This is a genomic window from Streptomyces sp. NPDC044063, assembly GCF_056434285.1.
The window spans coordinates 197,567-254,107 of record NZ_JBWKFM010000002.1 but is presented as its reverse complement, the minus strand read 5'-3'; the positions used below and the strand labels follow the sequence as shown (position 1 = coordinate 254,107).

Genomic DNA, 56,541 nt, shown 5'->3' with positions numbered 1-56,541 from the left:
CGGTCCGCTCGCCCCCGGCCGCCCCGCACGCCCCGGCCGACCCGCTCGCCCCGGCCGCCCCGCTTGCCCGCCGCGCGCCCTGCGGCAGACTGGAGCCATGCCGGAGCTGCCGGAGGTCGAGGCCCTCGCCGGGTTCCTGACCGAGCACCTCGTGGGCCGTACGGTCGCAAGCGTCCGGCCCGCGGCGGTGAGCGTCCTCAAGACCTACGACCCGCCGCCGGCCGCCCTCGAGGGACGCGCGGTGACGGCCGTGCGCCGGCACGGGAAGTTCCTGGACGTGGCCACCGGCGACGGCCCCCACCTGGTCTTCCACCTCGCCCGCGCGGGCTGGCTGCGCTGGCGGGAGAGCCTGCCCGAGGTGCCGCCCCGGCCCGGCAAGGGGCCGCTGGCGCTGCGGGTGCGGCTGACGGACGGCGCGGGCTTCGACCTCACCGAGGCGGGCACCCGCAAACGGCTGGCCGTGTACTGCGTGCGCGAGCCGGCGGAGGTGCCCGGCATCGCCCGGCTGGGCCCCGACCCGCTCGCACCGGACTTCACCCGGGAGGTCTTCACCGGGCTGCTGCGCGGCGAACGCCGGCAGATCAAGGGCGTGCTGCGCGATCAGGGCGTGATCGCGGGCATCGGCAACGCCTACTCCGACGAGATCCTCCACGCCGCCCGCATGTCCCCCTTCAAGCTCGCCGCCGGCCTGACGGACGAGGAGGCGGCGGACCTCTACGAGGCGCTGCGCACGACGCTGGACGAGGCCGTCGAGCGCTCGCGCGGGCACGCGGCCGCCGAGCTGAAGGGGGAGAAGAAGACCGGGCTGCGGGTGCACGGCCGCACCGGGGAGCCGTGCCCCGTCTGCGGGGACACCATCCGCGAGGTGTCCTTCAGCGACTCCTCGCTGCAGTACTGCCCCACGTGCCAGACAGGCGGCCGGCCGCTCGCCGACCGCCGCCTGTCGAAGCTGCTCAAATAGCGCCCGGCCCACCTGGCGCCCGGCGTCCTCACGGCCCGTCGTGGTCCCGCGGAATGCCCCGGGCGTCGGCGTGGGCGAGCTCCGAGTGCTTGTAGGAGTAGGCGAAGTAGATCGCCAGCCCGATGACGAACCACACCGCGAACCGCACCCACGTCTGCCAGGCCAGATAGGTGATCAGCCAGATCGACGCGGCCACGCCGACGGCCGGCACGAAGGGCATCCCGGGGCAGCGGAAGGAGCGCGGCAGTTCCGGCTGCCGGTAGCGGAGCACGATCACGGCGGTGCACACGACGGCGAAGGCCAGCAGGATGCCGATGTTGGTCAGCTCCGCCGCCTCGCCGATCGGCACGAAGCCCGCGATGAGCGCCGACGCCACGCCGACGATCCAGGTCACCCGGGTCGGCACGTGGCGTGTGGGGTGGGTGTGGGCGAACCACTTGGGCAGCAGCCCGTCCCTGCTCATGGCGAACCAGACCCGGGTGACACCCAGCATGAACGTGAACATCACCGTGAGGATGCCGATGATGGCGCCGACCGCGATGACGTCCGCGATGCCGCTCAGCCCCACCGACTTGAAGGCCGTGGCGAAGCCGCTCTCCTTGTCGATCTCCGTGTAGTGCTGCATGCCCGTCAGCACCAGGCAGGCCAGCACGTAGAGCACCATCGAGATCGCCAGCGAGTAGAGGATCGCGCGCGGCATGTGCCGCTGGGCGTCCTTCGACTCCTCGGCCGCCGTGGACATCGCGTCGTAGCCGAAGACCGCGAAGAAGACGGTCGCGGCACCGGTGAAGGCGCCGCTGATCCCGAAGGGGAAGAAGGGAGAGTAGTTGGAGGAGTTGATGTGGAAGAAGCCCACGATGATCACCAGCAGGACCACCGCGACCTTCAGCACCACGACGACGGTCTCGAAGCGGGCCGCGTTCTTGATCCCCATGGTGAGCAGGTAGGCGATCAGCAGGCACAGCACCGCGGCGAACAGGTCCACCCGGTGCCCGTCGCCCGTCCCGGGCGCCCCCAGCATCCAGTCGGGCAGCTGGGCGTTCGTCTCGCCCAGCAGGAAGTTGATGTAGCCGGAGATGCCGATGGCCACGACCGCCACGATCGCCGTGTACTCCAGCAGCAGGTCCCACCCGATGAACCAGCCGCCGATCTCGCCGAGCACCGCGTAGCCGTACGTGTAGGCCGAGCCGGCGCGCGGGATCAGGCCCGCGAACTCCGCGTACGAGAAGGCCGCCGCCGCGCTCGCCACGCCGGCGATGAGGAACGACACCAGCACGGCCGGCCCCGCCACGCCGTTGGCGATGGTGCCGGCGAGGCTGAAGATGCCCGCGCCGATGATGCCGCCGACGCCGATGGCGGTCAGCTGCCACAGACCCAGGGTGCGGGTGAGGTGCTCGCCGTGCGCCTCGGTCTCCTCCGCCTCCTCGATCGTCTCGATCGGCTTGCGGCGCCATACGCCGTGCCCCGTCCCGAGCCCTGCCATGGCCTGTCCTCTCGTCGGCTCTGAGGGCGGCTCACCCCTGGACAAACAGCCGCGAATCACCGTCATCATGGCCGAGCCCGGGCGGCGACGGAAGGCGCCGCCCCGCACCCGCCGAGGGGGATCAGCCGATGGCGGGCGGCATCGCCCGCTCGCCCGTCCCCCAGCCGGACGGCCTGCGTCCCACCGTGAACTCCAGCCGCTCGCTCCTGCGGATGTCCTCCGTCGTCAGGTACGTGCTGTCGTGCGCGGCCCCGTCCAAGGTCACCGAGCGCACGTACCGGTCGCGGTCCGAGGTGCCCGGGGCGCTCACCGTGAAGCTCCCCGCCGGGTAGTACCGCCGGTCCAGCCGCAGCTCGACCCGGTCGAAGACCGGCGTGCTCAGCCCCCACACGTCCGTGCCCGGCTGCACCGGGTAGACACCGATGGCGGACAGCACCATCCACGCCGACATCGTGCCCATGTCGTCGTTGCCGGTCATGCCGGTCGGCGAGTCCGTGAACAGCGTCAGCGCCGCGTGCACCACGTCCGTGGTCTTCCACGGCCGGCCGGTGGAGAGGTAGGTGTACGGCGCGATGAGGTCGGGCTCGTTCTGCGGGTTGTACTTGTCGGCGTTGTAGTAGGCGTACGGGCCGTTGACCCACACCCGGCGGGCGGTGCGGGCCGGGTCGCGGAGCAGCTCGTCGTAGGCGAAGAACGAGTCCAGCCGCTTCTCCGTCGCGGCCCGGCCGCCCAGCAGCTCCACCAGACCGGGCAGGTCCTGCGGCACCAGCCACTGGTACTGCCACGCCGTGCCCTCGTGGAAGCCCGGGCTCCGGGCGGGGTCGGCCGCGCCCGTGAACGCGCCGTCGGCGCCGCGCGGCCGGAAGAAGCCCGTCTCGTGGTCGAAGAGCCTGCGGTAGTTCCGCGAGCGGGCCGTGTAGCGCTCGGCGTCGGCGCGGTGCCCCAGTTCCCGGGCCATCCGGGCGAGCGCCCCGTCGGCCAGCGCGTACTCCAGGGTGGCCGAGGCGCCCATATGGAAGTCGGAGTCTCCGGGCTTGTGCCGGGTCCGGTCGGGCAGGTACGGGACGTAACCGTCGCGGAGGTACTCCTCGTTGCCCTCCCGGCCGTTGAACGGCGAGATCGACGGCGGCACGCCGTCCGCGTTCCGCTTCAGCGCCCGGTACGCCTCCTCCTCGTGGCCGGCCAGCAGCCCTTGCTGGAAGGCGTTGGTGAGGAACGGCGTCACCGGGTCGCCGGTCATGATGTTGGTCTCGACCGTCCCGTAGCCCCACTTGGGCAGCCAGCCGGCCTCCGCGTCGATGCGCAGCACCGACAGCGCCATGTCCCGCGACTCGCGCGGCGCCAGCAGGGCCAGCAGCTGCGCCTGGGTGCGATAGGTGTCCCACAGCGACCAGTTCTGGTAGTACGTGAAGTTCTTGGCGCGGTGGATCCGCTCGTCCCAGCCGGTGTACCGGCCGTCGGTGTCGCTGCCGACGGTCGGGGCCAGGAACGAGCGGTACAGCGACGAGTAGAAGGTCCGCCGCAGGGTACGGGAGCCGCCGTCGGTCGTCACCTGGCGCAGCCGCCGCTCCCAGGCGTCGCGCGCCGCCTCGGCCGTGCGGTCGAAGCCGTCCTCCTCGGCCCGGAGGTTCCCGGCCGCGCCCGCCGCGTCGACGTAGCTGATGGCCGTGGTCGCCTCCACCACCCGGTCGCGCGTGGTGTCGAAGCGGACCCAGGCGCCGTTGCGCTCGCGCGACGTGGACGACCGCGAGCCCCGGGAGAGGGTGTCGCCGTTCCAGGTGCCGAAGGACGCGAACGGCCGGTCGAAGCGGGTGAGCGTGTGGACGGTGTACGGCCGGGTGTCCTGGCAGAAACCGCGCCCGGTGATGGTGGTACGCACGGTGCGGTCGTCGAGGACCTCGACGCTGCTGGACACCGTCCGGTGCAGCGCCTGGCCGGTGTTCAGCAGGACGTTGGCCTTCTCGGTGGCCGGGAAGGTGTAGCGCTGCCGCCCGGTGTGGGTGGTGGCGGTCAGCTCGGCGGTGATCTTGTCGTCCGTCCCCAGCCGTACCCGGTAGTAGCCAGGCCGGGCCGTCTCGTCGCGGTGACTGAAGGGCGCGGCGTAGCGGGCGTAGTCGGTGCTCCCCACCTCCCCCGTGGTCGGCAGCACGGGCAGGTCGCCGCCCAGCTTGCAGCCGACGCCGGACAGGTGGACGGCGCTGAAGCCGCGGATGCGGTCCTGCTTGTAGTCGTAGCCGGTGTTGTGCCCGGTGTCGGGGGACAGCTGGACCATCCCGAAGGGCACCGCGGCGCCCGGGAAGGTGTTGCCCTCGTTCTGGGTGCCGATGAACGGGTTGACCAGGCCGGTGAGCGCCTCGGCCCGTGCCTTCGGCGGGGCCGGCGCCGGCGGCGCGAGCGCCGTGCCCCCCACGACCGCCGCCAGGGCGAGCGCCACCACGCCGGCGCGGCGCGGCAGTGGGTGAACGGTCCGTCGTCTCATGCGGCCACGCCCTTCGGCTGACGTCATGTCAGCGCCGAGGCTTGCCCGCTCCGTGAGGGGAGTCAAGGATGCGGCGGATGGTGGGCGTGGTGTTCCGGACACACGACAGGACGGACGTTCACCTGTTCGGTCCAGCGAACACCCCGCCGGCCCTCCCCGGCCCCCGCTCGCCTCGCGGCACGGCGGGGCATGGGGCACGGTGGCCTCATGTCCAACCACACCTACCGCGTGACCGAGATCGTCGGCTCCTCCCCGGACAGCATCGACCAGGCCATCCGCAACGGCATCGAGCGCGCGTCGCGGACCCTCCGCAACCTCGACTGGTTCGAGGTGACGCAGGTCAGGGGGCAACTGGCCGAGGGCGGCATCGCCCACTACCAGGTCGGCCTGAAGGTCGGCTTCCGGCTGGAGGAGGGCGCGTAGGGGGCACCCGGGTCAGGAACCCTGCGCGCGGCAGGTCAGATCCTGGGCCGGGAGCCCGCCCGTGGTCAGGTAGGCCGTGGCGGTCCGGTCCGCGCAGGAGCCGGCATCGGGGGCGTAGAGGACGCCATGGCCCTCCCCTCCCGCGACGGTGACCATCCGGGAGCCGCGCAGGGCCCGGTGCATGCCCTTGGCGGCGGCGAGGGGCGTCTGGGAGTCCCACTCGTTCTGCACGATCAGAGCACCGACCGTGTTGTCGATCGTGGTCTGCGGCTCGCTGCCCCGCGTCCAGAAGGCGCACGGCTTGATGGTGGACGCGAAGTCGCCGTACAGCGGATACCGGGCCTTGTCGCGGACCGCGTCGCGGCGGTACCGCTCGGGGTCGCGCGGCCAGGTGCGGGTATCGGCGCACATGACGGACCAGGCGGCGGAGACGTAGTTGTCGTCGCTGTTGCCGTTGCCATTGCCATTGCCATTGCCGTCGGACGTTCGCGCCCGATCGGGCGTGCCGGACGGGGCACGATTCTCGTCCTCGGCCGCCTTCTTCAGCCCCGCGATCCATTCGGCGGCATTCCGCACACGGAAGAACCTTTGACGCTCGGCGCGAATGCCGTCACCGGTGAGGGTTCCCCCCTCGAATCGGACGGGGCGGCGGTCGGCCTCGGCGACCAGGTTCCAGAAGGTCTCGCGCACCTCGGCCGGGGTGGCACCCAGGCGGTACGTCGCGTGGCGCGTGGCCGTCCATTCGGTCCAGCGCGTGAAGGCGGGCTCGCTCGCCTCCGCCATTCCCTGGAACATTCCCCGGTAGACCTGCCCGGGGTCGGTCGCACTGTCCAGGACGAACCGGTCGGCCCGCCGGGGGAACATCTGCGTATAGACGGCCCCGAGGTAGGTGCCGTAGGAGACCCCCAGGTAGGAGATCTTCTCCTCGCCCAGCGCGGCGCGGAGGACGTCCATGTCGCGAGCGGCGTTGCGGGTGGTGAGGTGCGGCAGCTTGTCACCCGCCGCGGTCCGGCACTTCTCGGCGACCGTACGGGCCCGCTCCACGTCCTTGGCGAAGTTCTCCGCCCTGTACGGAGTTTCGCTCTGTTCCTCGGCGGTCAGACCGCAGCTGACCGGCGAGCTCCGCCCGGCGCCCCGCGGGTCGAACCCGATGAGGTCGTACTGCCGTTTCACCTCCGCGGGAATCCTCATCACCGGGTCGACCGGCAGATTCAGCCCCGGCCCGCCGGGGCCTCCGGGGTTGAGCAGCAGAACGCCGCGGCGTTCGTTCCCGCCGCTCGCCTTCAGCCGGGATATCGCGATACCGAGTTTCTTTCCGCCGGGATCGCCGTAGTCCAGCGGCACTTCGAGCGTCGCGCACCGAAAGGTGTCGGGGCTTTTCGCGTCACAGCGCTGCCACGTGAGCTGTTGCCGCGTGTACGGCCGCAGCGGGTCCTCGGCCGCCGGCGTCCCGGGCCCGGCGAGGGCCGTCGCGGGCGGCAACGCCGAGACCAGAGTCGCCAGGGCACCGACGGCCAGAAGAGTTGCTGTTCGTCTGTTTCGCATGACGGCGATTCTGCTTTCCGGGTCCTCGTGCGCACATCGCGGGAAAGCGGGAAAGAGAGCTCCCCCGATCGGGGGAGGGCTCAGCTGGGCCATCCGGGCATACTGGCCGATTATGATCAAGGGAATGCGGTCGCTGTGGCGCGGCTCCTCGTATACGGGTGCGTTGTTCGCCTGGTGCGGAGCACTGGCGAGTCTTCCGCTGCTGCTTTTCGCCATGGCGCCGATGTTGATACGGCCGTCCGATCCCTTCGGAATGCGGGTCGTTCCGGTCCTGCTGATCTGGGTGGCACTGATTGGTGCCGTCGGGCTGGCCCGCACCGCGCGACGGGTGCTGATCACGTGCGCCCGCCGGATGCTGAAGGTGCCGCTGCCGGACCCCGTGGCCGCGCGTGGTGGCGCCGGCCGTTGGCGGACCCCGGTCTGGCTGCTGCTGCACGTGGTACTAGGGTGGGCGGCGGCGCTGTTCAGCGGTGCGCTGTTCCTCGCGGGGCTGACCATCCTGCTCGTCCCGGTGGACGGGTTCCGCGCGGAGGCGGGCATCAGCCTGTTCGGCTGGACGGCGCGGGCGGACGGCGGCTGGGCGAGCCGGGCGGTGGCGCTCGGCTGCGTGCTGCTGGGGGCGGCCGGGTGCGTGGCGGTGACGGGCGCTCTGCGATGGCTTGCACCCCGGCTGCTGGGACCGTCCACCGCCGAGCGGCTCGCGCTGGCGGCCGAGCGGGAGCTGCTGCTGGCCGAACGGAACCGGCTGGCCCGGGAACTGCACGACTCGATCGGCCACACCCTGACGGCGACCACGATCCAGGCCGCGGTGGCGGGTGAGGTGCTCTCCGCCGACCCGGTGGCGGCGCGGGCCACCCTGCGCAGCATCGAGGAGTCGGCCCGGGCCGCGCTGGAGGATCTGGACTACGTATTGGGCGTGCTGCGCGAGGAGGAGCCGGAGACGGCCCCGGCCCGCACCCTGGCCGACCTGCCCGAGCTCCTCGACCGGCTGCGGCACGCGGGCGCGGTGGTGGAGCCGGAGCTGTCGGGCGAACCGGAGCGGGTACGGGGCACGCTCTCCCGGGCGGCGTACCGGATCCTTCAGGAGGGGCTGACGAACGCGCTGCGGCACGGGGCGGGCGGCCCGGTCCGGGTCCGGGTGGCGGCCGCGCCGGACCTGCTGGAGATCGCTGTGGTCAACCGGACCGGGCCGGGGACGTACACGGGCACCGGCGCCGGCCGGCGCGAGGGTGCCTTCCCGACGTCGGGGCACGGACTGCCCGGCCTGACCGAGCGCGTACGGCTGCTGCACGGCGAGATCGAGGCCGGCCCGGACGGACCGGAGCACTGGCGGCTGACGGCCCGGCTGCCGGTACGGTTGCCCGCGTGATCGACTCCGACGTGGGCGACCCCGTCACCACCAGCTCCACCGGCACCCCCGTCACCCTCCTGATCGCGGACGACGACGAGGTGACCCGCGGCGGTCTGCGCACGCTGCTCGCGATGCAGCCCGGGATCGTGGTGGTCGGGGAGGCCGCCGACGGCGTCGAGGCGGTCGAACAGGCGCGGCTGCTGCGGCCGGACGTGGTCCTGATGGACGTGCGCATGCCGCGCCGCAACGGCATCGAGGCCACCCGGCTGCTGCTGGCCGGAACAGTCGAACCGCCGAAGGTCGTGGTGATCACCACCTTCGAGAACGACGACCACGTCACCGCCGCGCTCGGCGCGGGGGCCGCCGGATTCGTGCTCAAACGGTTCCCGGTCCGGCGGATCGCCGAGGCGGTGCGGGTGGTGGCCGCGGGAGAGGCGATCCTCTTTCCGTCGGCACTGCGCCGCATGGTCACCGCCCGCCCGCTGGACTCCGCCGAGGCGCTGCCGAGGGCGCGGCTGACGGTACGGGAGGAGGAGGTGCTGCGCCTGATGGCCACGGGCCTGTCCAACCCGGACATCGCGGAGTCGCTCACGGTGAGCCTGGAGACGGTGAAGACACACGTCGGGAACGTCCTCACCAAGCTCGGCGCGCAGAACCGGACCCACGCGGTGGTGATCGCGTACGAGTCCGGACTGGTGGTGCCACGCTTCACCGGCTGACGCGTTCAGTCCCGCTCCGGCGCCTCCAGCACGAGGCGGATCTCGTCGACGCGGTAGCCGGCGCGGTCGAAGGCCGCCGCCATGGGGGCGTTGACCGTGTCCGTCGTGGCGGTGATCCGGTCCGCTCCGGCGTCCGCGTGGAAGCGGGTGATGCCGGCGAGGAGTTCGCCGGCGTAGCCCCGCCCGCGGAATTCCGGGATCACGCCCAGATAGCCGACGTTGGGCCCGTACGGGGTGCGGGAGGGGATCGCCACCCCGGCGACGGCGCCCTCGGGGGTGCGGGCCAGTCGCCACCACTCCCGGGGGGCCGGGCAGCTCCGGTAGTAGTCCAGGTCGTCGCGCGCCTGGCCGTCCGGGCCCAGCCGGGCGAGCCCGCGCCGGGTGGTGACGTCGAGACTGCCCTCGGCCACGCGCCGGAAGGCGTCCACGAACACCTCGTCGTCCGGCTCCGGGTCGAGCACGAGCCGGCCGGAACGCGGGGGTACGCCGGCGGCGGGCTCCCACACGTAGCGCAGCCGCTCGTTCTCGTCCTCCAGACCGGCCCGTACGGCGGCCTCCTTCCGCCAGGCCACCGCCCCGGCCACGGCGGGCTCCTCCCGCCGGCCTCCGGGCAGCACCAGCTCGTACTGCGGCAGCCCGGTCGCCCCCGCCTCCCGGAAGGCCCGGTGGGCGGCGTCCAGGAGCCGGGCGGCCAGCGCGGCCCGGTCACCGGCCGACGGGTCGACGTGGAGGCAGTCCAGGACCAGCGGATGCGCGCTGTCGCTCCTGCCCCACCACACGGCACGGGCCACTACCTCCCCGTCCTGCTCGGCGATCCACGTCCACTCCGGGCGCACCCGCCCCTCGGCGAGCTCGGCGCGGTAACGATCGCCGGGGATCCGGCCCACCGGATCGTCACCGGCGAGGCCGGCGACCCGGTCGAGATCGGCGGGGGTGGTGGGACGCAACAGCATGCGGGCTCCGGTGATCGGCGCGTGGAGGACCGGGTGATCCTCACACCCACCGCCCGCCCCGTCCACCGGATTTCTCCCACGGACGGGTGGTCGCCGCCCAACGCGCTGACGTGATCAGGGCCGGTGCGCCACGATGCACCCCCTGGCCAGAGCGAGACACCGTGAAGTGGACGGGATGCCCCATGTCCGACATCGACGCCGGCGCCGACCCCCTCCTCAGGATCGCCGCCGCGATCGACCGCGAACGCGACCCGGCCTCCCGGGCCTGCCTGACGTGCGGCGGGCCGACCCGGGTCGTGGTCCGGGAGCAGCCGGCCCGTACGAGCACGCCGGTCATCAGCGCGGGCAAGGAGTGCGTGGTCCGGGGGTGCGTCCGTCCTTGAGGGCTCGTCGCCCGCTTCAGCGGCCCAGGGCGCTCCCTCCGAAGCCGCGCTCGCCGTCGGCCGCCTCGCGCCACCACCGTTCCAGCGACTCCTGGTCCATGGCGGCCCAGTCGGGGGTCTCCTGGACCTGTGCCCGGCCCAGCCGACGGGAGAGCTCGACGGTGGCCCGGCCGACCGGGGACCGCTCGGCGTCGTAGGCGGCCACCGCCTCGGTCCAGGTCGCGGCCCGGTCGAGGCAGCGTTCCAGGACCGTGGCGTCCTGCAGCGCCTTGACGGCCCCGCTGCCCGTATGCGGCCGGGTGAGCGAGGCCGCGTCGCCCACGAGCACCAGCCGGCCCTCGCCGTAGTGCGGGACGGCCAGGTCGTAGAGGGGCTGGACGAAGGTGAGGGAACGCGGGGTGCGGCGGAGGAACTCCCGCCAGTGGGGCGGGAAGTGGGCGTCGGCGACGGCGAAGGGGTGGGCCAGGAGCGCCTCGGCGGACGTGCCGGGCGGCAGGCTCGTCGGGTCGTCCAGGGCGAGGGGGACGGAGGCCGGCGGGGCCGCGTAGAAGACCCAGTTGGCGACCGTTCCGGTGCCGCCGGGGCCCGGTATGCGGTAGACGATCATGTGACCGCCGGGGAAGGCGATGTTGGCGGCCTCGCCCTCGGGCCAGGCCTCCGGCGGACCCGGCAGTTCCTCGGCGGGTACGGTGCCGCGCCAGGCGAGGTAGCCGGCGTACTCGGGGACGGTGGCGGCGCGGGTGGCCGCCCGGACCACGGAGCGGTAGCCGTCCGCGCCGACGACGAGGTCGTAGCGCTCCGCGCGCCCGTCGGCGGTGTGCAGCACGGCTCCGTCGGGGCCGGGCACGACGCGGGTGACCGCCGCGCCACGGCGGTAGTCGACCGACTCCGGTACACGGGCGCGCAACTCCTCCCAGAGCGGGCCCCAGTTGTACGAGCGGAAGGGGAAGGGCACGCTCCCCAGCCGCCGGCCCGCCCAGGCGTCGCCGTCCTCGGTGATCCAGACGCGGCGGGTGAGGCGCACCCATGGCATGCGCGCGTCGACGTAGCCGGCGGCCTCGAGTTCGGCGTAGCGGTCGTCGTGGACGGCGAGGCCGACGCCCCGGTCCTGGAGCCGGCCGGGCGTCCGCTCGTACACCACGACCTCGCCGGCCCCGGCCCGGGTGGCGGCGAGCGCGGCGGCGCACCCCGCGATGCTCCCGCCGACGACCGCGATCCGTCCGCCCGCCACCCGTCCGCCCGCGATCCGTCCTCCGCGCATGGCGACCCCTCTCCTTCTTCTTCCCGTGCATCTTCCCGCACATCGCGTGCACAGATCTTGACTGTCCGTCGTGCGGACCACCACAGTGCGGCGACACCCCGTGGGTAATGGACGCGTCAACGGCAGGGTGCTACGAGTGCAGTGGACGACGGGAAGGGGCTGACCGCCATGGGAGAACCGGCAGCAGGCACCCGGCACGGCCCCGGCGGGCCGGAACCGGTGGTACCGGAACAGCGGACGGCGTTCGTGCGCCGCATCGGCCTCTTCCAGGCCACCGCCATCAACATGAGCCAGATGTGCGGCATCGGGCCCTTCGTGACCATCCCGCTGATGGTGGCGGCGTTCGGCGGCCCGCAGGCGGTCACCGGCTTCGTGGCGGGGGCGGTCCTGGCGCTGGCGGACGGGCTGATCTGGGCCGAGCTGGGGGCGTCGATGCCGGGCGCCGGCGGCAGCTACGTCTATCTGCGGCAGGCGTTCCAGTACCGCACGGGGAAGCTGATGCCGTTCCTGTTCGTGTGGACGGCGATGCTCTTCATCCCGCTGGCCATGTCGACGGGCGTCATCGGCTTCGTGCAGTACCTGACGTACCTGTGGCCGGGGATGACGGCCACCCAGGGCGACGTGACGGGCCTGGTCGTCGTCGCGGGCATCGTGGCGGTGCTGTGGCGCGGGGTGGAGAACATCGCGCGGATCACGGCGGTGCTGTGGTGCGTGATGATCGCCTCGGTGGTGCTGGTGATCGCGGCGGCGTTCGGTCACTTCAGCCCGGAGCGCGCGTTCAGCTATCCGGCGCACGCCTTCGAGCTGACCTCCCATCAGTTCTGGATCGGATTCGCCGCCGGTCTGACCATCGGGATCTACGACTATCTGGGTTACAACACGGCCGCCTACATGGGCGCCGAGATCAAGGACCCGGGGCGCACCCTGCCGCGCGCGATCGTCCTGTCGATCGTCGGCATCATGGTGATCTACCTGCTGCTGCAGATCGGCACGCTGGGCGTCGTCGACTGGCGGGAGATGCTCGTGCCCGGCTCGGTGGCCGCCACCTCCGTCGCCTCGGCGGTGCTGGAGGCCTCGTGGGGCCGCGGCGCCGCGAACACCGTGACCGTGCTCATCCTCGTCACGGCGCTGGCCTCGGTGCTCACGGGGCTGCTGGGCGGTTCGCGGGTGCCCTACGACGCGGCGCGCGACAAGGTCTTCTTCCGCGCGTTCGGGAAGCTGCACCCGCGGCACCGGTTCCCGGCGCCGGCGCTGGCGACCATGGGCGTCATCACCGCGGTCGGGTTCCTGATCGGCCGTCACACCGACCTGGCGACGCTGATCCAGCTGCTGACGACGGTGATGGTGCTGGTGCAGGCGCTGGCGCAGGTGGTGGCGCTGACCGTACTGCGCCGCCGCCAGCCGGGGCTGCGCAGGCCGTACCGGATGTGGCTCTACCCGCTGCCGAGCCTGGTGGCGCTGGTGGGGTGGCTCGTCATCTACGGGTACGCGGACGAGAACTCCCCCGGCCGCCACCCCATCGAGTGGTCGCTGGCGTGGGTGGGCGCGGGCTGTGTGGCCTTCGTGCTGTGGGCGGCGTACGAGCGGCAATGGCCGTTCGGGCCGCGGGAGATCAGCGAGGAGTATCTGGACGGGGCGGGTCCGGACGCAGGGTCGGGGAGCGTACCTGACGCCGGGTCCGGTCGTGGGTCCGAGGGCCGGTCCGGCGGTGGGTCCGAGGGCCGGTCCGGTGGCGGGTCCGATGGCGGGTCCGGCCCCGGCTCCGACGCCGATCCCGACGGTGACGCCGACCCCGGCACCCGTGCGCCGTCCCCGGCCTGACGGGGCGTTCGCCGGCCGCCCGGCTCCGGCCCGGACTCCGTGGTCGTTGCCGAACGGTGATAAAACGGCACCCATGCCCTTGACCACTGCCCCGTCCCCGCCCACCCCCGCCGCCAAGCCGCGCAAGCTGCTCTGGCACCGCCTGATATTCGGGCTCTGGTACCGGCCCGTCGAGGTGCTCGACGAGGCCCGGGACCGGGGCGCGTGGGGCCCGGCGGCCTTCCTGTCGCTGCTGTGCGGGGCGCTGGGGACGCTGGCGAAGGACTCCTTCTGGGGCCAGTGGGACTTCAGTCCGGTGCTGGCGCTGGAGGCCATGGCCATCTGGTCGGTGGTCATGCTGCTGGCCAGTCTGCTGCTGGGGGCCGTCACCCACGCGATCGCGCGCCAGCTGGGGGGCAGTGGGAAGTTCGCGCCCACCACGAGCCTGTTCGTGGTCCTCTTCTGGACCAGCGACCTGCCCCGGCTCGCGCTCGACACCTGGCTGCCGGCGGGTTCGGTGCCGGTGCGCGCGGCGGCGTCGGTCACGGCGGCCTTCGGGTGCGCGCTGGCCGTGCTGCTGATACGCGGCCAGCACCATCTGCCGACGCACCGGGCCGTGGCGGCGGTGGGGGTGCAGATGCTGGCGGCCGTCGCGCTGCTGAAGTTCCCGCCCGGCAGCGGCTGACGGGCGCCCGGACGGCGAAGGCCCGCCCGGTGCGACGGGGGATGCACACCGGGCGGGCTCGAGGACAGTTCTACCTCATCAACGGTGGGTTATGCACCAAAAACCTGTTCGGGTCGCGGATTACCACCGGACGGGGAGCGAAATCAGGCCACGCGCGCGGATGGCCGGACGCCACCTCAGATCCTCCCTCGGAACGTCGAGTTCCAGATTTTCCCAGCGCTCCAGCAGCGCCGCGAGGGCCGTCTCCATCTCCATCCGGGCCAGCGGAGCGCCCAGGCAGTAGTGGATTCCGTGCCCCAGCGTCAGCGCGCCCGAACGCTCCCGTCGCAGGTTGAGGCGGTCGGCGTCGGGAAAGTGCCGGGAGTCGCGGTTGGCCGAGGCGATCGACAGCAGCACCGTCTCGCCGGCCGGGACCGTCACCCCGCCGATCTCGACGTCCTCCACCGGGAACCGCCGGATGGCCAGCGGAGCCGGCCCGTCCCACCGGCCGATCTCCTCCACGGCCGCTCCGAGTCCGTCCGGATTCTTTCGTACCTCGTTCAGCAGCTGGGGATGGTCCAACAGGGCGAGCACACTGTTGGCGATGAGGTGGACCGTGTTCTCGTAACCGGCGAAGAGGATGAGGAACGCCAGCGACGTCAGCTCGTCCTCGGACAGCGCGTCGTCGCCGTCGCGCACCATGATCAGATCGGACAGCAGGTCGTCGCCGGGCTCGGCGCGCTTGCTCGCGATCAGCCCGGTGACGTAGCGCATCAGCGAGCCGACCGCCTCCTTCAGCAGGTGCGGCCGCTCGCGGTCGGGGGTGATCATCGCGTCCGTCCAGGCCCGGAAGTCCTGCCGGGCGTCCTGCGGGACGCCGAGGAGGTCGCAGATCACGATGATCGGCAGCGGCCCCGCGTAGCTCTCCAGCAGGTCCGTGCGCCGCTCGCCCGTCGCCTCGGCGGCGTCCAGCAGCTCGTCGGCCAACCGCCGCACCGGCTCCCGCAGCCGGTCGACGCGGCCGGGCGTGAAGGCCTTCACCACGAGCCGCCGCACCCGGGTGTGGTCCGGCGGGTCCATGTTCATCAGGTTGGCGTCCAGCGCGGGCGGCAGCGAGAAGCCGCTGTAGTTGCCGGGCAGGGCGTGGCGCCGGTCCAGCGAGAGCCGGGGGTCGGCCAGTCCCCGCCGTACGTCCTCGTACCGGGTCACCAGCCAGGCCGGCTTGCCGTCGGGGCCGGTGACGCGGTGCACGGGGCCGGCCTCGCGCAGCGTCGCGTAGGTGCCGTAGGGGTCGTCTATCAGTGCTGTGACGTCGATGGGGTCCATGGCATCCGACTCTAGAGCGACGGGTGGTGACGGTTCCTTCACAGGGTGCTCGGGTCGTCGTCGGCCGGTGCCCGGATCGTTCACCGGGTGCCGGCCGGAGGTCCGCACCGGCCGCGCCGGGCCGGAAGATCGTCGATCTTCCCGGACCCGGCGCCGGCCGGTGTCGCAGGCGGCCTTGACCCCCGTCCAGGGCCGCCTCGTCCGTCCGTCGCGCGCGCCGTCAGAGACGGCGGGCGACGGTGATCTCGCGCAGTTCGCTCAGCACGGCGTCCACCAGCGGGTCGTGGTAGACGTCCGCGACACGGGCCAGGTGCTCGTGTTCCTCCGCCGGGTCGGCGCTGACGGTCATCACCACGCTGTCGGCGTGCTGTTCCGCCAGGTGCCCGGTCATCTGGTTGGCCAGGCCCCGGCGCAGGGCCGCGGCCTCGACCACGGCGGCCGTACGGCGCTCGTCCAGGTCCGCCGCGGCGGCCTTTCGCCGGGCGATGTCCAGGGCGTCGGCCTCGACGTGGCGGCGGACCCCACGCTGGATGTCGCGGATCTCGGCCATCTGCCGGTTGGCCCGCCACTCCAGGTCCGCCAGCGGCCAGCGGGCCGCCCAGCGGGACTGCTCGATGGTGACCTCCGGGGCGTGCGCCGTGACCTCCTGCCACAGCGGGTCCAGGCGGCGCAGCCGGCGCCAGGCCGCGGCCCGGGGGCCGACGGCCGGCAGCGAGAACCCCAGCAGGACCAGCAGCGCGGCCACCGAGGCGCTCATCGGGGCCACGCCGTTGGACAGCCAGTACATCTCCCGGCCGGACCAGCTGAGGACGAAGCCGATCAGCTTGCAGGCACAGTACAGCAGCCCCAGCCAGCAGCCCGCCGCGAGCGTGCGCAGCCCCTTGGCGAGCCAGGAGCGGCCCAGCTGGGCGGCGTAGCGCGGGCAGAGGTAGCCCAGGCCGGCCAGGCTGGTGCCGAAGATGGCCAGGTACAGCACCAGGAAGGCGACGACGCCGGGCGCGTCGGCGTAGGCGGTGCTGAAGTCGCGGGGGTGCTCGACGGAGTCGGGGCGCCCCACGGCGAAGCAGACGATCGCGGCGGCCCAGGCCACGGCGACGGCGGCCACCGCGTACCGGGAGCGGACGGCGGCGCGGGCGCGGGCCGTCTCGTCGCCGCGGTGGGTCCAGCGCAGCAGGAGGACGGTCGCGCCCGTCGCGAAGAGCACGACGGCGGAGTAGAGGAGGACCATGGCGAGGTTCGCCACGCCCGTCAGCCGGTCGAACGCGCGGTAGACGCTCGGCGCGGAGAAGAGGAAGACGACCGGGACGCCGGACGTCATCAGGGCGGTCAGGCCCAGGTCCACGTTGCCGCGGTCACGGAACCAGGCGCGGGCCTTGTAGCCCACGATGGCCCAGGTGACGGCGGAGAAGGTGAGGTAGAGGACGTCAAACACCGGTGGCGCCCCCTTCCCTGAGCCTCTGGCGCACATGCTGCAGCGCGGGGCCCAGCGAGGCGGCCAGCTCGGCGGCGCGGCCCTCCAGCTCGGCCTCCTGGCCGGGCGGCGGCGGCACCACCTTCGCCATGAGGAGGGTGCCCAGGATCTCGGTCTCGCGCTCGGTGAGGTTGTCGTAGCAGTGGTGGCGGGCCAGCCCCATGGTCAGGCCCATCCGGCGCATGGCGGTGGCCACGTCGACCGACGGCGTCCAGACCTTGAGGGCGTCCTCGGTCACGGTGGGGTCCTGGTCGTGGCCCAGCAGCAGGTGGCCGATCTCGTGCAGCACGATGTGCACCTGGTGCCAGGGCGAGGTCTTCTGCTCGTAGACGACCCAGAAGGCGTCGTCCGTGGTGGCCGTCATGCCGGAGACGACGCCGTCCAGGCTCATCGGCACCAGGTGGATGGGCCGGCCCACGCGGCGCGCGACGGCGTCGCACATGCCCTGCAGATCGGTGGACGCGGGCAGTGCGAGCTCGTTGATGAGCTGCTTGCACCGGCGCCGTATCCGCCCCACCCGCATGCTTGCACCGTCCTCGTCCTCGGTACGCCGCCAGTAAGTGAAGAGCCGGTCCTCCGCCGCGACGGTCACGTGTGCTCCCCACCACCCGCGCCGGGCGGGTCGGACGGAAGGTTCATCTGCTGCCGGAACTGCGAAATGATCGTCGTGAGGCTGTCCTGCACCTCCGGCGGGAGCCCCACCGAGCGCAGGGCGATCGCCCGGACGCGCTGGTCCCGCATGGCGACGAGGAAACGGACCTCCTCCTCCACCCGTTCCGCCTGCGAGTCCGTCAGGTCGCCCAGCAGATAGCCGACCGGCACCGCGAAGAACTTCGCCAGCGCCCGCAGCACATCGGGACTGGGGTTGGCGCGCTTGCCGTTGCGCAGCATCGACAGATACTGCTCGGTGAGACTGACGGCGCCGTACTCCTCCCCACGGCTGATCTCGTCGGCCACGTGCCCGTTGGTGTAGGGGGCTCCCGGCGGATGCATGTTCGCGAACAGGTAGTTGAGCCGCTGCGCGAGCGGGCTGCCCGCGTCGCGCGCCGAACCCGGCCTGTCCCCCCCGACTGCCATCTGCCCCGTCCTTCGAGCGTGCCCCGGCACCTGCGTCCACGGCTTAACGAACCATCACGGCCAGTTAAGCCCGGGTTCCAGCCGCGCGGCCATCCTGTCATGCGGGGAAGCCCCAGCACTAGTCGGAAGCGATAACGAGCGCATGAACGACTTAACCACGAGTTGAGAGAGCGGGGACCGGTGGTGCCGGTCGGTTCCGGTGGCGTCGCGCGGTGGCCGGATCCGGTCCGCACTCCCACGGCCCGGACGCCTCACCACCCGCCTCAGGCTATGGCACGCTCACCTCGTACGTGCCCGTCACGTCGCACGCGCACCGGAGAGGAACCGTTTCATGAGGTTCAAGAGACTCACGTGGTTCGCGCACAGACCCGCCGCGCACCGACCCGCCGCTCTTGTCGCGGGTGCCGCCGCCCTTCTCACGGGGCTGTCACCCCTGTCCCCGCTGCCCGCCGTGGCGGCTCCCGCCCCGGCCGCGGTGCCGGCCGCCGCGGCCGCCGACGCGTACTGGACCGCCGCCCGTATGCGGACCGCGCTGCCCGCCGCCGGGGCGACGTCCCGTACGTCCTCGGGGCGGGCGGGCTTCGACCCCGTGCCGCCCAGCCACCCCTTCGACGGACTGCCCCAGGTGGGCACGTTCTTCTGGACCGACGGGCAGAACACCGGCCGCTTCTGCGGCGGCACCGTCGTCCGCGGCCCGCACCGCGACCTGGTCGTCAGCGCCGCGCACTGCCTGCGCTCGCCCGACCAGAAGAAGCACTTCTCGTTCGTGCCGCAGTACCACGACGGGCTCAAGCCGCACGGCGTCTTCCCCATCGAGACCCCCACCGACGACATCTACATCGACCAGCGCTACCGCGATCTGGGCACCGACGCCGGCGCCCGCTGGGACTTCGCCCTGGTGCGGGTCGGCGACCGCGAGGACGGGACACCGGTCCAGCGGGCCGTCGGCGGCTTCGACCTGGGCGTCCGGAGGGGGTACGACCACCGGGACGTACGTCTGATCGGCTACCCCGGCAGCAGCGACGCCACCCACCCCAAGCCCCTGGACTGCCGCTCCTCGACCCACCGCTACACCAGTACGGACCCCAAGGCCCCCGGTGACTTCCTGGAGATCGCCTGCGCGGGCTACATCGGCGGCACGTCGGGCGGGCCGTTCCTGGTGCGCGGGTCCGACGGGCCCGAGGTGATCGGGGTCATCGGCGGCTACCACACCGGGGGCGACACCCCCGACATCTCGTACAGCTCGTACTTCGGCGACGACCTGCTGGACCTGTACCTGGAGGCCGTCGACGACGGCGACCGGAGGGCGGCACGCCCGACGGTGTGACCGGGAAGGCCGAGGGCCGCACCCCCCGGCGGGAGGTGCGGCCCTCGGGTCCGCGGTCGGAGCGGGTCCTAGCCGCGGCGCGGGTGGCGGGTCAGCGTGTAACCGCCGATCGCCGCGAGCGCGCAGAGCACCGCGCCGCCCACGGTCCAGCCCCAGCGGCCCGACCACCAGCCGGCGGTCCAGCCGCTCTCCGGCTCGGTCACGGCGGCGGCGTGCAGCGGGGCGCCCAGCTCGCCGCCCCCGGCCTCGGCCCCGCCCGCGTCCTCGGCGGTGGCCCGGATCTCCGCCTTGACCGGCAGGCCGAGGTCCCGGTCGGGGACGTCGACGACGGTCAGCCGGACGTAGTAGGCACCGGGGAGCGGATCGTTGGACCAGCGCTCGGACCACGACCGGACGGTCCGCAGCGTGCAGCTGAGGGTCACCTGGCCGTCCTCGGCGGACGCCCGCCGCTTCTGCTCGCCGGACACGCACGCCTGGCGGCGGCGCAGACCGTCGTAGACGTCGAGCTGCCAGGTGGCGGCGCCGTGCCGGGCGGCGGCCTCGGGCAGGTTCACCGTGGCCTTCACGGTCGGCCGCTGCCCGGCGCCGGCGGGGAACTGCCAGTACAGGTAGTCACCGGTGGACGCGTCGGCCGTGGCCTTCTCGTCCTGCCCGATCGCCACGGCGGTACGGAAGGAGGTCCCGGCCTCGGTGGGCGCGTCGTCATCGGCGGAGGCGGCCGGCGCGGCGGCGAACAGGGCGGTGAGGGCGAGGAGTCCGCCCGTCACCGCGCGCGCCACGCGGGTGCCGCGTGTCGTGGGTCGCATCAGTTCTCCCTCCACACGGCGATCCGCCAGCGGGCCAGCCAGCCCCACAGCAGCCCGGCGATCAGCCCGGTCACGCCGAGCACCAGCAGCAGCACCCAGCCCCGGCCGAGACCGAACGCGGCGAGGTCGGACGGGTTGTCGGGACCCTTCACCACATCGACGGCCAGCTCGACCGGGAGACCCGGGTCGCGCTTGACGGAGGCGGGGGCCGAGAAGGAGTGGGAGACCTCCAGACAGATCGTCCGGGCCTCCTTGTCGTCCTCGCTCGCCCGCCAGACCGGCAGCCGCAGGCCCGACGCCATCACGTCGGTACGCCCGCTGCCGGCCTCGGAGCCGCGTACGAGCTCCTGGCCGCCCCCGCCGACGGCGCGGACGAGGACCCCGTAGTCACGGTCGACCGCCCGGTCGGCGGCCACGCCGGCCGAGGCGCGCAGCTCCTGGCCCGGCTTCACCTTGACCTTGTACCAGCGGTGCTCGGAGAACTTCGCCCGGTCGGTCCAGACGCCGGCGCCCACCTCGGGCGCGGTCGGGCAGGCGTCGCCGCCGCTGACCGGCCGGGGCTTCTCGACGGGTGTGTCGGCCCGGCGCACGAGCTGCTTGATCCGGCCGGAGAGCTCCTTGGTGTGGCGCACGGTGGTGTACGTACCACCGGTGGCCTCCGCGATGCAGCTCAGCTGCTCGCGGGTCTTGTCGTCCTGGGTGAGCCCGAGGGTGTCGACGGTCAGGTGGGTGCCCTTGGCGGCGAGTTCGCGCGCCACGTCGCACGGGTCGGGCATCCCGCAGGAGTCCTCGCCGTCGGTGATGAGCACGATCCGGCGCGTCCCGCCGTCCTGACCGAGGTCCTGGTCGGCGCCGCGCAGCGCGTACCCGATGGGCGTCCAGCCGGTCGGCCGCAGCGTGGCGACGGCCGCCTTGGCCTCGGTCCGGTCGACCTTGCCGACGGGGTACAGCTGCTTGCTGTCCCGGCAGCCGGTCTCCTTGTCGTCGCCGGCGTAGTTGGCGCCGAGGGTACGGATGCCGAGCCGGACGTTGTCCGGCACCGCGTCGATGACCTCGTTGAACGCCTGCTGCGCGGCCGCCATCCGCGACTGCCCGTCGACGTCGCGGGCCCGCATGGACCCGCTGACGTCCAGGACCAGTTCGACCTTGGGCGATTCCTTGGGAGGCCTGTCCGCGGCACCCGCCGGCGCCACACCCCCGACCAGGGCGGCGAGCAGGGCACACGCCCCCACCGCCAGCCGTTTTGTGATGATCATCCGAGGATCCTAGTGATCCCGGTCGGCAGGCCCAAACCGCCGGAGCGGGCATCCGCCCGCTCCGGCACGGGCGTTCTACTCGCCGCCCTCCAGGTCGCCCTCCGTCTCCAGGAAGACCTGGCGCAGGGCCGCGAGGGTGGCGGCGTCGGGCTTGGCCCACATGCCGCGGCTCTCGGCCTCCAGGAGGCGTTCGGCGATGCCGTGGAGGGCCCAGGGGTTGGCTTCCTGGAGGAAGGCGCGGTTCTCGGGGTCCAGGGCGTAGGTCTGGGCGAGCTTGTCGTACATCCAGTCGGCGACCACGCCGGTGGTGGCGTCGTAGCCGAACAGGTAGTCCACCGTCGCCGCGAGTTCGAAGGCGCCCTTGTAACCGTGGCGGCGCATGGCCTCGATCCAGCGGGGGTTGACCACGCGGGCGCGGAAGACGCGGCTCGTCTCCTCCACCAGGGTGCGGGTGCGGACCGTCTCGGGGCGGGTGGAGTCGCCGATGTACGCGGCGGGCGCCGTGCCCTTGAGGGCCTTGACCGTGGCGACCATGCCGCCGTGGTACTGGAAGTAGTCGTCGGAGTCGGCGATGTCGTGCTCGCGGGTGTCGGTGTTCTTGGCCGCGACCGCGATGCGCTTGTAGGCCGTCTCCATCTCCGCGCGGGCCGGGCGGCCCTCCAGGCCGCGGCCGTAGGCGTAGCCGCCCCAGACGGTGTAGACCTCGGCGAGGTCGGCGTCGGTGCGCCAGTCGCGGCTGTCGATGAGCTGGAGCAGGCCGGCGCCGTACGTGCCCGGGCGGGAGCCGAAGATGCGGGTGGTGGCGCGGCGTTCGTCGCCGTGGGCCGCGAGGTCGGCCTGGGTGTGGGCGCGGACGAAGTTCCGCTCGGCGGGCTCGTCGAGGGAGGCGGCGAGGCGTACGGCGTCGTCCAGCAGGCCGATGACGTGCGGGAAGGCGTCGCGGAAGAAGCCGCTGATGCGGAGGGTGACGTCGATGCGGGGGCGGCCCAGTTCGTCGAGGGTGATGGGCTCCAGGCCCGTCACCCGGCGCGACGCGTCGTCCCAGACCGGGCGGACGCCCAGCAGGGCCAGCGCCTCCGCCACGTCGTCGCCGGCGGTGCGCATCGCGCTGGTGCCCCACAGGGACAGGCCCACGGACTCGGGCCAGCGGCCCTCGTCGGTGCGGTAGCGCTCCAGCAGCGAGTCGGCGAGCGCCTGGCCGGTCTCCCAGGCGAGGCGGCTGGGGACGGCCTTGGGGTCGACGGAGTAGAAGTTGCGGCCCGTCGGCAGGACGTTGACCAGGCCGCGCAGCGGCGAGCCCGAGGGGCCGGCCGGGACGAAGCCGCCCGCCAATGCCTTGACGGCATTGTCGAGTTCGGCGGTCGTGCCCGCCAGGCGGGGGACGACCTCGCGGGCCGCGAAGTCCAGGACGGCCGCGACGGTGTCGGCGTTCGCGGGATCGGTGCCCGGCATCGTGGGTTGTGCCCACCCTCCCCCAAGCTCTCGGCTTCGCTCGAGCAGGGGGGACCCCCATCGCCCTGCGGGACGATTGCCCACAACGGTGGAAACCGCCGCCGGGTCCCAGTTCGCCGCCTCCATCGCCTCCACCAAAGCCCTCGCCTCGGCCTCCGCCTCGTCGGCGGTCCTGCGCGTCGCCGCCGACTCGTCCAGGCCGAGGGCCTCGCGCAGGCCGGGCAGGGCCGTCGTGCCGCCCCAGATCTGGCGGGCGCGCAGGATCGACAGGACGAGGTTCACGCGTGCCTCGCCGGTGGGCGCCCCGCCCAGGACGTGGAGGCCGTCGCGGATCTGGGCGTCCTTGACCTCGCACAGCCAGCCGTCGACGTGGAGGAGGAAGTCGTCGAAGCCGTCGTCCTCCGGGCGCTCCTCCATGCCCAGGTCGTGGTCGAGGCGGGCGGCCTGGATGAGGGTCCAGATCTGGGCGCGGATGGCGGGGAGCTTGGCCGGGTCCATCGAGGAGATCTGGGCGTATTCGTCGAGGAGCTGCTCCAGGCGCGCGATGTCGCCGTAGGAGTCGGCGCGGGCCATGGGCGGCACGAGGTGGTCGACGAGGGTGGCGTGGGCGCGCCGCTTGGCCTGGGTGCCCTCGCCGGGGTCGTTGACGAGGAAGGGGTAGACGAGCGGCAGGTCGCCGAGGGCGGCGTCGGGGCCGCAGGCGGCGGAGAGACCGGCGTTCTTGCCGGGCAGCCATTCGAGGTTGCCGTGCTTGCCGAGGTGGACCATCACGTCGGCGCCGAAGCCGCCGTCCTCGCGGGAGGCGGCGATCCAGCGGTAGGCGGCCAGGTAGTGGTGGGAGGGCGGCAGGTCGGGGTCGTGGTAGATGGCGATGGGGTTCTCGCCGAAGCCGCGCGGGGGCTGGATGAGGATCAGCAGGTTGCCGCGGCGCAGGGCGGCGAGGACGATGTCGCCCTCGGGGTTGCGGCTGCGGTCGAGGAACATCTCGCCGGGGGCCGGGCCCCAGTGCTCCTCGACGGCCTCGCGCAGCTCGGCCGGCAGCTGGGCGTACCAGCGCTTGTAGTCGGCGGCCGGGATGCGGACGGGGTTGCGGGCGAGCTGCTCCTCGGTGAGCCAGTCCTGGTCGTGGCCGCCGGCCTCGATGAGGGCGTAGATGAGCTCGTCGCCGTCGCCGGAGGCCAGCCCCGGCACCTCCTCGGCGCCGAAGTCGTAGCCCTCCTCGCGGAGCCGGCGCAGCAGGGCGACGGCGCTGGCGGGGGTGTCGAGGCCGACGGCGTTGCCGATGCGGGAGTGCTTGGTGGGGTACGCGGACAGGACGAGCGCGACCCGCTTCTCGGGGGCCGGGATGTGGCGCAGCCGGGCGTGGCGCACGGCGATGCCGGCGACGCGGGCGGCGCGCTCCATGTCGGCGACGTAGGCGGGCAGCCCGTCCTCGTCGATCTCCTTGAAGGAGAACGGGACGGTGATGATGCGGCCGTCGAACTCGGGCACGGCGACCTGGGTGGCGGCGTCGAGCGGCGAGAGGCCCTCGTCGTTCTCCTCCCAGGCGCTGCGCGACCCGGTCAGGCACAGGGCCTGCAGGACGGGCACGTCGAGGGTGGCGAGGGCGCCGGCGTCCCAGGACTCGTCGTCGCCGCCGGCGGAGGCCGCGGCGGGCTTGGTGCCGCCGGCGGCGAGGACGGTGGTGACGATGGCGTCGGCGCCGCGCAGGGCGTCGACGAGCTCGGCCTCGGGGGCGCGCAGCGAGGCCACGTACAGCGGCAGGGCGCGGCCCCCGGCGTCCTCGATCGCGCCGCAGAGGGCGTCGACGAAGGCGGTGTTGCCGCTCATGTGGTGCGCCCGGTAGTAGAGCACCGCGATGAGGGGGCCGCTCGCGCCGGGCTTGGGGGTGCGCTCCAGCTCGCCCCAGGAGGGGGCGGCGGCCGGCGGCTCGAAGCCGTGGCCGGTGAGCAGGACGGTGTCGGAGAGGAAGCGGGCGAGCTGCTCCAGGTTGGCGGGACCGCCGTGGGCGAGGTAGGCGTGGGCCTCGGCGGCGATGCCGACGGGGACGGTGGAGGCCTCCATCAGCTGGGCGTCGGGGGCCTGTTCGCCGGTGAGGACGACGACCGGGCGGTCGCCGGCGAGCAGCAGGTCAAGGCCCTCCTGCCAGGCGCGGAGGCCGCCGAGGAGGCGGACGACGACGAGGTCGGTGCCCTCCAGGAGGTCCGGGAGGTCGTCGAGGGCGAGCCGGGCGGGGTTGGCGAGCCGGTACGGGACCGGTCCCCCGTGAGCAGCAGCCGCGCGGGCGCTGAGCAGGTCGGTGTCGGACGTCGACAGGAGAAGGATCACGCGGCGCTCCCCAGGGCATCGAGGGTCGCCCGGGGTGCCCGGCACCGGAATGTGCGCATGCGGCGGCAAGCCTTCCTCGGGGTCCGCGCCCCGGGCGGTTGGAGGACGGCGGGAGTTCCTGACTCACCCGGCGGGTGCCGGGCTCACAGTGGCGGGACCGTGCCGGAGTCTCACCGGCTTCCTCCCCTGTCGCCGTCGCTGGCGTTCGGTGGGCACGTACAGGACAGTGCCCGCCGGTGAGCATAGTAAGCGCTGGTCGGCCGATGGGGGACGGCGGACGGCGGACGGCCGTCGGTATGCTCGCGGCCATGCCCGGCTCCCCTCGTCCCCCTGTCCGCGACCGCGGTGACGCCTGCCCGGGCGCCCTGCGGCTGCACACCGCCGACGACGGGGCGCTGGCGCGCGTCCGGCTGCCCGGCGGATTGCTGACAGACCGTCAGGCAAAGGTGCTGGCCGGCCTGGCCGAGGAGCTCGGCGACGGGCACCTGGACCTCACCTCGCGCGGCAACGTCCAGCTGCGGGGCCTCGCGGGCGGGTGCGGCGCGGAGCTGGGCGGCCGGCTCCGGGAGGCTGGCCTGCTGCCGTCGGACCGTCACGACCGCGTCCGGAACGTGGCGGCCTCCCCGCTCGGCGGGCTCGACGGCACGGGCGAGGGCGACGTCACGGCCTGGGTCCGCGCCCTCGACCGGCTGTTGTGCGCCGGCACCACGGGGAATGAGGCCGACGGGGAGGCTTCCGGCCTCGGCGACCTCTCCGGCCGGTTCCTCTTCGGCGTCGACGACGGGCGGGGCGACATCGCCGCGCTCGCCCCCGATGTGACATTGATCGCACAGGACGGCGGTACGTACGCCGCCCTTCGCTACGACGGTGCCACCGACGCCCTGCGGGTGGCCGCCGCCGACGCCCCGCGGGCCGCCGCGCTCGCCGCCGTCGGGTTCCTCGCCGCCGCGGCCGGCGCCGGCGGCACCCCCTGGCGCGTGCGCGACCTGCCGGCCGAACACCGCCCCAGCGCCGACTGGTTGGCCCGCCGTCTGGCGGTCGCCGGCATCGCCTCCGTCCCCGTCACGGTGAACGTCCCGCAGGGGGCCCCGGCCGCGCCGGGCCTGGTCACGGGCCCGGACGGCCGCCACGCCCTGTCGGCCGCCGCGCCGCTGGGCCGCCTCACCGCCGCCCAGTGGCGCCTGGCCGCCGGCGCGGCGGGCCGGGACGGCACCGGTGAGCTGCGTGTGACACCCTGGCGCGGCATCGTCGTCCCCGGTCTCGCGGCCGGCCCGGCGGCGGCCCGGCGGGCGGAGTTCGCGGACGCCGGGTTCGTCGTCTCCGCCGCGTCCGCCTGGTACGGCGCGGGCGCCTGTGCGGGCCGGCCCGGCTGCGCGAAGTCCCGCGCGGACGTACGGGCCGACGCGACCGCCGCCCTCGCTCCCGTACGCCCTGGCGGCGGGGCCGCGTTGCCCGTGTACTGGTCCGGGTGCGAGCGGCGTTGCGGGCACCCGGGTGGCGGCCCCTGGGTCGACGTCCTGGCGACGGACGACGGCTACCGGGTGACCGTGCGGGACGGTCAGCGGGAGACCGGCGCCCGGGCGGTGCCGGCGGTGGGGCTCGCCGGCGCGGTGGCGGCGGCACGGACGACCAAGGCCACGACCACCACGGCCACGACGACGACCACGAGCACCAGCACCAGCACGGCCACGACCACGACCGGCACGACATGAACGAGGACCGAGTGTTCGACTACGACAAGGACGGCGCCTCCATCTACCGCCAGTCCTTCGCCACCATCCGCGCCGAGGCGGCCCTCGACGGGCTGCCGTCCGACGTGAGCCGGGTCGCGGTGCGCATGATCCACGCCTGTGGGATGACGGACCTCGTCAAGGACCTGTCCTACTCCCCCGGTGTCGTGGCCGCGGCGCGCGCGGCGCTGCTCGCCGGCGCCCCGATCCTGTGCGACGCGAACATGGTCGCCTCCGGGGTGACCCGCAAGCGGCTGCCCGCGGACAACGAGGTGCTGTGCACCCTCGCCGACCCCGCGGTGCCGGAGCTGGCGCGGCGCATGGGGACGACCCGCAGCGCCGCCGCGCTGGAGCTGTGGCGCGACAAGCTGGACGGCGCGGTGGTGGCGGTCGGCAACGCGCCGACCGCGCTGTTCCGGCTGCTGGAGATGGTGGCCGAGGGCGCGCCCCGCCCGGCCGCCGTGCTCGGCATCCCGGTGGGCTTCATCGGCGCCGCCGAGTCCAAGGACGCGCTGGCCGCCAGCCCCCTGGGGCTGGAGTACCTGGTGGTGCGCGGCCGGCGGGGCGGCAGCGCCATGGCCGCGGCCGCGATCAACGCGATAGCGAGCGAGGAAGAGTGAGCGAGCAGCATCCGCAGACCACGGGCCGGCTGTACGGCGTCGGGCTCGGGCCCGGCGACCCGTCGCTGATGACCGTGCGGGCCGTCGAGGTCGTCACCGCGGCCGACGTCGTCGCGTACCACAGTGCCCGGCACGGCCGGAGCATCGCGCGCTCCATCGTCGAACGCCATCTGCGCCCCGACCACATCGAGGAGCAGCTGGTCTACCCGGTCACGACGGAGACCACCGACCACCCCGGCGGCTACCGGGGCGCGTTGGAGGAGTTCTACGAGGAGGCGGCGGCCCGGCTGGCCGCGCACCTGGACGCCGGCCGCACGGTCGCCGTCCTGGCCGAGGGCGACCCGCTCTTCTACAGCTCCTACATGCACATGCACAAGCGGCTGGCGCACCGTTACCCGACGGAGGTCGTGCCCGGCGTGACGTCGGTGAGCGCGGCCGCGGCCCGCCTGGGCGAGCCCCTGGTGGAGGCCGAGGAAACGCTGACGGTCCTGCCCGGCACCCTGCCCGAGGAGGAGCTGGCGGCCCGGCTCGCCGCCGCCGACTCGGCGGTCGTGATGAAGCTCGGCCGCACCTTCCCCGCGGTCAGGGGCGCGCTGGAGAAGGCCGGCCGGCTCGACGAGGCCCGCTACGTCGAGCGTGCCACGATGAGCGGCGAGCGGACGGGCCGGCTGGCGGACGTCGACCCGGAGTCGGTGCCGTACTTCTCGGTGGCGGTCCTGCCGAGCCGCGTCGGCGCGGAGCCGGTCCCGGCCCGCGGCGAGGTCGTGGTCGTCGGGCTGGGCCCGGCGGGTCCCGAGTGGCTGACGCCGGAGGCGCGCGGCGCCCTGGCCTCGGCCCAGGACCTCGTCGGCTACACCACCTACGTCGACCGGGTGCCCGTACGCGCCGGCCAGCGCCGCCACCCCTCCGACAACAAGGTGGAGTCCGAGCGCGCCGAGTTCGCCCTCGACCTGGCCCGCCAGGGCCGCCGGGTCGCGGTGGTCTCCTCGGGCGACCCGGGCGTCTTCGCGATGGCCACGGCCGTGCTGGAGGTGGCGTCCGAGGACCCGTACCGCGAGGTCCCGGTGCGCGTGGTGCCCGGTATGACGGCCGCCCACGCCGCGGCCGCGCGGGCCGGAGCGCCGCTGGGCCACGACTACGCCGTCGTGTCCCTCTCGGACCGGCTCAAGCCGTGGGAGGTCATCGCCGAGCGGCTGCGCGCGGCCGCGGCCGCCGATCTGGTGCTGGCCCTCTACAACCCGGGCTCCCGGTCCCGTACCCATCAGGTGGGCGAGGCCCGCGACCTGCTGCTCGAACACCGGGCGCCGGAGACCCCGGTGGTCATGGCCCGCGACGTCGGCGGCCCCGGGGAGTCCGTCCGGATCGTCCGCCTCGGCGACCTCGACCCGGGCCAGGTCGACATGCGCACCCTCCTGATCGTCGGCTCCACGCAGACGCGTGCGGTGCGGCGCGGGGAGGACGGCTCCGAGGAGATCGTCTGGACGCCGCGGCGCTACCCGGAGCGCTGAACCGGTACGGGACGCGACGGTCCGGCGGGCGTGGTCAGTCCGCCGGACCGAGGGTCCGCCGCAGCCAGGCCACCGCACCGTCCGGGCCCTCGACGGCCGGTACGCCCTCCGGCGCCGGCGGCCGGCGGACCACCACCACCGGAATCCCGGCCTCCCGCGCGGCGGTCAGCTTCGCCGCCGTCGCCGCCGCGCCGCTGTCCTTCGTCACCAGTACGTCGACGCGGTGGCGCCGCAGCAGCTCGCGCTCGCCCTCGACGGTGAACGGGCCGCGGTCGAGCAGCACCTCGGTGCGCGGCGGCATGGGCGGCTCCGGCGGGTCCACGGACCGTACGAGGAACCACTGGTCCGTCAGGTGCGCGAAGGCGGCGAGGCCCATGCGGCCCGTGGTCAGGAAGACCCGCCGGCCCAGCGCGGGCAGCGCCCGGGCTGCCTCGTCCAGCGACGCCACGTCGTGCCAGTCGTCGCCCGCACCCGCGACCCAGCCGGGGCGGCGGACGGCGAGCAGGGGAACATGGACCTCCGCGGCGGCCAGCGCCGCGTTGCAACTGATCGTGCCGGCGAAAGGATGGGTGGCGTCGATGAGCGCGTCCACCTGCTGCTCGCGCAGCCAGCGGGCGAGGCCCTCCGGCCCCCCGAACCCCCCGATCCGCACCCGTCCCTCGGGCAGCCGCGGCTCGGCGACGCGCCCGGCGAGCGAGCTGGTGACGCGCAGCGCGGGGTCGGCGGCGAGCGCGGCCGCGAGCCGCCGCGCCTCGGTGGTGCCGCCCAGGATGAGGACGTGGCGCCCGGCGCCGTCCGCGCCCACGTACGCGTCCACGCCCACGCCCACGTCCGCGTCCACGTTCGCGTCCACGTGCTGCCGCCCTTCGGTCGTCGTACGGTCGTCCGCCGCACGGCGCACGAGGCCGGTCGCCGCGCGGCCGGCCCAGCCTACGGGCGGTGGGCGCCGTGGCTGACACCGAGGCCGTCGGCGGGCGCACCGCGCAGCTGCGGCACACCGGGCTGCGCCACGGCTGGACCACGGGCGCCTGCGCGACCGCCGCCACCACGGCCGCCTACACCGCGCTGCTGACCGGGGAGTTCCCCGACCCGGTGACGATCACGCTGCCCAAGGGGCAGACCCCGGCCTTCGCGCTCGCCGCCGAGGAGCTGCGGGAGGGGCGGGCCATGGCGGCCGTGGTGAAGGACGCGGGCGACGACCCGGACGTCACGCACGGCGCGCTGATCCGTGCCACGGTGCGGCTCCTGCCGGCCGGCTCCGGGGTGGTCTTCCGGGCGGGGCCCGGCGTGGGCACGGTCACCCGGCCCGGTCTGCCGCTGCCGGTCGGCGAACCGGCCATCAATCCGGTGCCGCGCCGGATGATGGGCGACCACGTCGCCGAGGTGGCCGCCCGGCACGGCGGCACGGGCGACGTCGAGATCGAGGTGTCGGTCGACCACGGGGAGGAGATAGCACGCTCCACCTGGAACCCGCGGCTGGGCATCCTGGGCGGCATCTCCATCCTGGGCACCACGGGCATCGTCGTGCCGTACTCCTGCTCGGCGTGGATCGACAGTATCCGGCGCGGGGTGGACGTGGCCCGGGCGGCCGGCCGCCGGCACGTGGCGGGCTGCACGGGCGCGACGTCCGAGAAGACGGTGGTGGCCCTCCACGGGCTGCCCGAGGACGCGCTGCTGGACATGGGGGACTTCGCGGGGGCGGTGCTCAAGTACATCCGGCGGCACCCGGTGGACCGGCTCACCATCGCCGGGGGTTTCGCCAAGCTGTCCAAGCTGGCGGCCGGTCACCTGGACCTCCACTCGGCCCGCTCGCAGGTGGACAAGGGGTTCCTGGCCGGGCTGGCCCGCCGGGGCGGTGCCGGCGACGCCCTCGCGGAGGCGGTCGCCTCCGCCAACACGGGGCTGGAGGCCCTGCGCCTGTGCGAGGCCGCGGGCGTCCCGCTCGGCGACCTGGTGGCCGCCGTCGCCCGGGACGAGGCCCTGGCGGTGCTGCGCGAAGCGCCCGTCGCGGTCGACGTCATCTGCGTCGACCGCGCGGGCGTCATCGTCGGCCGGGCGGAGCCCCGGCGCCGGTGACCTAGCGGTTCACCGGGCCGTTGGCCACCAGGGCCTTGGCCGGCTGCGCCGACGTGCCGCAGAAGGCTCCCTCGAAGACGTTCTCGAAGGGTGCGCTCTGCTCCAGCCAGTCACCGTTGATGTTGAAGCTCAGCGCCTTGCCGTCGCGAGTGGCGGCGGCACCCGACAGGGAGCCCCACACGACGCCGTCGTGACCCCAGACGGTCGTGCCGCAGGAGAGGGAGCGCGACATGATCCCGAGGCCGTAGCCGAAGTGCTGGCCGGTCTGCACCGGGGTGAGCATCTTGTCCAGCTGCGCGGCCGGCAGCAGCCGGCCCTGCAGCAGGGCGGTGTAGAAGCGGTTGAGGTCGGAGGCGGTGCTGACGACCTCGCCCGTGGCACCGGACCACGACGGGCGGTAGTAGGTGGCGTCGTAGATCTCCTTCACGGGGGTGGAGAAGAAGAGCTTCGAGTAGCCGACCGCGTGGGCGCCCGGCAGTGCCGGGTCGGTGCCGGGGAACCTGGTCTCCGTCAGGCCCAGCGGCTTGACGATGCGCCGGTCGATCTCGGTCGCGTAGGGGTTCCCGGTGACCTTCTCGATGACCATGCCGGCGACGACGAACCCGGTGTTGGAGTACGACCAGCCGGTGCCCGGCTCGAAGTCGGGCTTCTGGGAGAGCCCTATGGCGACGATGTCGCGCGGCGTCATGACGTCGTAACGGTGCCGGTAGAAACCGGAGCCGTTCATCGTGGTGTCCCACTCCTCCGTGGACACCATGTCGTGGATGCCGCTGGTGTGGTTGAGGAGCTGACGTATCGTGATCTTGTTGCCGTCGTACCCGTTGCCCTGGACGACACCGGGTAGCCACCGCTCGACGGAGTCGTTCAGGCTCAGCCGGCCCTCGGACTCCAGCTGGAGCAGCGTGGTGGCGACGAACGTCTTGGTGATGCTGCCCGCCCGGAAGTGATCGGCGGTTGTGCGCCTCTGTTTGGTGTACGTGTCCGCGTAACCGGAGCGGCCGAACCAACTCCCTGCGCTCGACCGTACTTCGGCCGCGGCGCCCGGCATCCCGGCGGCGACGAGACCGTCGAGTGCCTTCTGCGTCGCGGTGCGGGTGCCCGCCTCGTCGACCGGCGTCGCCGCCGACGCCGGACCGGCGACGAGAGCACTCCCGGCGACGGCGAGCGCCGCCGTGAGCGCGACGATCGTGCCGCGCATCCGCGTGATGTGCTTCGACATTGGAACATCCCCTTAGGAACTGTGCGGCCCTGGCCCTGCCACGCGGTCAATGATCTTTCGCCGCACCCCGCACGACAAGGGGTGTGCGGCATGCCCTGGCACACATACCCACAGGTCACTCGCCGCCCGAATTCCACACTGTCCGACCGCAGTTGTCCCGATCCCGGTCCGTCGAATAGAGGAAGCTGTCGGGGAACTGACCGGCCGCCAGGGACCGTCCCACGAGGATCACCGCGGTGCGTACGACCCCGGCCTCGCGCACCTGCCCCGCGATGTCGGCGAGGGTGCCGCGGAGCACGATCTCGTCGGGCCGGCTGGCCATCGCCACCACGGCGGCGGGGCAGTCGGGCCCGTAGTGCGGGAGCAGCTCGGCGACGACGCGGTCGGCGTGGCGGGCGGCCAGGTGCAGCACGATGAGGGCGCCGCTGCGGCCGAGGGTGGCCAGGTCCTCGCCGGGGGGCATGGGGGTGGCGCGCTGGGCGACGCGGGTGAGGATGACGGTCTGGCCGACGGTGGGCACGGTCAGTTCGCGGCCGAGGGCGGCTGCCGCCGCGGCGAAGGCGGGCACGCCGGGCACGATCTCGTACGGGATGCCGGCCGCGTCCAGCCGGCGGATCTGCTCGGCGACCGCGCTGAAGACCGAGGGGTCGCCGGAGTGCAGCCGGGCTACGTCGTGTCCGGACTCGTGGGCGCGGACGATCTCGGCCATGATCTGGTCGAGGTCCAGATGGGCGGTGTCGACGAGGCGGGCGTCCGGCGGGCATTCGGCGAGGAGTTCGCGGGGCACCAGGCTGCCGGCGTAGAGGCAGACACCGCACCGGGCCAGGAGGCGGGCGCCGCGCAGTGTGATGAGGTCGGCGGCGCCGGGTCCGGCACCGATGAAGTGGACGGTCATGCGTCGGTCTCTCCTTCTGCGGGTGTCGCCGGGGTCGCGCGTTCGGCCACGGCTACGGTTTCGGCCACGGCCGCGGGCTTGGCCACGGTCCACTGCGTCACGGGCATCGCCTGCCGCCAGCCGGTGAAGCCGCCGACGGGCACCGCGTGGGCGACGGCGAGCCGGGTGAGCTCGCCGCCGTGGCGCCGGTACCACTCGGTGAGCAGGGCCTCGGACTCGAGGGTGACGGTGTTGGCGACGAGCCGGCCGCCGGGCGGCAGCGCCGCCCAGCAGGCGTCGAGCAGTCCGGGCGCGGTGAGGCCGCCGCCGACGAAGACGGCGTCGGGGACGGGCAGGCCGACCAGCGCGGCGGGCGCGGCGCCGGTGACGACGCGCAGGGCGGGTACGCCGAGGGCGTCGGCGTTGTGGGCGATGCGCGCGGCCCGGACGGGGTCGCGTTCGACGGCGACGGCCCGGCAGGAGCGGTGGGAGCGCATCCACTCGATACCGATGGAACCGGAGCCTCCGCCGACGTCCCACAGCAGTTCACCGGGCGCCGGCGCGAGGGCCGCGAGGGTCACGGCCCTCACGTGCCGCTTGGTGAGCTGGCCGTCGTGCTCGAAGGCGTCGTCGGGCAGCCCGGGGGTGAGCGGCAGCCGGCGGGCGCCGGGGGCGCGCCGGCAGGTGACGGCGATGACGTTGAGGGGGTCGCCGGGCGGGTGGGGCCAGTCGTCGGCGGTGCCGTCGAGGCGGCGTTCGCCCGGGCCGCCGAGCTGCTCGAGGACGGTCATCGCGCTGGGCCCGTAGCCGCGGGCGCGCAGCAGGGCGGCCACCTCGGCGGGCGTAGCGGCGCCGGAGGAGAGCACCAGAAGCGTACGGCCGTCGTGGAGGGCGGCGTTCAGCGTGCCCGGGGGCCGGCCGACGAGGCTGACGACCTCGGTGTCGTGCAGCGGCAGGCCGAGGCGGGCGCAGGCGTACGAGACGGAGGACGGGTGCGGCAGGACGCGCAGCCGGTCGGGGCCGAGGACCTCGGCGAGGGTGCGGCCGATGCCGTGGAACATCGGGTCGCCGCTGGCGAGCACGGACACCCGCCGGCCGGCGTGGGCTTTCAGCAGCCCGGGGACGGCGGGGCGCAGCGGGGAGGGCCAGGCGACGCGCTCGCCCGGGCACTCGGCGGCGGGCAGCAGGCCGAGCTGGCGCGGGCCGCCGATGATCACCTCGGCGTGGCGCAGCGCCTCCCGGGCGTCGGGGGCGAGTCCGGGCCAGCCGTCGGCGCCGATGCCGACGACCGTCACGGGGGCGGGGCTCACGGGATTCAACGGGGTCCACCTCGGGATGCACAGGGCGAACGGGGGCACCGGAACTCTACTGACCTGCGGGGACGCCGTCGGAGCCCGGGCCTCGCCCGAGCTTGTTGCATAGGATGTGCAAATACACAATCAAGGCAGGAGGCGCGTTCGTGAAGCGTTCACCGGTGGTGCTGGGGATCGAGTCGTCCTGCGACGAGACCGGCGCGGGTCTGGTCCGGGACGGGAAGCTGCTGGGCCACGCGGTGGCGTCGAGCATGGACGAGCACGCCCGCTACGGCGGCGTGGTGCCGGAGATCGCCGCCCGGGCGCATGTGCACGCGGCCGCCCCGGTGGTCCGGGCCGCGCTGGCCGACGCGGGCCTGGAGCCGCGCGACATCGACGCGGTCGCGGTCACCACCGGCCCCGGCCTGTCGGGCGCCCTCCAGGTCGGCGTGGCCGCGGCCAAGGGCCTGGCCTACTCGCTGGGCGTCCCGCTCTACGGCGTGCACCATCTCGCCGGGCACGTGGCCGCCGACACCCTGGAGCACGGCCCGCTGCCGAATCCCTGCATGGTGCTGATCGTCTCCGGCGGCCACACCTCGCTGCTGCTGGTCCGGGACCTGGCCCGCGACCCGATCGTCCATCTCGGCGACACCCTCGACGACGCGGCCGGCGAGTGCTTCGACAAGGTCGCGCGGGTCTTCGGGCTGCCCTACCCCGGCGGCCCGGCCGTGGACCGGGCCGCGCGCGAGGGCGATCCGCGGGCCGTGGCGTTCCCCCGGCCGCTCACCGGGCCGCGCGACGACCCCTACGCCTTCTCCTTCTCCGGGCTGAAGACGGCCGCCGCCCGCTGGGCCGAGCGGCACCGGGAGGCGGGCCTGCCGCTGCCGGTCGCGGACGGCGCGGCCTCGCTCCAGGAGGCGATCGCCGACGTACTGACCCGCAAGGCCGTCGCCGCGTGCGCCGAGCACGGCGTGGGCACCCTGGTGGTGGTCGGCGGCGTGGCCGCGAACTCGCGGGTCCGGGCCCTGGCGCAGGCACGCTGCGATGCTGCGGGCATCGAGCTGCGCGTCCCGCCGCTGCGGCTGTGCACCGACAACGGCGCCATGATCGCCGCTGTCGGCGACCTGCTGGTGCGCGCGGGGGCCGAACCCGCGCCGCTCGACGTGTCCGTCGACCCGTCGGCGCCCCTGGAGTACGCGGCCCTCCACCCCGTGACCCGCGTCGTCCGCGCCGCCTGATCCGCCTGATCCGCCTGATCCGTCCAATCCGCGCGACCCGCCCGACCCGCCTGATCCGCCCGACCCGCCGAGCGATTCCGGAGCCCCGTGTGCGTACCGCCGACATCCGCAGCCGCTTCCTCGAGTTCTTCGCCGCGCGCGGGCACACCGTGGTGCCCAGCGCCCCGCTGCCGACGCCCGACCCGACGCTGCTGTTCGTCAACGCCGGCATGGTGCCCTTCAAGCCGTACCTGACCGGTGAGGCGGCCGCGCCGTGGCCGCGCGCCACCAGCGTGCAGAAGTGCGTGCGGACCCTCGACATCGAGGAGGTCGGCCGGACCACCCGGCACGGCTCGTTCTTCCAGATGAACGGCAACTTCTCGTTCGGCGACTACTTCAAGGAGGAGGCGATCGGCCACGCCTGGGAGCTGTCCGTCGGCCCTCTCGCCGAGGGCGGCTTCGGCCTCGACCCGGACCGGATCTGGGTGACCGTGCACCACTCCGACGACGAGGCCGCCGCGATCTGGCGGCGCGTCGCCGGGCTGCCCGAGGAGCGGATCGTACGCCGGGGCGACGAGGACAACTTCTGGTCCATGGGCGTCCCCGGCCCCTGCGGCCCCTGCTCGGAGCTCTACTACGACCGGGGCCCCGCCCTCGGCCGCGCGGGAGGCCCCGCGGTGGACGAGGACCGGTACATGGAGTTCTGGAACCTCGTCTTCATGCAGTACGAGCGCGGCGAGGGGCCCGGAAAGACCGGCTATCCGATCCTCGGCGAGCTGCCACGCCGCAACATCGACACCGGCATGGGCCTGGAGCGCATGGCCACCCTCCTCCAGGGCGTCGACAACCTCTACGAGACCGACGAGACCCGGCCCGTCCTCGACCGGGCCGCCGAGCTCACCGGCGTGCGCTACGGCGCCGACCACCGGGCGGACGTCCGCCTGCGCGTCGTCGCCGACCACGTCCGCACGGCCCTGATGCTGCTCGCCGACGGCACCGCGCCCGGCAACGAGGGCCGCGGCTACGTGCTGCGCCGCATCCTGCGCCGGGCCGTGCGCTCGGTGCGGCTGCTGGGGTACCAGGACCCCGCCCTGCCCGAGCTGCTGCCCACCGCCCGGGACCGCATGCGGCACGGCTACCCGGAGGTGGCCGAGGAGTTCGACCGGATCTCCCAGCAGGCGTACGCCGAGGAGGAGGCCTTCCGCTCCACCCTGCGCCAGGGCACGACCGTGCTCGACACGGCGGTGGCCGAGGTCACGGCGCGCGGCGGCCACCTGCTGCCGGGCGAGCGGGCCTTCCTGCTCCACGACACGTACGGCTTCCCCATCGACCTGACCCTGGAGATGGCCGAGGAACAGGGCGTCGAGGTCGACCGCGAGGGCTTCACGGCCCTCATGGCCGAACAGCGCGAACGCGCCCGCGCCGACGCCCGCGCCCGCAAGTCGGGCGGCGCGCTCGACACGTCGGCGCTGCGAACGGTGCTGGACGCGCACGGGCCGACGGACTGGCGGGCGTACGAGGCGCTGACGACGGACGCGACGGTCCTGGCCCTGCTGGGGCCGGCCGGCCCGCTGCCGTCCGTACCCACCGGCGAGATCGCCACAGCCATCCTCGACAGCACGCCCTTCTACGCCGAGTCGGGCGGCCAGGACAGCGACGCGGGCACGCTGACGGGCGCGTCGGTGGAGGCCGAGGTCCTGGACGTCCAGCGGCCCCTGCCGGGGCTGATCGCCCATCAGGTGCGGGTGACGGCGGGCGAGCTGGCGGTGGGTGACACCGTACGGGCCGCCGTCGACCCCGAGTGGCGGCTGGGCGCCCGGCAGGCGCACTCCGGCACCCACGTGCTGCACGCCGCGCTGCGGCAGGTGCTGGGCCCGACGGCGCTCCAGTCCGGCTCGTACAACCGGCCCGGCTATCTGCGGCTGGACTTCCCCTGGCGCGGCGCCCTCGGGCCGGCCGCGCGGAGCGAGGTGGAGGAGGCGGCGAACCGGGCGCTGCGCCGGGACCTGCCGGTCGAGGTGCGCTGGATGTCGCTGCCGGAGGCAAAGGGGATCGGTGCCCTCGCTCTGTTCGGGGAGACGTACGGCGAGCGGGTGCGGGTGGTCGAGATCGGCGGCGCCTGGTCGCGCGAGCTGTGCGGCGGCACCCACGTGGACCACGCGTCGCAGGTGGGCGTGGTGGCGCTGACGGCCGAGTCGTCGGTGGGGGCCGGTATGCGGCGCCTGGAGGCCGCGGTGGGCTTCGAGGGCTTCGGCTACCTCGCGCGCGAGCGCGACCTGGTGACGCGGCTGGCGGAGCAGCTCCAGGCCCCGCGCCCGCAGCTGCCGGACCGCGTCGCGACGCTGCTGGAGCGGCTGAAGGCCGCCGACCAGCGGTCGGAGGAGCTGCGGCGCCGCGCCGCGCTGGAACGCGCGGCGGAGCTCGCGGGCGCGGCGGCCGACGTCCACGGCACGCTCGTGGTCGCGGCGACGACGGACGGCGACGCGAGGGCGCTGGCGCTGGCCGTCCGCGACCGTCTGCCGGCGGACCGGCCGGGCGTGGCGGCGATCGGCGCGCCGGCGGACGGCGGCCGGGCGGTCCTGGCCCTCGCCCTGAACGGCCCCGCCACAGCCACCGGCCTGTCGGCCGCCACACTGGTCAAGGCCCTCCTCGGCGGCCGCGGCGGCGGCACGCCGGAGGTGGCGCAGGGCGGCGGCGTGCCGGCGGAGTCGCTGGCGGCGACGCTGGACGGGGTGGCAGGGCTGCTGAAAGGTTCCGGCGGGCGGTGACCAACTGGTTCCGCTCAGGCACCGACGGAGGAACCGATACGGTGCGAGGAACGCCCGAGGATGGAGGACCCATGACCGCGCGGCACGCCGAAGAACCCGCTGAGCTCGTACCGCGCCCGGAGATGACGTTCCCGGCGCTGCGCACCGCGCTGGCCCGCGTCGCGTCCTCCCGGCTCGCCGAGTTCCAGGCGGACCGTGACTCCGCTTTCACCGCGGCCACCCAGCACGCATCCTTCAACCCGATCCGCATGTTCCAGGTCAAGTGGGCGACCGAGATCGAGATCGAACGCAGGCCGGCCTTGGCCGCTCGCTACCGGGCGGCCCTGGACGGCGCGAACACCTTCGACCGCGACGACCCGAGATGGCGAGCGGCCATGGACGAGTGCATGGCCGTCCGCAACGAGGCCCGGGCAGCGGTGACCGGTGACTGAGGCCTGGGGGCGAAGTACACGGGTACGTCGCCCCGCATGCAGGAGAAGACCGTCGATGCGTCGGGGATGTTCGTCTACCAGGTCGTGCCGCGCCACCAGCGGGTCTACATCCGGCAGGTCACCTTCCTCGGCCTGTGACCCGCAGGCGGTGCGGCACTCCGGACGGGCGGGGCAGCGGAAGCGTGCCGCTTACCAGTTCGCCTTGCCGTAGTCCTTCAGGAAGCACCCGTACAGGTCCTCCCCCTCCTCGCCGCGCACGATCGGGTCGTAGACGCGCGCCGCGCCGTCGACCAGGTCGAGGGGGGCGTGGAAGCCCTCCTCGGCCAGCCGCAGCTTGTCGTAGTGCGGGCGCTCGTCGGTGATCCAACCGGTGTCGACCGAGGTCATGAGGATCTTGTCGGTCTGGAACATCTCCTGGCCGCTGGTCCGGGTCACCATGTTCATCGCGGCCTTGGCGGCGTTGGTGTTCGGGTGCCCCGCGCCCTTGTAGCCGCGGCTGAACACACCCTCCATGGCGGAGACGTTGACGACGTACGCGCGACCGCTGGCCGCCCGCCGGGCCGCCTCGGCCATCGCCGGGCGCAGCGCGCTGATCAGGATGAACGGCGAGGTGTAGTTGCACAGCTGGGTTTCGAGCAGCTCGACCGGGGAGATCTGGTCGATGGTCTGCACCCAGGTGTTGGTCTCGACGACGTCCGGCAACAGGCCGCCGGCGTCGATGGCGGTGCCGTCGAGGTGCCGTTCGAGGCTGGCGTTGCCCGCGACCAGGGCGAGGTCGGCGACCTTCTGGGCGTCCAGGCCGCTCGTGCCCAGCGGCAGCGCGGCCAGGCCGTCGACCGCGCCGGAGTTGAAGGCGCCGATGACGTGGTGGGCGGGCAGCTCGCCGGCGGGCAGCGGGGCGCCCTCGCCCTCGACCAGTGCGGCGTACGCGCTGGGCAGTCGGCGCACGGTCTGGGTGGCGTTGTTGATCAGGATGTCCAGCGGGCCGGCCTCGGCGACCTGCTCGGCGAGCGCGACGGCCTGGGCCGGGTCGCGCAGATCGATGCCGACGACCTCCAGGCGGTGCATCCAGTCCGCCGAGTCCTCCATCGCCTTGAAGCGGCGGATGGCGTCCTTGGGGAAGCGGGTGGTGATCGTGGTGTGAGCACCGTCACGCAGCAGCCGCAGCGCGATGTACATGCCGATCTTGGCCCGGCCGCCGGTGAGCAGCGCACGCTTGCCCGCGAGGTCGGCGCGGGCGTCGCGCTTGGCGCGGTTCTCGGTCGCGCAGCCCGGGCAGAGCTGGTGGTAGAAGTAGTCGACCTCGACGTACCGCGTCTTGCAGACGTAGCAGGAGCGCGGGCGCTGGAGTATCCCCGCGATCCGGCCGGCCTCGGTGATCGAGGACGGCAGGATGCCCTCGGTCTCGTCGTCGATCCGGTCGGCGGAGCCGGTGGCGGTGGCCTCGGTGACCATGCGGTCGTTGGCGGTCTTGGCGGCGCGGCGCTCCTGGCGGCGGCGCTGCTTCACCGTGCGGTAGATCCCGGCGGTGGCGCGCCGGACGGCGATCGCGTCGGGGTGATCGACCGGGAGCCGGTCGAGCTCCTCCAGGACGCTCAGGCAGATCGCCATGCGCTCGGGGGCTATGCCCGGGGTGTCGGTGTCCGACGGGTGGCCTGCACCGTCGTGCTTCTCTTCAGTGACGGTCATGACCGCTGTCGTATCCCAGTCCGCTTGTTCGACAAATGTTCCAGGAAACTGTACGTAGCCGAACGCGGGAGCGCCAAACCGTGGCGTGGGAGCGCCGGGGGCGGCGGCCCGACGGGGTGATCACGGGATCACGGGATCACCAGGGGCGGGAACCGCGCCTCACACCCCACCCCCCGACCCCCTCGCCCCCAACCCCCGGACATTACATCCGACTTATTGGCCTTTCCGGGTTAATTCCATGACTCAGGGCCCATATTCACCCATCTCCTACTGAAACGGCGGCCACAATTGCCTCTCAACACCCCTTAGAAAGGTTTAGCCATGTCGCGTATCGCCAAGGCAGCCATCCTGACCGCCGCCGTGGGCACCACCCTCACCGGGGCGTCCGGCCTCGCCGCCGCCGACTCCGGCGCGCAGGGCGCGGCGGTGGGCTCCCCCGGCGTCATCTCCGGCAACGTCATCCAGGTCCCGATCCACCTCCCGATCAATCTCTGCGGGAACTCGATCGACATCATCGCTCTGCTGAACCCGACGTTCGGCAACACCTGCGTCAACAGCTGACCTTCGTCCCACCCCCAGGAGCGCGCGCGTCACAGCCGGACCGCGCGCCGCGCGGGGAGGGGTCACAGTCAGCCGCCGGACCCCTCTCCCGCGTGTTCGTGGCGCCCACCGACCTCCTGGTGGGCGCCACCGCCATGTGCGGGCGCGGCCACCGGGTCGGGCTCGGCGCCGTCGGGGCCGGTGTGCTGGGCGCCCGGCAGGTCGGGGATCTCCACGATCGGGGGGAGGTCGGGGGTCAGGTTCGAGTGGCTGGACTCCATGGCTCGGTCCTGTCTTGAAGCGGGATTCGGGGCGCGCGGCGGGAGGGCCGCCCGCGGGATCACGCCGCCGCGAGCTGCCGGCGCAACCGGGCGCAGGTGCGGGTGAGGATGCGGGAGATCTGCATCTGCGAGACGCCCAGCCGGGCGCCGATCTGCTGCTGGGTGAGATTGCCGAAGAAACGCCAGTACAGGACGTACTTCTCCCGCTCGGACAGCCCGTCGAGGAGCGGTTTGAGCGACTGCCGGTCGACGACGAGCTCCAGCGCCCGGTCGATGCGGCCGAGGGTGTCGGCGAGCGGCAGCTCGTCGGAGCCGGCCACCGGGTGGTCGAGGGACAGCGTGTGATGCACCCCGTCGGCGTCGAGGCCCCGGCGGACCTCCTCCTCCGACAGGCCCGTCTCCGCCGCCAGCTGGGCCACGGTGACCTCCGCGCCGGCCCCGAGCTGCTCCAGCCGGGCCGTCGCGGCACGTACGGCGGCCCGCAGCTCCTGGTCCCGGCGGGGAATGTGGAGGGACCACACATGGTCCCGGACATGGCGTTTCAGCTCGCCGTTGATCGTGGGGATGGCGAACGACTCGAAGGCGTGGCCGAGCCGCGGATCGTAGCGGTCCACGGCGTGCACCAGGGCCAGCGCGGCCACCTGCCGAAGATCGGCGGGGCTCTCGCCGCACTTGCGGAAGCGCACGCTCACCCGCTCGGCCATGGGCAGCCAGGCGGCGATGAGGTCCTGCCGCAGCCGGTCGCGCTCCTCCCCGGCGGGGAGGGCGGCCAGGCGGACGAAGAGCTCCGCGGTGTCGGCGGCCTCCGTGCCGCGGGCGCGGGCTGCGCGGGCGGACGGGCGGGATGTCGGCTCGGCCATGGTCACGGTTGTCCCCTCGCTCGTGCGTCAAGGAGTGCCTGCCGGCCGGAGGGGCTCGCCGTGGGCGGCCGCCCCGTGGCCCGGCCGGGGCGTTGACCGGGCGACGCGGTGCTGCGGGGCCCGGCCTGTGTCGGCCACGGTCGTCCCAGCATGACCCGGGGCCGGGCTTCCCGCGACTCGGAGCGTCGGCGGTCGGTGACACGGTGTGACGGCCGGGGCCGGCTGGAAGATCACCCGGCGATGCGGCGGCGGACGGGCCGGATGAGAGGCTGCCGGGGCTGGTTCGACGGATGAGGGGACGAGAGGCAGATGTACGACGTACTGGTGGTGGGCTCGGCCAACGCCGACCTGACGGTCCGGGTGGACCGGCGGCCGGGCGCGGGCGAGACCGTGTCCGGCACGGACCTGGTGGAGTCGGCCGGGGGCAAGGGCGCCAACCAGGCCGCCGCCGCGGCCCGGCTCGGGGCCCGAACCGCCCTGCTGGCGCGGGTCGGTGACGACGCGTTCGGCCGGCTCCTGCTGGAGGCGCAGCGCGAGGCGGGCACGGAACTGCGCCACGTCCTGGTGGAGGAGGGCACCCGTACCGGCACCGCGATGATCGTGGTCGGCCCGGACGGGGACAACACGATCGTGGTCTCGCCCGGCGCCAACGCCCGCCTGTCACCCGCCGATGTGACGGCGGCCCGGGACGCCGTCGCCGCGTCGGCCGTCCTCTCGCTCCAGCTCGAAGTGCCGTTGGAGACGGTACGGGCGGCGGTCGGGCTCGCGGCGGAGACCGGCACCCGGGTCGTCCTCAACCCCTCCCCCGAGCCCGCCTCCGGAAGCCTGGACCCCACCCTGCTGGCCGCGGCCGACCCCCTGGTCGTCAACGAACACGAGGCCCGGCGCCTGTCGGGTCTCCCGGACGGCACCCCGGCGGACTGGGCACGCACCCTGCGCGAGCGGGGCGCCCGCTCGGTCGTGGTGACCCTGGGCGGGGAGGGAGCACTGGCCCTGGACGGCACCGCCACCACTCCGGCCACGGTGCCGGGCGTCCCGGTGAAGGTCGTGGACACCACGGGCGCCGGCGACGCCTTCACGGGCGCCCTGTCCTACCGGCTCGCCCGCGGCGACACCCTGGAGGAAGCCACCCGCTACGCGGTCCGCGTCGGCGCCGCCTCGGTCACCCGCGAGGGGGCGCAGCCGTCGTACCCGACGGCGGCGGAGCTGTAGGGGGCGGGCACCTCAGCGAGCCGTCTGGCGCGGGATCAGGTCCAGGGCCTCGGCCCTGTCGTGGGGGTGGCGGTCGTCCAGGGTCATCAGTTCGACGACGGCCTGGGCGTCGCCCAGGGTGGCGGCGGACCGTAGGTGGTGGCGGGCTCGGGTGACGCGGCGCAGGGTGAGCTGGAGGCGGGCCAGGGCCAGGTGGGCCTCGGCCGTCAGGGCCGGGTCACCCGTGCCCCGGGCGGCGCGCAGGGCGTCGGACAGGGAGTCCTCGGCCTCGTCGAAGCAGCCGTCGTCGGCGAGGCGGCGGCCCGTCGTCAGCAGGGCCTCGCAGACCGCGCGCCGCCGGGCCTCCAGGCGGGCCGCGGCGGACTCGGTGAGGCGTCCGCCCACGCCTTCGAGGGCGGGGCCGCTCCACAGGTCGAGGGCGGCGCGGTAGAGCGTGCCTGCGCGCCGGGGTTCGCCGCGCGCCGCGGCCCGGTCGGCCGCGTCGACCAGGTCGTCGAACTCGCGGACGTCGAAGTCGGCCCGTTCGGTGCACAGGCGGTAGCCGGCGGGCGCGCCGGCGATGACGGTGCGGCTGTGTCCGGCGGCCCGGAACGCCTTGCGCAGGGCCAGGACGTCCAGGGCGACGCGGGCCCGTGCGGAACGCGGGGGCCGGTCGCCCCAGATGGCGTCGACGAGGGTGGCGGCGGGGACCACCCGGCCCCGGGCCAGGACGAGCAGCGAGAGGATGACGCGCTGCCGGCGGCCGGCGACGGCGACCGGCGCGTCGCCGACGGTCGCCGAGACGGGCCCGAGGAGGCTGAAGGAGAGTCCGTCGGGGCGGACGGCCGTGAGGGTCACTGGGCTCCTCCGCCGCGGCGGTCGAGTTCGCCGGCGAAGCGCAGCCAGGTCTCGGCGCTGTGCCGGGCGGCCTGGGCCACGGCCTCGCGGCGGTGGGCGGGGACGGCGTCGACGAGCCGGCGCCAGCGTTCGCCGCTCATGGCGTGGGCGCTGAGCAGGTGGAGCAGGGCCCGGCCGCCCTCGCTGAAGCGGAGGGAGGGGTCCGAACGCAGGGTGCGCAGGAGCGGTTCGGTGCTGACGCCGGCCGGGCGGGCGACGGACGGGCGCGCCGCGGGGGACGCGGCCGGCGCGGCCCCGGTGACGGTGGGCGCGGGGACGCGGGCCCGAGGCGCCCCGGCCGGGGCGGTGGCCACCGGGCTGGGCACGGCGCGGATGCCCGGCTCGGCGGCCTTGTCGCGGTTCTCGGCGTCCCGCAGCTTCTTGGGGACGGGATCGAGTCCTTGGCGGACGCGCAGCCGGACGTCCCGGGCGGTGCCGACGGCGATGCCGGCCATGCCCGCGATCTCGCGGAGGCTGGCGTCGGGCCTGGCCGCGATGAGCGCTCCGGCGCGGCGGCGGCCCTCGGCGGCGTTGAGCGGGCGCACCCGGCCGTCGCGGCCGGTGCGGGCGGGTGGTTGCGGGCCGGCGTCGGCCGACCGCCGGCGCACCGCGGCCACGGTGCTGGCGGCGAGGCCCGTCGCCGAGGCGATCAGGCGGTCCGACCAGTGTGGATGGCTGCGGATGATGCGCTCGGCGGCGGCCGACCGGTCCGCCTGGGTGAGCGGCAGGCCGCGCAGGATGTTCGCGCGGACCGCGTGGACGAAGGCGTCCTCGGCGCTGCCGTCGAAGAACCGGACCGCGATCCGCTCATCCCCCCGTAGACGAGCGGCTCGCAGCCGGTGCATGCCGTCGACGACCCGCAGGGTGGCGCGGTGCACGACGATGGCCGGCAGGGGTACGTCCAGCGCGGCGAGCGCCTGGACGTGCCGGAGGTCCTCGCCCGCGACCCGGGGTGAGTCCCCGGGTAACAGCACGTCGGGAGAAAGCAAGGCGAACTGCTGCTGCTCCGGTTCCGGAACCGTCACGGCACCCCCTCCAGATGGACCTCCGGCCACGGCGGATCTCGCACTCGGAGGGGGGCGGGCGTCTGGAACCCTTCCCCTCCAACTGGTGATTGACCGCTCTCACGAGCGATCCAACACCAGTCGATCCGCCGACAGAGAGGAAGCTAAGCACCGGCGACGCCCGTGTCAACCGAGTTGAGCACTCGGGCACATGGACTCCCGCCGGGGTCCTTAAGCTAGATTGACCGCAGGAGGGAGGTGCGATCATGAACGATTCCGACGCCCCGCCGACTCTGGCCGACAAGCTCAACCACCTGTTCCGGACGGTGGTTCCGGCCGGCCGGGAGCCGTACACCACGGAGGAAGTGGCACGCGAGATCACCGCGGGGGGTGTCCCCATCTCCGGCAGCTACATCTGGCTGCTGCGCAAGGGTCAGCGGAACAATCCGACGCTGCGGCACGTGGAGGCGCTGGCGAAGTTCTTCGGCGTACCTCCGGCCTATTTCTTCGACGACCAGGTGACGGAGGCGGTCAACGCCGACCTGCGTCTGCTGGTGGCTCTGCGGGACACCCAGGTGCAGCGCGTCGCACTCCGCGCGGCCGGGCTGTCCCCCGAGAGCCTGCACTCGATCAATGAAGTGATCGAGCGGGTCCGCGAGTTGGAAGGCCTTCCCACGAACCGGACCCGGCCGCCCGACAGCCCCTAGCCCTACGGGGGGACCCCGTGAAATTCAAGAGGTTGCACCAGCGCAGTCTGGAGCTGGTTCGCGGCCTGGACATCCCGACGCCGTTCGACGTGTGGGCGCTCGCCCGTACCGTCGCCGAACGCCACGGCCGGCCCATCCACCTGGAGCCCCTCCGGCTCCCCCTGGACGGGCCGTGCGGACTGTGGGTTTCCGCACCGGATGTCGACTACATCTTCTACGAACAGGACACCAGCCGCCTGCATCAGGAACACATCATCGCCCATGAACTGGGGCACGTCGTCTGCGGTCACAAGGAGAACGCCGTGCTGGGTGAGGAAACGTCACGGCTCCTGCTGCCCACCCTCGACCCGGCCATGGTCCAGGGCGTGCTGCAGCGCACGTACTACACCTCGGCGGAGGAGCGGGAGGCCGAGATGGTCGCCTCCCTGATCCTCCAGGAGGCCAACCGGCAGCCCCGTGAGCGCAACTGGAGTGTGCCCCGCGAGGCGGCCGAGACAGTTGAACGCCTGGACCGGTCCCTGCGCGGCATCACCCCGGACGAGATGTGATCACTTCCCTCCATTCCCTCGGGGCCGTCGTCGCCTGGGCCGGCCTCTTCTACAAGCTCCGCGCGCTCCGGCAGAACCCCCGCGATCCCGCCCTGGCCGCGCTGTGCGCCGTCTTCGCCCTCTCCGGGCTCAGCTTCTTCTTCTCGCTGCCCCCGGTGTGGGTGCGCGTGGACGAGCTGACGGGCGTACCGAACATCGCCGCGGTCCTCGCCCAGAGCTGTGTGCTGTCGCTGGTCGTCGGACAGCAGGTGGTCCTGACGTACTGGGCGCGCCCGCCCGAGCGGGCCCGCCGGCTGGTCCGCTGGCAACTGACGTTCTGCGCCGTGTCCCTGGCCGCCCTGGTCACGCTCTTCTGCCTGCTCACCCCGACGGTGCAGCGGGTGCGGGGCTTCACCCTCTACTACGTCCACGACCCCTACTACATCGCCTACCTGTCCCTGTACGTCGGCACGTACCTCATCGGCGAGGCGAACGTCTTCCGCGTCTGCTGGGGCTACTCCCGGGTGGCGGGACGGACCTGGCTGCGCCGGGGGCTGCGGGTCATCGCCGTCGGCGCGTTCCTGACCCTCGGCTACGGCGCGATCCGGGCCGGGAACATCCTCGGCACCGTCTTCGACTTCGACCTGCGGGCCTGGGAGAACGTCGCCTGGCTGTGCGGGGACATCGGCTCCGCGCTCACGCTGGTGGGCTGGACGCTGCCGGGGTGGGGGCCGCGCGCGGCCGCGGCCGGCCACTGGGTGACGGCCTACCGCCGGCACCGCCGGCTGTATCCGCTGTGGGCCGCGCTGCACGCGGCCGTCCCCACGATCGCCCTCGCGCCGCCCGGCGGCCCGTTCGCCGACCGGCTGGCGCTGCGCCGGATGGACTTCCGTCTCTACCGCAGGGTCATCGAGATCCGCGACGGGCAGCTGGCGCTGCGCGCCCACCACGACCCGGTGGTGGCCGAGCGGGCCCGGGCCGAGGCCATCGCCGCCGGAATGCCCGAGTCCGGGATCGGCCCGTACGTCGAGGCGGTACGCATCAGGGCGGCCCTGGCGAGCAGGGCCGTCGGCCGCGCGGCCGACGGCGGTGGCGGGCCGGCCGATCCGCCGCCCCATGGCACCGACCTCTCCGAGGAGACGGTGTGGCTGGTGCGCGTCGCCACCGCGTTCGCCGCGCTGCCCGGCCCGGTGCCACCACCCGCCGGAGACGTGCGGGGCGTTCAAGTGGAGCCCGCGCCGCGCCAGTCGGCCGGCCGGGGGCGGGATGGAGATTGATAGCGTCCTGCGGTCAGCAGGAGACGTTCCGGAAAGGTGCCCCGTGTCAGTACCCGCGTCCGTTCCCGCCCAGGTGAGCCACGAACTCGCCACCGCCCCCAACGGCAAGCTCGTCGACGTCTACCGGCCCGGCGAGCCGGAGACGCCGTCGCCCACGGTGCTGCTCTGGCACGGCATCGGGCCGGACGAGCGGGACGTCCTCGCGCCGCTGGCGCGGGCGGTCGCGGCGATGGGCGCGCTGGTCCTCGTGCCCGACTGGCGTTCCGACGCCCCCGACGGCGGCCGGGCACACCTGCTGGCCTCGCTGGAGTACGCCCGGGAGCACGCCGCCGCTCTGGGCGGCGACGCCGGGCGCATGGTGCTGGCGGGCTGGTCGGCGGGGGCCTCCGCGGCCATGGGCGTGGCGCTCCATCCGGAGCTGGTGGGCGGCTGGCGGCCGGCGGCGGTCGTGGGCATCTCCTCGCGCTACGACCGGCCCGCGCGCAGCACGGGCACCCCGCCGCTCGGCGACCTGGCGCGGGGTGGCCCGGCCGACCCGCCACCGGTCCCGGTCAGCCTGGTGCACGGCACGGCGGACGAGCTGATGGATACCGGGTACTCCCGGGAGCTGCTGGGCGCCCTCACCACGCACCGCTGGCCGGCCCGGCTGGAGACGGTGCGGGCGAACCACGCGGGGGCGATCGGCGTGGAGTACGACCCGGAGCTGGACCGCTGCCGGCCCAGTGAGGACGTGGCGGTGCGGGCGGCCGGGGAGCTGACGGCCCGGCTGATCGCTCGGGCCGCCGGCATCCCGGCGGCCTGAGCGGGCGCGCGGCGTCAGCCGGCGACGCGGTCCCCGCGCGAGAGACCGGAGCCCTCGGGGACGTCGGCCGGGTCGCTGCCGAGGTGGACGACGGCGTTGCGCTCGTCGACGAAGACGACGCGGGGCTCGAAGGTACGGGCCTCGGCGTCGTCCATGGTGCCGTAGGCGATGAGGATGACGAGGTCGCCGGGGCTGATGAGGCGGGCCGCGGCACCGTTGACGCCGATCACGCCGCTGCCCCGGGGGCCCTCGATGACATAGGTCGACAGCCGGGCGCCGTTGTCGATGTCGACGATGTCGACCTTCTCGCCGGGCAGCAGGTCGGCGGCCTCCATCAGCTCCGCGTCCACGGTCACCGATCCCACGTAGTGGAGGTCGGCCTGGGTCACGGTGGCGCGATGGATCTTGGACTTCATCATGGTGCGGTACACGAAGCACTCCCGAAAATAGGCTCCCTGCCTGCTTATGTGCAGGTCAAGGGCGATTTCGTCACTGTACAACGCCGCCGGAGGGGCGTACCCGCGCGATGAGCAGCGCGACGTCGTCCTGGTCATTGTCCGCGCGCAGCTCGGCCAGCAATCGGTCGCAGGTGGACTCCAGGTCGAGGCGGGGTCCGGCGAGCAGCTCCACGAGCTTCTCCAGCCGGGTCTCGATGTCCTCGTCGCGGGTCTCCACCAGGCCGTCGGTGTAGAAGACCAGCTGGTCGCCGGGGCGGAGTGGGACGGCGACGCTCTCGAAGGGGACGCCGCCGACGCCGAGCGGGGCCCCGGTGGGCAGGTCGACCAGGTACGGGCGGTCGCCGGGGCGGACGAGCACGGGCGGGAGGTGCCCGGCGTTGGCGATGCAGCAGCGGTCGCGGTGCGGGTCGTAGAGGGCGTAGACGCAGGTGGCGATCGTCTGGTCGAGACCACTGGCGGAGCGGTCGAGGTGCCGCAGCACCCGCGCGGGGTCGAGGCCCAGCCCGGAGAGGGTCCGCGCCGCGGTGCGCAGCTGGCCCATGGCCGCGGCGGCGTTGATGCCGCTGCCCATGACGTCCCCGACGACGAGGGCGCTGCTGTCCCCGTCCTGGGGGATGACGTCGAACCAGTCGCCGCCGACCTGGACGGCGGCGCCGGCCGGCTGGTAACGGTAGGCCACTTCCAGCCCGACCAGGTTCTGGGGCCGCTGGGGCAGCAGGTCGCGCTGGAGGGTGAGGGCGGTGGCACGCTCGCGCTGGTACCAGCGGGCGTTGTCGATGCAGACGGCGGCCCGGGCGGCCAGCTCGCCGGCGAGGACGACGTCGTCCTCGCCGAAGGGCTCGGGGTTGGCGGTGCGCTTGAGGTCCAGGGCGCCGAGCACCTCTCCCCTGGCGATCAGCGGTACGGCCAGGTAGGAGTGGAGCCCGGCGCGGCGCAGCAGCTCGGCCGCCGCCGCGTCGCGGGCGATGCGCGGCAGGTCCTCGGGGTGGACGTGGGGCAGCCGGACGGGCAGTCCGGTGGTCACGCACTGGGCGACGAGCCGGTCGGCGGCGTACTGGGCGATCTCGCCCGGCGGGTCGGCGGCGCGCACGGCTTCGGCGGCGTGGGAGGTGTCGGAGGAGGCGACGGCCAGGGCCCGGAAGACGGCCGCCCGCCGGTCGGGCGGGGTGGTGTCGCCGCGCAGCGCGGAGTCGAGGACGTCGACGGCGGCCACGTCGGCGACGTGCGGCACCACGACCTCGGCCAGTTCCCGGGCGGTCTGGTCGAGGTCGAGGGTGGTGCCGACGAGGACGGACGCGTCGGCGATGAGGGCCAGTCTGCGGCGGGCCTCGGCGACCGAGCGGTGCCGGTCGGTGACGTCGACGTCCGAGGTGGCCAGCCCCATGGGGTGGCCGGCGGGGTCGTCGAGCCGGTAGAAGGAGACCAGCCGGGCGCGCTCGCCGCCGGCGGGGTCGGCGGTGGGGCCGACGACGAACCGGTCCAGCAGCGGGGTGCCGGTGGCCAGGACCTCGCGCAGGGCGGCCTCGGTGGCCTCGGCCTCGCGGGCGTCCAGGAAGGACAGCGCCTCGCGGACGTGCCGGCCGAGGTAGGAGCCGGCGGGCCGGCCGTGGATGCGTTCCAGCGCGGGGTTGACCATGACGTAGCGCAGCCGGGTGTCCAGGACGGCCAGCCCGATCGGGGACTGGGCCACCAGGCGGAGGGAGAGGGCGAGGTCGCGCTCGACGTCGCGGAGGACCTCCTGGTCGGTGGCCATGCCCAGGGCGTAGACCGCGCCGTCCTTGTCCTCCAGCCGCATGTTGCGGAACTCCAGCGGGCGCAGCCGGCCGTCCTTGTGGCGGGCGGGGAAGACCCCGGCCCAGCTGCCGCCGCCGCCCATCACCTTGGCGAAGAGCTCCAGGACCTCCTGCCGGTCGTCCTCGTCCACCAGCAGCCGGGCCGCGTACCGGCCGAGGGCCTCGTCGGCGGTCCAGCCGAACAGGTCCTCGGCCTGGGGGCTCCACAGCACGATCCGGCCGTCCCGGTCGAGCACCACGGCGGCCACGCCGAGCACGTCGAGGAGCCCGCCGGCCTCGTACGGGGCCGGTCCGGCCCGGCCGGGGACCGGCCCGGATGCGTCCGTGGTGCCCATTCGAGGTCCTCCCGCTCGGAACGGTGCGGCGGCCTCGCGCCGGAATGTGCCGGTCCGGTTCCTCCGTGTGTCTCTCGCCCGTCACGCCGCAGCGTCTTCCATGTTCTCTCGGAACCCGGCCGGTGCGCAGCCCGCGGACACGGTGCGGACGGCGCCGGTGGTGCGTCCGGGCCGCCGCGCGCCCCCGTGGAGGGGGCTACCGGCCGGATGGGGCGGAGGGGATCGGCAGGGCGAACCAGACCGTCTTGCCGGTGCCGGTGGCGTGGTGGCCCCAGTGGGCGGCGAGCCGCTCGACGAGCCAGATGCCGCGGCCGTTCTCGCTGTCCTCGGTGGCCTCGCCGCAGGCGGGCAGGCAGCCGCCGCCGTCGCTGATCTGGGCGATCAGATGGCCGGAGGTGCGGTGGAGGACGAGCTCCACCTCCCCGCGGCCCTCGGGCACGTGCACGACGGCGTTGGTGACCAGCTCGGAGAGGAGCAGGACCGCGTCGTCCGCCAGGACCTCCAGTCCCCATTCGGCCAGCAGGGCGCCGGCGAACCTGCGCGCGGCCGCCACCGAGCGGGGCGAGGAGGGCAGCGCCAGGGCGCGGGCGTACGCGACGGGCGCGCCGGGGTCGAGCCGGGTGACGAGGGGCAGGGGGAACGACACGGCCGGGAACGGCCGCGCGGGAGCGGCGTGCGTACAGGAGGGGAGTCCGAGCCGCTGGCCCCACGGACCCACCGGCCGCCGGGTCCGGGTCGTCCGGTCCAGGAGGGCTTCGGGGGCGCTGGTGATGGCGTCGGCCGTATGCGTGGGACTCGAGAAGTCGCTACTGAATGCAGGCATGAGGCTCTGATGCGATCGAGGGGGGCGGGGCGGGGACCGGCCGTTCTCGCGCCCGGCCCGGTCCGCGGATCTCCGCGAGGGAAAGTCCCCCCACATTCGCTCGGTTTTCGCCACAGGTCTATACCCGATGAGTGATCCATGCGGCACGTTGTGCGATATGTGCAGGTGAAAGGGGGCACACCTCAAGCAAAGTCGATGTGAGCGACGACACGATCAAGCCATCTCCGGGGAACGCGGGGGCGGCCCGCCGGCCGGCCCCCGCGTCCGGCCTCGGCCGCTTACGGCTTCGGGCACTCCTTCCAGGCCAGGTGGTAGACGGTGTTGATGCTGCCGTCCGTGGAGTCCATGGTCATGAAGCTGGTGGTTTTGCTCGGGTCGGAGCTGCCGGCGTTGACTCTGATCTCGGTGTTGATGTTGAAGTTCCGCAGCTCACCACAGGGGTGCCAGACCAGCGCGGCGATCGGGACGCTGTCGGTGGCCTGCCAGTTGTCCTCGTAGCTGCCTCTGAAGGTGTGGGAGAGCGGGGTGGTGACGGGGGAGCCCTGGAAGTAGTACGACGCCTTCTGGGTGCCCGAGGCGCCGTTCTCGAGCTTGGCGTAGCCGCGGTAGTCGGCGGCGGCTATCGCGTAGGTGAAGCCCTGCGGGACGTGCACGTTCAGGTTCAGCTGGCAGTTCTTGCGGAAGTCGGTGGGCTTGGAGCCGACGCCGACCTGGGCGAGGTAATCGCTGTAGGTGACGGTGAAGGCCGTGTTGTCGGGCGAGACCGCGACGGCGGCGGTCCCGGCCGGGCAGCCCGAGCCGTTGACGGTGGCGACCTCGATGACGATCTTGTCCGGCGGCGGGTTGGTGATGACGGAGCCGACGTTGTGCGGGGACAGCGGCGCGGCGAGCAGGGTCGCGACGGCGCCTGCGGTGAGAAGTCCGGCGGGCATGGTGCTCCAATCGTTTGTCCGCGGGCCGACGGCCCGAGGGGAAGGACACAACGGTTCCCGCGCCCGGGTGGCGACGGTCGTCTTCCCCCGAGCGGAAGGGGAGGGCGCCGGGATCCGGTACGTGCCGGGCGCACCGGGAGGGGCCCGTGGACGGCGGCACGACAGGGCCAAAAGACAGCCATGCCCATGCCAATCCCGGGTTTCCCTGCGGCCCGTGGGTCGGGGAGCGTTCGCATGGTAGGGGGCGGGACAGGGGTTGGCCAGACTCTCCGCCGTGGCCGCACACGGCCCCGCTCCACCGATCTGGCCGAAATCCGCCGCCACGGGCGTCTGCCCTGGTCACCGGGCGCGGAAGGGGGCCCTCCCGGTGCCTCGTCCCGAATTCCCCGGGCCCGGAGTGCTTTTAGTCAGGACTAAAGGTGGCATGCTGCGTACAGGACTCGGAATCGGCACTCGTGACCTGACGACTGCACAGCTGGTGGGGGTAGACATGGCCTGGCGGAAGAGCGCGGAAGGCGGTCACGCGGCGGAGCGGGCGGGAGCCGCGCTCGCGCGCCGGACGACGGCCTCGCTGGCCGGCCTCCTCGCGGAACGCGGCATGACCCGCAAGGACCTGGCCGACTGCATGGGTGTCTCCCCCGGCCGGGTAAGCCAGATCCTCTCCGGCGACGAGAACCTCACCCTGCGCTCGCTCGCCGCCGTGGCCGCCTCCCTGGACGCCACCGTCGAGATCGTCTTCCACGACCCCGCCCCGGACCGGAGCACCTCCGCCGCGGAGTCCTCGGCGCCCGAGCCGGCGCCCCTGACCCACGTCACCCCGTCACGACACTTCTGAGACACCGTCCGGAGCGCCGCCCAGGACGTCCAGGGCGACCGGGGTGTCCGGAGCCTCCGCCTGGTGGTGCCGCTTGATCGCGAGGATCCTGGCCGCGTCGCTGCGCTTGCCGAGGGCGTGCTCGAGCTCCAGCAGATGGCACAGGTACTGCTCGGCCTCGCCGAAGGCCCGCCGGACCAGCCGGATCTCCTCCCGGGTGGGCTGCCGCCCCTGCTGCTGACAGGCCTTCTCCACCTTCGTCTCGACGGTGATCCACTTCTGTGCGGCCGCCCGCACCTCCTTGTGACGGTCGTTGATCTCCCGCTTGATCGCGGTGCGGCCACGGCTCGTACGCCCCGGCACGTCGACGCGCATCAGCAGATGCCGCCGGAGGTCGCCGGCGAAGGCGTCGAGGTCCCAGCAGTCCTGGAAGCCCCCGGCCATCCGCTCGCACCAGTCGGCCCGGTCCGTCCGCAACCGCAGCGCCAGCTGGTGGAGCAGCAGCGAGTTGCCGAGGGTCGCCACGGCCATCGCCGCGCGTCCGCCCGGCTCCCCGCGGCCCCGGGCTATCACGCCCCAGCCCGTGGCCACCCCGACCGCCATGGGCGGCACGCTGGGCGTCAGGGGCAGCAGCATCCCGCTCGCCAGGGCCGCCATGCCGCAGGTCCACAGCACCACGCACAGGGCCAGCGCCGCCGAGCGGAACGTCCCCAGCAGCCGGCCGTCCTCCTTGAAGCGGAAGACCAGGCACACCCAGGTCACCGGCGCGCAGACGGCGGCGGGCAGGACCCACTCGGAGATGACGGACGCCTGGTCCAGTGCCACAGCGGCTCCCGGTCTGGAGACGGAAGGGCGGCAAGGCCCTTCGTGACACCTACCGCGACGACCAAATGATGTTCCCACCGCACCGGTTACGGCGTGCGACGATCCGGCCAAGATCCTGGCGGACCGAACGGATCAGGCCATGCCGGCGCCCCGTCCGGCGCCGAACGGCGGGCACCCGACACCTCTTGACGCGCCCCTGTCAATATGCACGACGCCGTGGCACTCTGCTGGACGCACCTCGCATTGCGCACCACTCGTCTGCCCGGACCGCCCGACCGCGCGCGGTCCGGCCCCCACACGGCCCGCGCGGCCCCGCGCGCGGCCTCGGCAGAAGGAGTACGCGTGAGACGATCCCGCCGTACGACCGCCGGCATCCTGCTGGCCGCCGGCGCCCTGCTCGCCACGGGCGCCCAGGCCACCGCGGCGGGCGCCGCCCCGGCCCCCGCCCCGGACACCACGCACACCGCCGCCCCCTCGACGGCGGCCCAGCAGAGGATCAGGGACTTCTGGACGCCCGAGCGGATGCGCTCGGCCACCCCGCTCGACCTCGTCACCGTCTCGCCCGGCGCGCTCCGGACCCCCGCCCCCGGCGGCCCGGCGACGACCGTGGCGCCCAGCGAACCGAGCCCGCACGTCCGGTCCTTCCCACAGGCGGGCGGGCCGTGGACCGGCGGCGGCGCGGTGGTGAGGACCTCCGGCCGGGTGTTCTTCACCTTCCAGGGCCGCACCGCCTCCTGCTCGGCGAACGCCGTCACCAGCCAGAACTCCAGCACCGTGCTCACCGCCGGGCACTGCGTGAAGTACCAGGGCGCCTGGCACACCAACTGGACCTTCGCGCCCGGCTATCACGACGGCCAGACCCCGTACGGCACCTGGTCGGCGGCCAAGACCATGTCCACCCCGCAGTGGGTGGCGAGCGAGGACATCAACTTCGACGTGGGCGCCGCCGTCGTGGGCCGGCTGGACGGCAGGAGCCTCACCGAGGTGGTCGGGGCCCAGGGCCTGTCGTTCAACGGCGGCTACGGCAAGGCGATGTACTCGTTCGGCTTCCCCGCCGCGGCACCGTACGACGGGACGAAGCTCATCCACTGCAGCGGGAACTCCAGCAAGGACTTCCTCCTCACCAAGGACCACGGCCTGGGCTGCGACATGACGGGCGGCTCCAGCGGCGGACCGTGGTTCACCTCGTTCGACGAGGCCGCCGGCACCGGCCTGCAGGCCTCGGTGAACAGCTTCGGCTACACCTTCCTGCCCAACAGGATGTTCGGCCCGTACTTCGGCGACGAAATCAAGTCCCTCTACGACCAGGCGCAGATCGCTTGACCGTCCGGCCCGTCCACCGCACCCCGGGGCGCTCCGCGCGTCCCGGGGTGCGTGCTTTTCGGAAGATTACGATTCCCGACCAATCGCTTTCCCTTCCGATCGCCACTGGACAGAGCACCGGCCAATGGACCCGGAAACGCCGGGGTTTGCCGTTTAGCCGGTTTATCACCCCGGGCGGCTGATTTCCTTCATTACCTACCGGCTCGATGGCCGACGGGTCGCGCGAGGCGCTAAGTTCCCTGACACCGGAGGAGCCCTGGGCGGGTGCCACCGCTACCAGGGCTCCTGTCGCACACCATTCCACCGCTGGAAGGATTGTGAATGCGCGATTTATTCCGAAGGCGTCGTACCGCTCCCCCGGCGAGCCCCGACCCTAGCAGTCGGCAGATGCACGTGCAGCGCGCAATTGCCTGGGTTGTCACGCTGCGACTCGACGGTTTCCTCTCGGTCGTCGTCCTTCCCGTGATCCTCGTCGGCCACGCGCCCCCGGACCTCGGCGTCGGCGCCGTTCTGCTGGCGTGCGTCGCGGCCTGCCGGGCGCACTGGCGGTACCAGCGCGTTCACCGCCTCTGACACCGCGGGCGCGGGGGGGGGGGGGGGGGGGGGGGGGGGGCGGGGGGGGGGGGGGGGGGGGGGGATAGAGGAGCGGGGGGGGTGCGGCGA

50 protein-coding genes and 1 riboswitch are annotated in these 56,541 nt (G+C 73.7%); of the genes, 24 read left to right on the top strand and 26 right to left on the bottom strand.

Annotated elements, in window-relative coordinates:
- The first annotated feature begins 97 nt into the window (after positions 1–97).
- Complete coding sequence (locus AC07BS_RS04730) at positions 98–961, top strand: Fpg/Nei family DNA glycosylase (protein ID WP_478639850.1); 864 nt, start codon at positions 98–100, stop codon at positions 959–961.
- A 28-nt stretch (positions 962–989) separates the two neighbouring features.
- Here AC07BS_RS04730 and AC07BS_RS04725 read toward each other — a convergent pair whose 3' ends face one another.
- On the bottom strand, positions 990–2,444 hold the full coding sequence (locus AC07BS_RS04725; protein WP_478639853.1) for an amino acid permease: 1,455 nt from the start codon (positions 2,442–2,444) through the stop codon (positions 990–992).
- A 121-nt stretch (positions 2,445–2,565) separates the two neighbouring features.
- Complete coding sequence (locus AC07BS_RS04720) at positions 2,566–4,923, bottom strand: GH92 family glycosyl hydrolase (protein ID WP_478930205.1); 2,358 nt, start codon at positions 4,921–4,923, stop codon at positions 2,566–2,568.
- A gap of 207 nt (positions 4,924–5,130) precedes the next feature.
- Between AC07BS_RS04720 and AC07BS_RS04715 the strand changes: the two genes are divergently transcribed.
- Entirely contained in the window at positions 5,131–5,346 is a 216-nt protein-coding gene (locus tag AC07BS_RS04715; RefSeq protein WP_478639858.1) for a dodecin, read from the top strand.
- 12 nt (positions 5,347–5,358) lie between these two features.
- Here AC07BS_RS04715 and AC07BS_RS04710 read toward each other — a convergent pair whose 3' ends face one another.
- Entirely contained in the window at positions 5,359–6,891 is a 1,533-nt protein-coding gene (locus tag AC07BS_RS04710; RefSeq protein ID WP_478930204.1) for an alpha/beta hydrolase, read from the bottom strand.
- Positions 6,892–7,174: 283 nt separating this feature from the next.
- Here AC07BS_RS04710 and AC07BS_RS04705 point away from each other — a divergent pair, with 283 nt between their 5' ends.
- Both AC07BS_RS04705 and AC07BS_RS04700 read left to right on the top strand, forming a co-directional pair.
- Complete coding sequence (locus AC07BS_RS04705) at positions 7,175–8,260, top strand: sensor histidine kinase (RefSeq protein ID WP_478930202.1); 1,086 nt, start codon at positions 7,175–7,177, stop codon at positions 8,258–8,260.
- Positions 8,257–8,961, top strand: a complete 705-nt coding sequence (locus AC07BS_RS04700; protein ID WP_478930200.1) for a response regulator — start codon at positions 8,257–8,259, stop codon at positions 8,959–8,961. Before AC07BS_RS04705 ends, AC07BS_RS04700 begins: the two co-directional genes overlap by 4 nt.
- A gap of 5 nt (positions 8,962–8,966) precedes the next feature.
- Here the strand turns inward: AC07BS_RS04700 and AC07BS_RS04695 are convergent, their stop codons facing one another.
- Entirely contained in the window at positions 8,967–9,914 is a 948-nt protein-coding gene (locus AC07BS_RS04695) for a GNAT family N-acetyltransferase (RefSeq protein ID WP_478639865.1), read from the bottom strand.
- Between the two features lie 182 nt (positions 9,915–10,096).
- Here AC07BS_RS04695 and AC07BS_RS04690 point away from each other — a divergent pair, with 182 nt between their 5' ends.
- Positions 10,097–10,297, top strand: coding sequence for a hypothetical protein (locus AC07BS_RS04690; RefSeq protein ID WP_478930198.1), 201 nt, complete (start codon positions 10,097–10,099; stop codon positions 10,295–10,297).
- 16 nt (positions 10,298–10,313) lie between these two features.
- Here AC07BS_RS04690 and AC07BS_RS04685 read toward each other — a convergent pair whose 3' ends face one another.
- Positions 10,314–11,558, bottom strand: coding sequence for an FAD-dependent monooxygenase (locus AC07BS_RS04685; RefSeq protein WP_478930197.1), 1,245 nt, complete (start codon positions 11,556–11,558; stop codon positions 10,314–10,316).
- Between the two features lie 168 nt (positions 11,559–11,726).
- Between AC07BS_RS04685 and AC07BS_RS04680 the strand changes: the two genes are divergently transcribed.
- Positions 11,727–13,379 (top strand): APC family permease, encoded by a 1,653-nt coding sequence (locus AC07BS_RS04680; RefSeq protein WP_478930335.1) that lies wholly within the window; start codon positions 11,727–11,729, stop codon positions 13,377–13,379.
- A 73-nt stretch (positions 13,380–13,452) separates the two neighbouring features.
- Entirely contained in the window at positions 13,453–14,043 is a 591-nt protein-coding gene (locus AC07BS_RS04675) for a YIP1 family protein (protein WP_478639871.1), read from the top strand.
- Between the two features lie 120 nt (positions 14,044–14,163).
- Here AC07BS_RS04675 and AC07BS_RS04670 read toward each other — a convergent pair whose 3' ends face one another.
- From AC07BS_RS04670 to AC07BS_RS04655, 4 genes are all read right to left on the bottom strand, one after another.
- Complete coding sequence (locus AC07BS_RS04670) at positions 14,164–15,348, bottom strand: cytochrome P450 family protein (protein WP_478930194.1); 1,185 nt, start codon at positions 15,346–15,348, stop codon at positions 14,164–14,166.
- A gap of 220 nt (positions 15,349–15,568) precedes the next feature.
- A complete protein-coding gene (locus AC07BS_RS04665; protein ID WP_478639876.1) occupies positions 15,569–16,780 on the bottom strand; it encodes an MAB_1171c family putative transporter in 1,212 nt (403 codons plus the stop codon).
- Positions 16,773–17,411, bottom strand: a complete 639-nt coding sequence (locus AC07BS_RS04660) for a hypothetical protein (protein ID WP_478639878.1) — start codon at positions 17,409–17,411, stop codon at positions 16,773–16,775. Before AC07BS_RS04660 ends, AC07BS_RS04665 begins: the two co-directional genes overlap by 8 nt.
- Complete coding sequence (locus AC07BS_RS04655; RefSeq protein ID WP_478639880.1) at positions 17,408–17,896, bottom strand: helix-turn-helix domain-containing protein; 489 nt, start codon at positions 17,894–17,896, stop codon at positions 17,408–17,410. The genes AC07BS_RS04660 and AC07BS_RS04655 overlap by 4 nt, the downstream gene beginning before the upstream one ends.
- A 331-nt stretch (positions 17,897–18,227) precedes the next feature.
- Here AC07BS_RS04655 and AC07BS_RS04650 point away from each other — a divergent pair, with 331 nt between their 5' ends.
- On the top strand, positions 18,228–19,223 hold the full coding sequence (locus AC07BS_RS04650) for a trypsin-like serine peptidase (RefSeq protein ID WP_478930192.1): 996 nt from the start codon (positions 18,228–18,230) through the stop codon (positions 19,221–19,223).
- Between the two features lie 68 nt (positions 19,224–19,291).
- Here AC07BS_RS04650 and AC07BS_RS04645 read toward each other — a convergent pair whose 3' ends face one another.
- From AC07BS_RS04645 to cobN, 3 genes are all read right to left on the bottom strand, one after another.
- On the bottom strand, positions 19,292–20,029 hold the full coding sequence (locus AC07BS_RS04645) for a hypothetical protein (protein ID WP_478930190.1): 738 nt from the start codon (positions 20,027–20,029) through the stop codon (positions 19,292–19,294).
- The gene (locus AC07BS_RS04640; RefSeq protein WP_478930188.1) at positions 20,029–21,285 is read right to left on the bottom strand and encodes a VWA domain-containing protein; all 1,257 of its coding nucleotides are present in this window, start codon (positions 21,283–21,285) and stop codon (positions 20,029–20,031) included. Before AC07BS_RS04640 ends, AC07BS_RS04645 begins: the two co-directional genes overlap by 1 nt.
- A 75-nt stretch (positions 21,286–21,360) precedes the next feature.
- Positions 21,361–25,065, bottom strand: coding sequence for a cobaltochelatase subunit CobN (gene cobN, locus AC07BS_RS04635; protein WP_478930186.1), 3,705 nt, complete (start codon positions 25,063–25,065; stop codon positions 21,361–21,363).
- Between the two features lie 93 nt (positions 25,066–25,158).
- Positions 25,159–25,315: riboswitch (cobalamin riboswitch) on the bottom strand.
- A gap of 58 nt (positions 25,316–25,373) precedes the next feature.
- Here cobN and AC07BS_RS04630 point away from each other — a divergent pair.
- The 3 genes from AC07BS_RS04630 to AC07BS_RS04620 are packed head-to-tail and all read left to right on the top strand — an operon-like array spanning position 25,374 to position 28,923.
- Complete coding sequence (locus AC07BS_RS04630) at positions 25,374–26,777, top strand: cobalamin biosynthesis protein CobG (RefSeq protein WP_478930184.1); 1,404 nt, start codon at positions 25,374–25,376, stop codon at positions 26,775–26,777.
- On the top strand, positions 26,774–27,415 hold the full coding sequence (locus tag AC07BS_RS04625; RefSeq protein WP_478639902.1) for a precorrin-8X methylmutase: 642 nt from the start codon (positions 26,774–26,776) through the stop codon (positions 27,413–27,415). Before AC07BS_RS04630 ends, AC07BS_RS04625 begins: the two co-directional genes overlap by 4 nt.
- The gene (locus AC07BS_RS04620; protein WP_478639903.1) at positions 27,412–28,923 is read left to right on the top strand and encodes a precorrin-2 C(20)-methyltransferase; all 1,512 of its coding nucleotides are present in this window, start codon (positions 27,412–27,414) and stop codon (positions 28,921–28,923) included. The genes AC07BS_RS04625 and AC07BS_RS04620 overlap by 4 nt, the downstream gene beginning before the upstream one ends.
- A 34-nt stretch (positions 28,924–28,957) precedes the next feature.
- On the opposite strand, the gene AC07BS_RS04615 is transcribed toward AC07BS_RS04620, so the two are convergent.
- A complete protein-coding gene (locus AC07BS_RS04615) occupies positions 28,958–29,728 on the bottom strand; it encodes a cobalt-precorrin-6A reductase (protein ID WP_478641068.1) in 771 nt (256 codons plus the stop codon).
- A gap of 143 nt (positions 29,729–29,871) precedes the next feature.
- Between AC07BS_RS04615 and AC07BS_RS04610 the strand changes: the two genes are divergently transcribed.
- Positions 29,872–30,999, top strand: a complete 1,128-nt coding sequence (locus AC07BS_RS04610; RefSeq protein WP_478639905.1) for a cobalt-precorrin-5B (C(1))-methyltransferase — start codon at positions 29,872–29,874, stop codon at positions 30,997–30,999.
- Between the two features lies 1 nt (position 31,000).
- Here the strand turns inward: AC07BS_RS04610 and AC07BS_RS04605 are convergent, their stop codons facing one another.
- From AC07BS_RS04605 to cbiE, 3 genes are all read right to left on the bottom strand, one after another.
- A complete protein-coding gene (locus tag AC07BS_RS04605; protein WP_478639906.1) occupies positions 31,001–32,218 on the bottom strand; it encodes a serine hydrolase domain-containing protein in 1,218 nt (405 codons plus the stop codon).
- 115 nt (positions 32,219–32,333) lie between these two features.
- Positions 32,334–33,113, bottom strand: coding sequence for a precorrin-4 C(11)-methyltransferase (gene cobM / locus AC07BS_RS04600; RefSeq protein ID WP_478639907.1), 780 nt, complete (start codon positions 33,111–33,113; stop codon positions 32,334–32,336).
- The gene (cbiE, locus tag AC07BS_RS04595; protein ID WP_478930181.1) at positions 33,110–34,411 is read right to left on the bottom strand and encodes a precorrin-6y C5,15-methyltransferase (decarboxylating) subunit CbiE; all 1,302 of its coding nucleotides are present in this window, start codon (positions 34,409–34,411) and stop codon (positions 33,110–33,112) included. The genes cobM and cbiE overlap by 4 nt, the downstream gene beginning before the upstream one ends.
- Before the next feature lie 155 nt (positions 34,412–34,566).
- On the opposite strand from cbiE, the gene tsaD reads away from it, so the two are divergent.
- The 3 genes from tsaD to AC07BS_RS04580 all read left to right on the top strand — a co-directional run bounded on the left by tsaD (position 34,567) and on the right by AC07BS_RS04580 (position 38,800).
- Entirely contained in the window at positions 34,567–35,622 is a 1,056-nt protein-coding gene (gene tsaD / locus AC07BS_RS04590; protein WP_478930333.1) for a tRNA (adenosine(37)-N6)-threonylcarbamoyltransferase complex transferase subunit TsaD, read from the top strand.
- An 89-nt stretch (positions 35,623–35,711) separates the two neighbouring features.
- On the top strand, positions 35,712–38,369 hold the full coding sequence (gene alaS / locus AC07BS_RS04585) for an alanine--tRNA ligase (RefSeq protein WP_478930179.1): 2,658 nt from the start codon (positions 35,712–35,714) through the stop codon (positions 38,367–38,369).
- Between the two features lie 71 nt (positions 38,370–38,440).
- Positions 38,441–38,800, top strand: a complete 360-nt coding sequence (locus tag AC07BS_RS04580; protein WP_478639911.1) for a hypothetical protein — start codon at positions 38,441–38,443, stop codon at positions 38,798–38,800.
- 189 nt (positions 38,801–38,989) lie between these two features.
- Here AC07BS_RS04580 and AC07BS_RS04575 read toward each other — a convergent pair whose 3' ends face one another.
- Positions 38,990–40,489 (bottom strand): SDR family NAD(P)-dependent oxidoreductase, encoded by a 1,500-nt coding sequence (locus tag AC07BS_RS04575; RefSeq protein WP_478930177.1) that lies wholly within the window; start codon positions 40,487–40,489, stop codon positions 38,990–38,992.
- A gap of 321 nt (positions 40,490–40,810) precedes the next feature.
- Between AC07BS_RS04575 and AC07BS_RS04570 the strand changes: the two genes are divergently transcribed.
- Entirely contained in the window at positions 40,811–41,050 is a 240-nt protein-coding gene (locus AC07BS_RS04570; protein WP_478639916.1) for a chaplin, read from the top strand.
- Between the two features lie 68 nt (positions 41,051–41,118).
- On the opposite strand, the gene AC07BS_RS04565 is transcribed toward AC07BS_RS04570, so the two are convergent.
- The gene (locus AC07BS_RS04565) at positions 41,119–41,310 is read right to left on the bottom strand and encodes a hypothetical protein (protein WP_478639917.1); all 192 of its coding nucleotides are present in this window, start codon (positions 41,308–41,310) and stop codon (positions 41,119–41,121) included.
- Between the two features lie 59 nt (positions 41,311–41,369).
- A complete protein-coding gene (locus AC07BS_RS04560) occupies positions 41,370–42,170 on the bottom strand; it encodes a sigma-70 family RNA polymerase sigma factor (protein ID WP_478930175.1) in 801 nt (266 codons plus the stop codon).
- A gap of 309 nt (positions 42,171–42,479) precedes the next feature.
- Here AC07BS_RS04560 and AC07BS_RS04555 point away from each other — a divergent pair, with 309 nt between their 5' ends.
- Entirely contained in the window at positions 42,480–43,382 is a 903-nt protein-coding gene (locus AC07BS_RS04555; RefSeq protein WP_478930173.1) for a ribokinase, read from the top strand.
- Between the two features lie 12 nt (positions 43,383–43,394).
- Here AC07BS_RS04555 and AC07BS_RS04550 read toward each other — a convergent pair whose 3' ends face one another.
- Positions 43,395–44,219, bottom strand: a complete 825-nt coding sequence (locus AC07BS_RS04550) for an AfsR/SARP family transcriptional regulator (RefSeq protein WP_478639926.1) — start codon at positions 44,217–44,219, stop codon at positions 43,395–43,397.
- A complete protein-coding gene (locus AC07BS_RS04545; protein WP_478930171.1) occupies positions 44,216–45,283 on the bottom strand; it encodes a ParB/RepB/Spo0J family partition protein in 1,068 nt (355 codons plus the stop codon). Before AC07BS_RS04545 ends, AC07BS_RS04550 begins: the two co-directional genes overlap by 4 nt.
- Before the next feature lie 245 nt (positions 45,284–45,528).
- Here AC07BS_RS04545 and AC07BS_RS04540 point away from each other — a divergent pair, with 245 nt between their 5' ends.
- Genes AC07BS_RS04540 through AC07BS_RS04525 form a run of 4 tightly spaced genes read left to right on the top strand, consistent with a single transcriptional unit; the run spans position 45,529 to position 48,575 of the window.
- Positions 45,529–45,969 (top strand): helix-turn-helix domain-containing protein, encoded by a 441-nt coding sequence (locus AC07BS_RS04540; protein ID WP_478639932.1) that lies wholly within the window; start codon positions 45,529–45,531, stop codon positions 45,967–45,969.
- 32 nt (positions 45,970–46,001) lie between these two features.
- On the top strand, positions 46,002–46,517 hold the full coding sequence (locus AC07BS_RS04535) for a toxin (protein ID WP_478639935.1): 516 nt from the start codon (positions 46,002–46,004) through the stop codon (positions 46,515–46,517).
- On the top strand, positions 46,514–47,773 hold the full coding sequence (locus tag AC07BS_RS04530; protein ID WP_478930168.1) for an MAB_1171c family putative transporter: 1,260 nt from the start codon (positions 46,514–46,516) through the stop codon (positions 47,771–47,773). Before AC07BS_RS04535 ends, AC07BS_RS04530 begins: the two co-directional genes overlap by 4 nt.
- Positions 47,774–47,816: 43 nt before the next feature.
- Positions 47,817–48,575 carry an alpha/beta hydrolase family protein gene (locus AC07BS_RS04525; RefSeq protein WP_478639941.1) on the top strand — a complete coding sequence of 253 codons (759 nt, stop codon included), beginning with the start codon at positions 47,817–47,819 and terminating at the stop codon, positions 48,573–48,575.
- A 14-nt stretch (positions 48,576–48,589) separates the two neighbouring features.
- On the opposite strand, the gene panD is transcribed toward AC07BS_RS04525, so the two are convergent.
- From panD to AC07BS_RS04505, 4 genes are all read right to left on the bottom strand, one after another.
- Positions 48,590–49,006, bottom strand: a complete 417-nt coding sequence (panD, locus tag AC07BS_RS04520; RefSeq protein ID WP_478930166.1) for an aspartate 1-decarboxylase — start codon at positions 49,004–49,006, stop codon at positions 48,590–48,592.
- A 58-nt stretch (positions 49,007–49,064) separates the two neighbouring features.
- Positions 49,065–51,161, bottom strand: coding sequence for a SpoIIE family protein phosphatase (locus AC07BS_RS04515; RefSeq protein WP_478639947.1), 2,097 nt, complete (start codon positions 51,159–51,161; stop codon positions 49,065–49,067).
- Positions 51,162–51,357: 196 nt separating this feature from the next.
- Positions 51,358–51,984 carry an ATP-binding protein gene (locus AC07BS_RS04510; protein WP_478639950.1) on the bottom strand — a complete coding sequence of 209 codons (627 nt, stop codon included), beginning with the start codon at positions 51,982–51,984 and terminating at the stop codon, positions 51,358–51,360.
- Positions 51,985–52,262: 278 nt separating this feature from the next.
- On the bottom strand, positions 52,263–52,916 hold the full coding sequence (locus AC07BS_RS04505) for a DUF4360 domain-containing protein (RefSeq protein ID WP_478639952.1): 654 nt from the start codon (positions 52,914–52,916) through the stop codon (positions 52,263–52,265).
- Between the two features lie 424 nt (positions 52,917–53,340).
- Between AC07BS_RS04505 and AC07BS_RS04500 the strand changes: the two genes are divergently transcribed.
- Positions 53,341–53,751, top strand: a complete 411-nt coding sequence (locus AC07BS_RS04500; protein WP_478930163.1) for a helix-turn-helix transcriptional regulator — start codon at positions 53,341–53,343, stop codon at positions 53,749–53,751.
- Here AC07BS_RS04500 and AC07BS_RS04495 read toward each other — a convergent pair.
- Positions 53,737–54,555, bottom strand: a complete 819-nt coding sequence (locus tag AC07BS_RS04495; protein ID WP_478930162.1) for a hypothetical protein — start codon at positions 54,553–54,555, stop codon at positions 53,737–53,739. The genes AC07BS_RS04500 and AC07BS_RS04495 overlap by 15 nt on opposite strands.
- A 342-nt stretch (positions 54,556–54,897) precedes the next feature.
- Between AC07BS_RS04495 and AC07BS_RS04490 the strand changes: the two genes are divergently transcribed.
- Positions 54,898–55,878 (top strand): trypsin-like serine peptidase, encoded by a 981-nt coding sequence (locus AC07BS_RS04490; protein WP_478639961.1) that lies wholly within the window; start codon positions 54,898–54,900, stop codon positions 55,876–55,878.
- 387 nt (positions 55,879–56,265) lie between these two features.
- A complete protein-coding gene (locus tag AC07BS_RS04485; RefSeq protein ID WP_478639964.1) occupies positions 56,266–56,451 on the top strand; it encodes a hypothetical protein in 186 nt (61 codons plus the stop codon).
- Positions 56,452–56,541 lie beyond the last annotated feature (90 nt).

Bases quoted from the DNA above. Each gene is read 5' to 3' on its own strand.
- AC07BS_RS04640 (WP_478930188.1), bottom strand. From the start codon at position 21,285: ATGATCATCACAAAACGGCTGGCGGTGGGGGCGTGTGCCCTGCTCGCC.
- AC07BS_RS04555 (WP_478930173.1), top strand. From the start codon at position 42,480: ATGTACGACGTACTGGTGGTGGGCTCGGCCAACGCCGACCTGACGGTC.
- AC07BS_RS04715 (WP_478639858.1), top strand. From the start codon at position 5,131: ATGTCCAACCACACCTACCGCGTGACCGAGATCGTCGGCTCCTCCCCG.
- AC07BS_RS04605 (WP_478639906.1), bottom strand. From the start codon at position 32,218: ATGTCGAAGCACATCACGCGGATGCGCGGCACGATCGTCGCGCTCACG.
- AC07BS_RS04630 (WP_478930184.1), top strand. From the start codon at position 25,374: ATGCCCGGCTCCCCTCGTCCCCCTGTCCGCGACCGCGGTGACGCCTGC.
- AC07BS_RS04670 (WP_478930194.1), bottom strand. From the start codon at position 15,348: ATGGACCCCATCGACGTCACAGCACTGATAGACGACCCCTACGGCACC.
- AC07BS_RS04710 (WP_478930204.1), bottom strand. From the start codon at position 6,891: ATGCGAAACAGACGAACAGCAACTCTTCTGGCCGTCGGTGCCCTGGCG.
- AC07BS_RS04580 (WP_478639911.1), top strand. From the start codon at position 38,441: ATGACCGCGCGGCACGCCGAAGAACCCGCTGAGCTCGTACCGCGCCCG.
- AC07BS_RS04645 (WP_478930190.1), bottom strand. From the start codon at position 20,029: ATGCGACCCACGACACGCGGCACCCGCGTGGCGCGCGCGGTGACGGGC.
- cobM (WP_478639907.1), bottom strand. From the start codon at position 33,113: ATGACCGTCCACTTCATCGGTGCCGGACCCGGCGCCGCCGACCTCATC.
- AC07BS_RS04675 (WP_478639871.1), top strand. From the start codon at position 13,453: ATGCCCTTGACCACTGCCCCGTCCCCGCCCACCCCCGCCGCCAAGCCG.
- AC07BS_RS04730 (WP_478639850.1), top strand. From the start codon at position 98: ATGCCGGAGCTGCCGGAGGTCGAGGCCCTCGCCGGGTTCCTGACCGAG.
- AC07BS_RS04685 (WP_478930197.1), bottom strand. From the start codon at position 11,558: ATGCGCGGAGGACGGATCGCGGGCGGACGGGTGGCGGGCGGACGGATC.
- AC07BS_RS04575 (WP_478930177.1), bottom strand. From the start codon at position 40,489: ATGACCGTCACTGAAGAGAAGCACGACGGTGCAGGCCACCCGTCGGAC.
- AC07BS_RS04625 (WP_478639902.1), top strand. From the start codon at position 26,774: ATGAACGAGGACCGAGTGTTCGACTACGACAAGGACGGCGCCTCCATC.
- AC07BS_RS04540 (WP_478639932.1), top strand. From the start codon at position 45,529: ATGAACGATTCCGACGCCCCGCCGACTCTGGCCGACAAGCTCAACCAC.
- AC07BS_RS04500 (WP_478930163.1), top strand. From the start codon at position 53,341: ATGCTGCGTACAGGACTCGGAATCGGCACTCGTGACCTGACGACTGCA.
- AC07BS_RS04505 (WP_478639952.1), bottom strand. From the start codon at position 52,916: ATGCCCGCCGGACTTCTCACCGCAGGCGCCGTCGCGACCCTGCTCGCC.
- AC07BS_RS04510 (WP_478639950.1), bottom strand. From the start codon at position 51,984: ATGCCTGCATTCAGTAGCGACTTCTCGAGTCCCACGCATACGGCCGAC.
- AC07BS_RS04565 (WP_478639917.1), bottom strand. From the start codon at position 41,310: ATGGAGTCCAGCCACTCGAACCTGACCCCCGACCTCCCCCCGATCGTG.
- AC07BS_RS04485 (WP_478639964.1), top strand. From the start codon at position 56,266: ATGCACGTGCAGCGCGCAATTGCCTGGGTTGTCACGCTGCGACTCGAC.
- AC07BS_RS04650 (WP_478930192.1), top strand. From the start codon at position 18,228: ATGAGGTTCAAGAGACTCACGTGGTTCGCGCACAGACCCGCCGCGCAC.
- AC07BS_RS04680 (WP_478930335.1), top strand. From the start codon at position 11,727: ATGGGAGAACCGGCAGCAGGCACCCGGCACGGCCCCGGCGGGCCGGAA.
- AC07BS_RS04560 (WP_478930175.1), bottom strand. From the start codon at position 42,170: ATGGCCGAGCCGACATCCCGCCCGTCCGCCCGCGCAGCCCGCGCCCGC.
- AC07BS_RS04720 (WP_478930205.1), bottom strand. From the start codon at position 4,923: ATGAGACGACGGACCGTTCACCCACTGCCGCGCCGCGCCGGCGTGGTG.
- AC07BS_RS04570 (WP_478639916.1), top strand. From the start codon at position 40,811: ATGTCGCGTATCGCCAAGGCAGCCATCCTGACCGCCGCCGTGGGCACC.
- AC07BS_RS04690 (WP_478930198.1), top strand. From the start codon at position 10,097: ATGTCCGACATCGACGCCGGCGCCGACCCCCTCCTCAGGATCGCCGCC.
- AC07BS_RS04655 (WP_478639880.1), bottom strand. From the start codon at position 17,896: ATGGCAGTCGGGGGGGACAGGCCGGGTTCGGCGCGCGACGCGGGCAGC.
- AC07BS_RS04725 (WP_478639853.1), bottom strand. From the start codon at position 2,444: ATGGCAGGGCTCGGGACGGGGCACGGCGTATGGCGCCGCAAGCCGATC.
- AC07BS_RS04695 (WP_478639865.1), bottom strand. From the start codon at position 9,914: ATGCTGTTGCGTCCCACCACCCCCGCCGATCTCGACCGGGTCGCCGGC.
- AC07BS_RS04515 (WP_478639947.1), bottom strand. From the start codon at position 51,161: ATGGGCACCACGGACGCATCCGGGCCGGTCCCCGGCCGGGCCGGACCG.